Raw genomic sequence first — 57,671 nt, 5'->3', positions numbered from 1 at the left:
GACTGCGCAACTACCGCGCCCTGTTCACCGAGTCCGACACCTTCTGGGTGGCGGTGCGCAACACGCTGTGGATGGTCGTCGTCATGGTGCCGCTGCGCACCGGCTGGGCCATGCTCACCGCCTGGGTGATCATCCGCGTCAAGCGCGGCCGGGCCGTCTACCGCACCCTGTTCTTCCTGCCGTCGATGGTGCCGGTCGTGGCCTCGGCCCTGTCGTTCATCGTGCTGCTCAACCCGGTCGGCCCGCTGAACCGGCTGCTCGGCTGGGTGGGCGTCGACGGCCCCGGCTGGTTCTCCGACCCCGCCTGGTCCAAGCCCAGCCTCGTCCTCATGGCGCTGTGGGCCAGCGGCAACGTGATGGTGATCTTCTCCGCGGCCATGCTCGACGTACCCCGCGAGCTGTACGAAGCCGCCGAACTCGACGGCGCCGGCCCCCTGCAGAAGTTCCGCAGCGTCACCCTCCCGGCGATCTCCCCGGTCATCTTCTTCGCCCTGCTCACCGGGATGATCTACACCTTCCAGTACTTCACCGAGGCGTTCGTCGCCTCCAGTTCGGCCAACGCCACCTCCTCCAGCAACGACCTCATCGGCTACCCCGCCAACTCGTTGCTCTTCTACTCCACCGAGCTGTACCGACAGGGCTTCGCCTACTTCAAGACCGGCTACGCCTCGGCCATGGCCTGGCTGCTGTTCCTCGTCATCTTCGCGGCCACCGTGGTGTTCATCCGCGTCTCGCGCCGCTTCGTGCACCACGCGGGAGGCGGCCGATGAGCACCCTCGAACTGACGAAGCGTCACCCCCGCACTGGTCGACGCCTGTTGTACCTGCTGGCCGAGCACGCACCGGCCGTGGCGGTCGCCCTCTGCTTCCTCCTGCCGCTCACCATCGGCGTGCTCACCGCGTTCATGACCCAACACCAGGCGGGCACCGGCTCGTTGTGGCCCTCGCCCTGGGAGTTCGGCAACTTCCACGAGGTCTTCAAGGCCATGCCGTTCGGCCGCGACCTCCTCAACACCATGCTCTACGCCGGACTGTCCACGATCGGCGTCGTCATCTCCTCGGTACCGGTCGCCTACGCGCTGGCCCGGCTGCGCTGGCGCGGAAGGGAGGGCGTCTTTCTCGTCGTCCTGGCCGCGATGATGATCCCGGCCCAGGTCACCAGCCTGCCTCTGTATGTGATGTACGCGCACATCGGCTGGGTGGGCACGCTGAAGCCGCTGATCGTCCCGTCCTTCTTCGGTGACGCGTTCAGCATCTTCCTGCTGCGCCAGTTCTTCCTCACGATCCCCGACGAGTTCACCGAGGCGGCCCGTGTCGACGGCGCGGGCGAACTGCGCATCCTGTGGCGGGTGTTGATCCCCATGGCCAAACCGGCGATCGCCGCCGTGGGTCTCTTCGCGTTCCTCTACGCGTGGAACGACTTCTACAACCCCCTGCTCTACACGGGCAACAGCGACACCGGCCAGACCCTCGCGGTGGCCCTCAGCCAGCTCGCCAAGAACGGGCACCAGAACGCGTACCAACTCCAGATGGCGGCCTCGCTGATGTTCCTGCTGCCCGTCCTGGTGCTGTTCTTCCTGGCCCAGAAGGTCTTCGTCGAGGGCATCGCACTGACCGGCGTCAAGGGCTGACAGCCGTCGCCGCAACCACAGTTGGTCAAGGAGCACTCTGTTGAAAATCACCGTTGTCGGCGGTGGCAGCACCTACACACCCGAACTGATCGAGGGCTTCGCCCGGCGCGCCCGGGTGCTACCGGTCGGCGAACTCGTCCTGCACGACATCGACGCCGAACGCCTCGCCGTGATCGGCGCACTGTCCCGCCGTATCCTCGCCCGGCACGGCTTCCCCGGCCGCCTGACCACCACCACAGACCTCGCCGCCGCGGTGGACGCAGCCGCCGCCGTGCTCGTCCAGCTCCGGGTGGGAGGGCAGGCGGCCCGGCTGGTCGACGAGACCCTGCCGAACCGGTTCGGCCTGCTGGGCCAGGAGACCACCGGCCCCGGCGGCTTCGCCAAGGCCCTGCGTACGGTGCCGGTGGTCCTCGACATCGCTGCCGAGGTACGCCGCCGGGCCGAACCCGGCGCCTGGATCGTCGACTTCACCAACCCCGTCGGCATCGTCACCCGCGCACTGCTGGACGCGGGCCATCGCGCGGTCGGCCTGTGCAACGTGGCGATCAAGTTCCAGCGGCAACTGGCCGCCCGGTTCGGCACCGACCCCGACCGTGTACGCCTCGGCCACGCGGGCCTCAACCACCTGTCCTGGATCAGCTCGGTCACCGTCGACGGAGTGGACCGCCTGCCGGAACTCCTGACCGGCGACGCGCTCGACGACCTCGCGGCTCAAGTCCGCGTCCCTGCCGGGGCGTTGCGCGACCTGGGCGCCATCCCCTCCTACTACCTGCACTACTTCTACTGTACGGACGACGAGGTGAGGGCCCAGCAGGCCGGAACACACCGTGCCGACCAAGTCATCGCCATCGAAAAGGAGTTGCTCGCCCTCTATGCCGATCCCGGGCTGGACCGGCAACCCGAACTGCTTCAGCGGCGCGGCGGCGCCCACTACAGCGAGGCCGCGGCGGCACTGGTCACCAGCCTGCTCACCGGTGACGGCGCCCACCACTACGTGAACGTACGCAACAACGGTGTCCTCGCCGGCCTGCCGGACGAGGCGGTGGTCGAGGTCCCGGCACATGTCGACGCGTCCGGTCCCCACCCGGTCCCCGTACCGCCCCTGCCACCCGAGATGCTCGGGCTCGTCCAGTCAGTCACTGCGTACGAGACACTCACCGTCGAGGCAGCCTTGACGGGGGACCGTACGGTGGCCCGGCGTGCCCTGATGGCCAACCCGCTCGTCCGCGAATGGGCCCGGGCGGACGCACTGCTGAACGCGCTGCTGGAGGCCAACCGTCCCCATCTGCCCCGGTACTTCGCGAACGAGGCCGCTGATGCCTGACCTCGTGGTGGGCGTCGACGGAGGGAACTCCAAGACCGACCTCGTCCTCGCGGACACCGAAGGACGGCTGCTGTCCTGGGTACGCGGCGCAGGCACCCGTCCGCACACCGAGGGAATGGAGATCACCACCGAACGACTCGCCCGCCTGGGCCGGCACGCGCTGACAGTGGCCGGCCTGCCCGACACGACCCCGGTCTCGGTCGGTGCGTACTTCCTCGCCAACGTGGACCGGCGCACCGACGAACGCCTGGCGCTGGGGCAGTTGACCCGACTGGACGTGGCCGACCGGACCCTCGTGCGCAACGACACACTCGCCGTCCTCCAGGCCGGCGCACCCGACGGCTGGGGGGTGGCGGTCGTCTCCGGCGCCGGCATCAACGCGGCGGCGATCCATCCGGGCGGCCGCTCGGCCCGCTTTCTCTCCCTCGGGGACATCACCGGGGACTGGGGCGGCGGGCTCGCCGTGGCCAGGGCCGGCCTGGGAGCCGCCGTCCGCGCGGGTGACGGACGGGGCCCGGCGACCCGGCTGCGGCAGGAGCTGCCGGGCCACTTCGGCCTGCGTAGCGTGGAGTCCGTGGCGCTGGCCGTCGCCGGCGGTGACCTGCCGATGACCGCACTGCACGCTCTGGCACCGCTGGTCTTCGCCACGGCCGCCGGCGGCGACACCGTGGCCCGGGGCATCGTGGAACGCCTCGGCGACGAAATCGTCGCCATGGTCACCGCTCTGCTCCGCCGCCTCCGCCTCCTGCGCACCCCGACGCCGGTGGTACTCGGCGGCGGCACACTGCAGAACGACCAGATCCTGCTCCGCGACCACATCAGCGGCCGCCTGGCCACCGAAGCTCCGCTGGCCCAGCCCCGGGTCCTCGATGTACCCCCGGTCGCGGGCGCGTTGAGGGAGGCGCTTCTGACCGCGGGCGCCCCGGCCGCGGCACAACGCCGCCTCCGTGAGGCCGTCGCCGACCGGAAACCACCGCCGTCGCTTGTGACACCACCGTAGCGATGGGGGTGCGACACCCCATCGCGGGTCTGCGCCGGCGCTGACGTGGGAACGACGAAGGGGCCCTGCCGGCGCACCGGCAGAGCCCCCTCCCCACCCCTCACTGACCTGCGATGGTGCACCGAACACCGGTCGGGCCGGGCCGACCGGGTGTCAGGCCCTCTTGGGCTCCTAGGCACGGTCCGGTTGCTCACGATGGTCTCGCGGATCAACTCCGCGGCCCGCCGGGCCGATTCGGCGACCTCTATGGTGTGGGCGACGGTGTAGCGGCTGAAGGTGTCGACGATGACGTAGGCGTGATACCAGATGGTTTTGACCGGCCCGGCCGCCTCGGTAATTCCCCAGGTGAACACCTGCGACGGGGCGGTGGCAAGCAGCTCGGGCATCGCCCGGGCGGCGTGGGTGGCCTGTCTTCGGCGCTCGCCGGACCGGCCCTTGTCGCGCAGGATGCGGTACATCGTGGAAGCGGAGCAGTAGTAGCGCCCGGCATCCAGCTCGCAGGCCCAGATCCGGGCCGGCTCAAGTTCCGCGTATGCGTCGCGATTCATCAACTCCAGCACTGCGGACCGCTCTTCCGCCATCAAAGCCGAGGGCTGGACTTACGGTTTCCCTGGTTTCCGCTCCGGTGGGGGACACAGTCAGCGACAGCGAGTGGCCCGCGAGCTTCCGGTGGCCGACACGCGGCCGTATGCTCAGCTCACCCTCGACGCCGGTGAACGCCTCGCTGACGAGCCCGCTCGTAAATCGCCGCCAAACAGTACGTCAGGCCGATGAGAGTGCCGACGGCGATCCCAACCTCCTCAACAACCTCGGTGTGGCGCTAACCCACACCGGCAGTCACCAGGCAGCCGTCACCGCGTTGCAGGAAGCGGCGGCTACCGCCGCCCTCTCCGACCGGACCGGACTGCTGCACTGGACAACCTCGGCGTTGCACTCCACAACCCGGGGCGATACGACGAAGCCGTCGCCGCGTACCGGAAGGCGTAGCGTCTGCACCGGACGTGCGGCGAACGGGAAGAGGAAGCGCGGGCTCACTACAACGTCCTTGCGGTCCTCGCCGCGTGGCGGAACGCGGCGGCCGAGAACGAGCGGTGGGCAGGCCGGTACCTGCTTACAACAAGCTGGCCGCTCCGGCCGTCGCACGAGAGTTGACCTCGATTGCTCCAAGTTCCCCGACTGAGTCGAGCTCAGAGTCGTTTGGACACGTTCGCCGACACGAACAGAGATAATTTGCAGCGAAAGGTTCGTCTGAGCTTTCTTGCGGGGGCGTGATCCAGATTCTGATCTCCCGACGCCCCGCACAAGCACCGGCGCCGCGCCGGCATCTTCAGCCGGAGCGGCGCCGTCGGAGCATGGACCTGACGTGGAACGTTCAGGCGACGGTGAACCCCTCGAACGCGGCGACGCCCCGGGTGCCGGTCCAGCCGTTCGCCGCCGTCATGAAGACCCCGGCGTCCTGGCTGTCCACCGCCCCTCCCGGCGTGGCCGTGCCGACCGTCGTCCAGTTGACGCCGTCTGTGCTGCACTCACCGGTGTACGAGTTGCCGGACCTGGTCAGCCGCAGCCGCACCGGCGCGGTGAACGCCCCGGAGAGCGCGATGGAGTCGAACCGGCCGTCCCCGTCGGCATCCCACGACAGCGCGCATCCGTTGGACGGCGTCACCGCGAGATTGACGTACCCGGCCGATCCGTCGGCTGACAGGTCGTTGCGCACGATGATCCCGGCGCGCGCCCAACCCCCGGTGGCGTCCTGTGAGGTGACTGTCACTGTGGCGACCGATCTGTCGCCGAAGGCGCCCGCCCGGTAGACCGCGCCGAACTCGTTCGTGGCACCCCACAGATCAGCGCCGCCGCCCTCGACGGCCAGTGTGTCCCCCGACTCGCCGAACACCGCGTCGTTGAACGAGGCCGTACGGTATGGCGCCTCGATGCCCGTTCCCGCCAGCAGCCGCACCGCCGCGATCGCCGACCCAGCCGTGCCGCCCGTCCGGTACGTCGCCGTCACCGGCACCCTGCGCACCGGCTCCCCGGCGGCCTCCCCGGCCAGGGCGACCGTGAAGGACGCCGAGAACGACTCGCCCGGCGCCACGGAGGCGGCCGTCACCACGCCGGTCGGTTCCGCCGACATGCCCTCCGGCGGGTCGACCGACAGCGTCACGCCGGTCGCCGCCGCGAAGCCGTTGCGGTTGGTGAACGTCACGGTGACGGTGGCCGGCCGACCGGCCGACACCGAGCCCCGGTCGGCGGAGGCGGCCAGGTTGGTCTGGTGGGGGTCGACGGCCAGAGTGTCGCGGATCAGGCCGGCGAGCCGGTGGACGTCCCCGCCGGCCCGGACCGGGTAGGTGTCGTGCCGGTGCGCCCAGGTGTCCTCCAGCGCGAACCAGTCGATGGCCGCGGGCTCCTTCCCCTTCTTCAGCGCCGCCGACAGCTCGTCGAAGTACGTACGCCAGCGCGTCAGATAGAGCCCGCCGACCAGTCCGGACCACTCCCGGTTGGCGTAGTCGTGCAGCCCCTCGTCGCTCTGCGCGCGGCCGCCCCAGGTGGTGATGATCGACCGTGCGTCGTACTCCAGTTGGTCCTTCTCGGCTCCGGTGGCGCCCCAGGACCGGGCGTCGGCCAGCCACTTCCCCAGCAGGTGCTGCTCGCTGGTGGCCAGCACCCGGTCCATCAGCCGCATCCAGTCCAGCCACACCGCTGCCAGCCGGTCGAAGCGGACCCGGTCCCCGGCCTCGTACGCCGTCTTGATCTGCGGGAGCAGTATCCGGCTGCGGTTGGACAGCACCTGCCGGGCCACGTCGGCCAGGTCGTACCGGTAGGCGGAGCCGGCGCGCAACGCGGCCGGGACGCGCAGCAGTTCGGTGAGGGCGGTGTCGAAAACCGTGGTGTCGTACCGGTCGGACTCCGGGCCCCAGGCCGCTGCCTTGTTCGCGCCGAGACTCGGCCGGGCCCCGAACAGGCCGTCTGGAGCCTCGCTCCAGGAGTCGGCGCGCGACATGTTGTAGGCGGTGTCGCGGATCGTCCGCCATGCGGCCACGGCGTGCTGGTCGTCGGCGCCGTAGCGGGATGTGGCGTAGGCCGCGAACCAGTCGTCCAGGTCGATGCTGCCGGGTGTCCAGGCCAGGTCGGTCAGGAGCGCGAAGGCGGCATGGTTGTTGTCGGCGGCCTCGGGCATCGCGGCGATCCCGGCGAGCGTGCTGCCCTCCTTGTCCCGCCACTTCGGGTACTGGTCCACCCAGTCGGGAGCGTTGGCGCCGATCGGGGTGTGGCCACCGAAGTTCCAGATGCTGCCGAAGGCGTACGGGGTGCCGCCCCAGTCGCTCTCCCGGTCGGTGACGGTCGTGTAGCGGTCCGACAGGCCGTCGACGACCAGCATCCGGCTCTTGTCGACGGCGTCCAGGATCGCCTTCGACGGGTTGGTCTGCCAGCCCAGGATCGCCCACACGGCACCCGGGTGGGCGGCCTGCAGCGCGGCCTCGACGGCCTTCGCGGCGTCGCCGACCGGTACGTCACCGGCGTTGCCGCCCTCGTGCAGCAGGTCCATCTTGTACATCGTGCTGTCGCCGAACCGCTGTGCCTGGTGCCGGTAGAAGCCGGCGGCGACCTCGGTGAAGGCCGAGGTGCGGGGGTCGAGCCAGTCGGGGCGTTTGAAGGCTCCCCAGGTGCCCTGCGCGACGATCGTCGCGTCGCCTCCGTGCCGCTCGGTGAACCCGTCCGGCACGGTGCCGAAGTAGCCCGGCAGCACCGGCGTCATGCCCAGCTCCCGCACCCGGCCGATGATCTTCTCTGCGAGGGCTGCCCGTTCCTCGATGAGTCTGCGGGACATCGGGCCGCCGAAACCGGACATGTTCTGCAGCAGCCACCAGGGCTGGTGGGCCGGGGCGGGAATCCAGGCCCGCATCTCGGCGTCGGAGTAGCCGAACTTCCGGAACGTGTCGTAGTAGACCGCGTCGCCGCCGATGTAGACCAGCACCGCGTTGACTCCGTGCAGCGCGAGCACGTCGAGTTCCCGCTCCCACGTGTCCCACTTCCGGTACGGCGCCGTGTAGCCCTCGTTGGTGTCGTTGAAGGCGAACCGGTGGGGTACGTTCGCCGATCCGCTGATCTCCCCGACGGGCGCGGGCAGCAGCCGGGGGAGGTCCAGCTGCTCGCCGTTCCAGGAGACGGAGGCGTGTGCGGTCTGCCTGAGGTAGGTGTGGAAGCCGGTGAGCAGCACCGCCGGGCTGGTGCCCTCGACGGTGATCTGCCCGGTCCGGCCGGTGACACGGAACCGGTCGCCCTCGCCGGTGACGGGGCGCAGGGTGATCTGCCGCTGGTGGTCGGGCACGAGCCGCCGCAGTGCGGCCGCCGCGGGAGCCGGATCGAACCGGCCACCGGACGCGAACGCGCCCTGAGCGCGCGGCAGTAGCGTGGCGCCGCCCAGCACGATCGAACCCGTCAGTACCCGTCTGCGGGTGATGCCTCGGTTGTCGTTCATGAACGTCATGTCCTTCCCGGCGCTCAGGCGACCGTCATCGCGAACACGTGCAGAGCGGCTACGCCCGACTGGAGACCGTCGCTCACTTTCGGCAGGACCAGAGACCGCAGCTCCTTGCCCGAGTCGAGATCGACGCCGAAGGTGTAGAGACTGACCTGGTTGTCGTCCCGGCCCGTGGCGATGTGGCGGTAGGGCAGCACGACGGCAGCCGACGCGTTCGCCCCGTACCAGTCGGGCACGTCGACGGAGAACGCCTGCTCGGAGCCGTCGGCGTAGACGATCTTGCCGTCCCCCTTGCCCGCGCCCCAGGTACTGGTGCCGAGGAAGGCCAGCCGGGAACCCGAGCCGGACAGCAGCACGGTCTGCCCGGAGCAGATCACGTTGTCGAGGTTCCCCGGCTGGGTGTCCGGCCAGGTGAAGGTCACCCCGTCGTATGTGACCGCAGCTCCGGGGGTCAGCCCGGCCGCTGCCAGTGCCTGCGCGGACAGGCTGGACGCCGAACCGTCGATGTCGGCGACGGTCAGGGCGTCGTCGGAGGCGATGCCCGCGTTGTCGAAGGCGCCGCGAAGCGACCGGTACGGCAGCAGCACCGAGGAGGACGCGCGGGTGCAGTCGGAGCTGCCGGGGCCGACGTCGAAGAGGGCATGGGCGGTGAACGAGATCTCGCCCTCGGCGTCGTCGGCGAGCCGGGTGCGCCAGGTGCGGGTTGCCGATCCTCCGGGCGCCAGGCGACCGAGGGCGGACGGCCGTCCGGTGCCGTTCACGGCGAGGTACAGGACGGTGCCGAGCAGACCGACCCGGGCGGTGTTGGTGAGGGTGGCGGTCAGGGTCACGGCCGAGCCCGACTCCGGAGCGGACGGTGCGACGGTGAGTGAGACGGGCGGGGTGAGGAAGTCCTCGTCGGGGCGGTAGGTCTGACGGTGTGTCCGGCCGGTGCTCATGACTCCTCCACGGTGAAGTGGTCGAACACGGCCTGCACGGTCGTGCCCGGGTAGTTGAGGTTCACCGCGCTCGCCACCACCCCGGCGTCCAGGGCGCCGCTCGCGGAGGGCACGGTCGCGCTGCCGATCTCGTCCCACGCCAGCCCGTTGCCGGTGGCGTACGCGGTGTACGCGGTCCCGGAGCGGACCAGTCGCAGCCAGGCGGGGTGGTAGGAGGCGCCGCCGCCGGCCCAGGTGTCGAGATGCCCGTCGCCGTCGCTGTCGGTCATGAACTCCAGGCCGTAGTTGAGCGACATGGTGAGCACCGTGTAGCCGCCCTTCTCCGGCGCCGTGAGGTCGTTCGCGACCGCGATCCCGTACTTGGCCGAGGGGTTGTCGCTGCCGGTCAGGCTGATGGTCTCGACCTGCACCACGCTGGACTCGGTGGCGGCGCCGGGAAGGTGGATGACGCCCTTCTCGTCCGTGCCGCCGGACAGGTCCCGGCCGCCCGCCCAGATCACCAGTTGACTGCTGTACTGGCCGTAGGCCGCGCCGTCGGCGGTGGCGAAGGAGCGGTAGGGATCCCGTACCCTGACCGGCCGGTAGGGCACGGTGAACGTTCTGGCGGACCGGGCACAGTCGGCGCTGCGCCCGGCGACGTCGAAGACGACGTGCGCGGTGAACGACACGTTCCCGGCCACGTCCGTCGGCATCCTCGTCGCCCAGCTACGAGTGATCTTCGCGCCGCGTCGCAGGTCGCCGAGCGGGATCGTCCTCGTCGCGGTCGTCGCACCCGGATCCATCAGATAGAGGACGGCGTTGCGGAGCGGGAAGGGGCAGGTGTTGGTGAGGACCGCGGTGGCGGTCAGCGCGTCGCCGCCCGCCGGGTCGGCCGGATCGGTGGTGACGGTCAGGGCGGGGCCGAGGGTGTCCAGCGCGGTTCCGGCCGCCGTATGCGTCGTCATGCGGCTCACCTTCGGTTCCAGTCGACGGTGAAGGTGTTGGCGATGTCGCTGGGCAGGGTGGCCGGGACCTGGATGTGGACCTTGCCGTCGCTGCGCGTCCAGCGCAGCGGCCCGCCGTGTCCCAGCAGCCGGATCTGTGAGTCGGCGCTGACGGGTATGTCGGCGGGCACCGACAACGTCCCGCTGGGGGCGCCCAGCACGATGATGTTGAACTTGCCCGGCGAGACGGTGTAGCGGATACCGAGGGGGCTGCCTTCCTCCTCGGCCCGCAGCCACGGCGCCGATCCGTAGATCGCGGGGCCGTTGACGTCCAGCCAGGCGCCGATGTCGCGCAGCCGCTGCTGCATGATGTCCGGGATCGTGCCGTCCGGCCTGGGGCCGATGTTCAGCAGCAGGTTGCCGTTCTTGCTGGTCACATCGGCGAGCAGGTGGATGAGGAACTCCGAGGTCTTGTAGTCCTCGTCCAGCTCGAACTTGTTGTAGCCCCAGGAGTAGCCCATGGTGATGCAGCACTCCCACTTCTGCGGGTCCATGGTGGGGTTGGTGCGCTGCTCGTAGGTCGCGAAGTCGAAGTGGGTGTCGAAGCGGTCGTTGACCACGACACCCTTGGGCCGGGGGCGGTTCATGGCCCGGTTGTAGTAGTGGGCCATCGGCTCTTCGCTGCGCCACGGCGTGGTGTCGGTCTTGCGGAACCACTGGCCGTCGGCCCACAGCAGCTCGGGGTCGTAGCGGTCGATGATCTCGTAGAGCTGCTTCAGCTCGTAGTCCCCGACGTAGTCGCCGACCGGCCGGTAGCCGGTCATGGGGATCTCCTGGTCGGTGTAGAAGTTCTTCATGGGCCGGTCGAGCGCCGGATTGAAGAACTCGCCGAGCGAGTAGTACAGGCCGGGCCGTACGGTGCCACGCCTGCGCGCCGCCGCCATCAGCTCGCCCACCAGATCACGCTTCGGCCCGTACTTCCCGGCGTGACGGTCCGTCACCTGGCTCGGGAAGAGCGCGAATCCGTCATGGTGTTTGCTGGTGAGCGTGAAGTACTCGGCGCCTGCCTGCTCGAACAGCCGCACCCAGGAGTCAGGGTCGTAGTTCTCGGCGGTGAACCGCGGGATGAAGTCGTCGTAGACGAAGTCCTCGCCGTAGGTGTCGCGGTGGTAGGCCCACGTCTGGCTGTCCTTGGAGCTCTGGTACCACAGGTACCACTCGGCGGCCATCTGCCGTGCCGAGCCGGCGGGGACCGAGTAGACGCCCCAGTGGACGAAGATGCCGAACTTGGCGTCCTTGTACCAGCGGGGGACGGGGTGGGTGTCCAGAGACGCCTTGGTGGGGAGGTAGCCGGGGCTGCCGTTGGCGATCGCCTGTGCGGCGCCGGGCGGGGCGAGCAGTACGGCCCCGCCGAGAGCGGTGGCTGTCGTCAGGAACCTTCTGCGGCTGACGGTCAAGGAACTGCCTCTCAGTGAGTGGTCGAGAAGGAGTCGAAGACGGCGGTGGTGGTCTCGCCGGGGTAGTCGAGGTTGACGGCGCTCGCGACCAGGCCCGCGTCCCCGTCGCCGCTCGCGGACGACACGTTCGCGGTGCCGACCTGCTGCCAGGCGGATCCGTCGGTGCTCGCGTAGGCGGTGCAGGCGCTGCCGTCGCGCACGAGTTTCAGCCAGGCGGGGTGGTAGGAGGCGCCGCCGCCGGCCCAGGTGTCGAGCTTGCCGTCGCCGTCGCTGTCCGTCATGAACTCCACGCCGTACTGCCGGGACATGGCCAGCACGGCGTAGCCGCCCTTTGCCGGGTCCGTCAGGTCGTTGGCGACCGCGATTCCGGCTTTGGCGGAGGGACCGCTGCCGGTCTGGCCTACGACGCGGGCGATGATGCTGCCCGAGGCGGGCGCGGCACCGGGCAGGTAGACGGCCGCCTTCTCGTCTTTCCAGCCGGACAGGTCCTGGCCGCCGGCCCATATGGCGAACTGGCCGCTGTTCTGGGCGTATTGGGCGCCCTCGACGGTGGCGGTGGTCAGGTACGGCGCCCGGATACCGGTCGGGGCGGGGACGACGGTGGCGTCCACGCTGTCGCTGTCGTGCCGGACGCGCCCGCTCTGGCGGAAGGACGAGGTGACACCGATCCGGGCGGCGCCCCAAGCGGTGCCGTTCGGCGGGGTGACGGTCCAGGTCACGGTCGTGCTGTCGCCCGGGTCGAGCGTGCGCCGGCCGGTGCTGTCCGCTGTTGCGGTCCAGCCGTCCGGCAGGTCGAGCCGGGTGCGCACCTCCGTTACGGCGCTGCGGCCGGTGTTGGTGACGGTCGCCGTGATCTCCGAACCGTCCCCGGGGCGCAGGCTCGGCAGGTACGGGGTGAGCCGGACGCGGGCGGAGGGGCAGTCGCGGGCCACCCGGAGGCCGGCGAGGTCGACGGCGTCGGCGAACGCCTTCATCCCGGTGTCGTTGGGGTGCAGATGGTCGCCCGAGTCGAACGCGGCGGCATAGCGGGTGGGGTCGGCAGGGTCCCGTACCGCCCTGTCGAAGTCGGCATAGCCGTCGAAGACCCCGCCGGAGTCCCGGACGAACGTGTTGACCTGCTGCCGGTCGGCTTCCTTGGCCTCGGTCCACCAGTCGCCCCAGCCGCGATACGGGACGACCGTCGCACCGATCACCCGCAGACCGCGGGCATGCGCGCGCAGCGCGATCTCCTTCATGCCGTCGATCACCTGAGCGCCGGTGGCGCCACCCCAACTGAGGTCGTTGACGCCCTCGAAGAGGATCACCGTCCGGGCGCCCGGCTGCGACAGCACATCGCGCTCCAGCCGGTCCAGTGCCGAGGGGTTGCCGTCGGTCCCGGCCGTGATCCGGTTGCCGCTGATGCCCTCGTTCAGTACTCCGGCAGTGGTCGAGCAGGCCGAAAGCCGCCCCGCCAGATAGTCGGGCCAGCGCCGGTCGGCGTTCGCCGTGGAGGCCGCCCCGTCGGTGATGGAGTCGCCGAGCGCCACCACGGAGCCTCCCGCGTCACCGCCCCGTACGTCGACACCGGTCAGGAACGGGAAGGTGGAGTCGGTCCTGGTGAAGGCGTCCCCGCCGACGTCCCCGGCGTGGTCCCCGCCGCCGTCGGGCGTCCAGTAGACCGTCTGGAGACCCATCCAGTGCTGGCTGATGTGGGTCAGCCGGCCAGGGAAGTACAGGCTGACGACCAGGTCGCTGCGGGCCGGCACGCGGAGCCGGACGGAATCGCTCACCGCCTGCTCCCCGGCGGCGATCGTCACGCCGTCCTTGCCGCCGAACCGCAGCTGGTACGGCTTCGCGACGGCGGCGCCACTGTCCCGGCGTCCCACGGTCGCGTGCCCGATCGTCACGGGCTCGGTGGTGAAGCCGTTGGTCAGCCGGATCCGCACACTCGACCCGCCGGCGCTCACCCGCACGGGTATCCGTACGGTCACCTCCGAGGTTCCCGGGTCGTACGAGGCGTGCTGCGCGGTGGCCCAAGTACCCGTCCACGCCCGCTGAGCGGCCTCGGCGGGCGCTGCCGGGAGGAGCACCGTCAGGAGGGCAGCCACGGCTGCTGCCAGAGCCGCGCTTCTTCGGCGTCCACGCAGGTGTCCACGCAGATGTCCAAGCACAGGTCCTCCTCAGGAACAGCCGCGGCCGAGGCCGAGCGTGGTCAGGTCGATGGAGTCGGCGAAGGCCTTCATTCCGGCGTCGTCGGGATGCAGATGGTCGCCGGAGTCGTACGCCGCGCCGAGCCGCCGCGGGTCGGCCGGATCCCGGACCGCCTTGTCGAAGTCGGCGTAGTCGTCGAAGATCCCGCCGGAGGCCCGGACGAAGGCGTTGACCTGCTGCCGCCGGGCCTCCGTCGCCTCGCTCCAGCCACCCCAGGTGAAGTCCTTGTAGGGCGTGATCGTGGCGGCGACGACGCGCAGGTGACGCTGGTGCGCCCGGTGGGCGATCTCCGTCATGGCGGCGATGATCTGCTCGGCGGTGGCCCCGCCGAGATCGTTGATCCCCTCGAAGAGGACCAGGCTCCTGGCCCCCGGCTGGGAGAGCACGTCCCGTTCGAGGCGGTCCAGGGCCGACGGGTTGGTCGCGGTCCCGGCGGTGATCCGGTTGCCGGTGATGCCCGCGTTGAGCACCCCGGCGCCGGGCAGGCAGGCGTTCAGCCGGGCGGACAGCAGGTCGGGCCAGCGCTGGTTGGTGTCGGGCGTCGAGTAGGACCCGTCGGTGATCGAGTCGCCGAGCGCCACCACCGACCGGGCCCTCGGCGCGGTCACCTCGACGCCGCTGAGGAACGGCCAGCTGGTGGTGGTCCAGGTGTAGGCGCCACCGGCGGCGTCGGCGGAGTGGTCGCCCGCTCCGTAGTCCGTCCAGTACACGGTCTGCTGGGCCCACCAGTGGTCGCTGATGTGCGTGACCCGGCCGGGCAGATAGAGGCTGACCACCAGGTCGGCCAGGGCCGGTACGGTGAGGCGGACCGGGTCGCTGACCGCCTCGCCGCCCGCCGGGACGGTCACGTCACGCTTCCCGCGAACCTCAGGCCGTACGCGTGCGCCACGGCGGAGCCGCCGTCGCGCAGCCCCACGGTCGCGTGCCCGATCGTCACCGGTGCAGTGGCATAGGCGTTGGACAGGCGGATGCGTACCCAGGAGCCGCCGACGCTGGTGCGCACCGGCATCCGTACCGTCACCTCGGACATCCCCGAGACGTCGTAGTACTCGCTCGGCGCCGTGGCCCAGGTCCCGGTCCAGTCGCGCCGGTCGTCCCGCTGATCGGCGCCGGCGGGCGCCTCCGTCCCTGCCACGACGGCGACGACCGCCAGCAGCAACACCGCGAACCTGCTCCGTATCGCATGCATGTGCCGCCCCTTACCGTGTCGCGCCGGTAGCGCGGAGCGCCGTGAGCGCCTTGGCGGCGCCCCTGGCCCGGAGGTTCACGAACGCCGGGGTGACCCCGAGCGGCGCCGCGTACGCCTTGAGCGTCGTCGGGCCGCGGACGACCGTGCCGCGGTGGACGTCGCGCCACACTCCCGAGGGCAGGAACACGTCCCGGGTGGTGCCTTCGTCGAGCTTCGGCGCGGCCAGCACGGCCGGGCCGAGCATCCACTCGTCGGCGACCGTGTAACCCGCCTCGTCCTTCGGGAAGTCGAAGAACAGCGGTCGCATGATCGGGTCGCCGGTCTTCAGGGTCTGCTGGACCTGGTCCCAGATGTAGGGAGCCAGCCGCACGTGCGTGGCGATGGCCGCGCGGTACAGCCCGACCGTCTGCGGGTCGTAGCCGACCCACTCGCCGGTCGTCGCGTCCCTGACGCCGGTGGGTGAGGTCGAGGCGTACATGAGTGGCATCAGGGAGGCCGCCTGCGCCCAGCGGACCAGAACCTCGGCGGTGGGCGGCGGATACTGGAGCGAGCCGCCGATCATGTCGGTCTCGACGAACGGGTAACCGATCGTGGAGACCGCCAGGTTGGCCGAGACCGCGGCGCGCAGCCCGGCGAAGGTGGTCGGCTTGTCGGCCGTACGGGTGGCGAAGCCCTGGGCCTGCGCGGCGTTCCACGCGACCCGTAATCCCGCCCCCTGCTGGTCGAACTCGTCGGCCAGCTCGGTGCCGTATCTCACGTAGTCGGCACGGGTGGATCCCGGATAGGGGGCGCACCGGTCGTCGAAGAAGGCGGTGTCGAACTTGAATCCCGCCACTCCGGATTCGCTCACCTGCGCCTTGAGGCCCTGGGTGTACCACTGCCGCGCGGCCGGGTTCGCGAGGTCGATCAGTCCGGTCTGCCGACCGTTCCACCAGGTGAACAGGCACGGCCTGGACGGATCGGAGGGGTCTTTGAGCAGATATCCCTTGTCGACGGCCTGGGAGAAGCCGGCAGCGGTCTCGGGCATGTACAAGCCGGTCCACATGCCGAGGTCGAACCCGAGGCGCTTCAACTCCCCGGAGAGGGCGGGGAGATCGGGGAAACGCTCGTCGAAGTCGGCGGCGATCACGCTCTCCTCGATCTGCAGGGCGTGCCCGCCGAGCCCGGCGGCGGCCAGCGCACGAGCCCAGGCGAGTACGTTCTGCTGGTTCTGTTCGCCGTAGAGCTGTGCCCAGGAGTTCCACAGCGGTGTCGCGTACTGGGCGTAGGACGTGTCGGAGCGCTCGGGCTTGCCGACCAGCGCGATGTGGTCGCGGTACACCTCGGCGGGGGTGTCCTCGACGAACACCGTGGAGGTGGCCGGACGGTCACCTGCGACGGTGAACTCGCCGAGCCCGTTGCCGCCGGAGTTGATGCGTACGTCCATCGGCTCGTCGGTGTCGACCCGCAGCCCGGTGCCGTCGGCGGTGTACCAGAAGGGGGACACCACCTGGTACGACGCCGGGCTGAACGCGGCATCGACCAGCTGCCCCGAGTCCAGCGGCCACGGCTGGACGGTCTGGTCGGTGTTCTCGCCGTGCCCGTACCAGTGTCCGGCGCTGTCCAGGTCGTACGCCGTGCTGAGCACGTCGGCGGTGGTCCCGGACAGCGACCAGTTCACGTCGTACCGGTCGGACCGCAGAGTGATCCTCAGGTCCACGGTGACGTCCGGGAGATCGGTGGCGGCGGTGACGTGCACCGTGTCGCCCTCGCGGCTGCTGTCGGTGACCTCCCGGACGAGGTACCAGTCGTCGCCGATCCGGAACCGGAACGCCCCGGCCGCCGTGGCCAGCACGGTCCGACCCGCCCGTACCGTCGTGAGGGTCAACCGGTCTGTGGCGACGTGCAGTTCGTAGCCGGGTGTCGCGAAGGTGACCGGCCCGGAGCCCGTGGCGCCGGGAGCCGTGCCGAGCAGCGGGGCGGCCAGGATCAGCGCCGCAGAGCCGCGGCGGAGGGTTCCACTCCCGATGGGCATCAGGCACCTCCGCCGCAGGTCACCTTGGCGTCCGCCCAGTCGGCATGGTCCAGGGCGTTGCCGTCCCCGGCGTCCGAGACGACCAGTTCCAGCTGCCGTGCCCCGCTGACGTCGACGTCGATCGCCTTGGTGTCCGTGTCGCGGTCCACGGTGCCGCTGTCGTAGACCTGTTCGCCGTCGGCGAGGACGGTGAAGTCCACCGTGGCCGGGCCGTCGGAGCGGCCGTACGTCTCCTGGTCCAGGCCGAGCGCCGCGTGGAAGGTGGTGCAGCTGCCGCCGAGCCAGACCTGGGCGCTGCTCGCGGCGTGGGTGCCGAGCCCCTTGGCGTACGTGGTGTCGTGCAGTGTGAGGGGCAGGCCGTCGCCCTCGGCGTTCTCGCCGTTGGATTGGTCGCGTTCGACCGGGCCCCAGCCGTTGCTGCTGGACCGGAACGGCAGGTCGCTGATGTAGTGCTCGCCGGCCGTGAGCGGCGGTGGCTGAGCGGCGACCGCCTTCTCCCCGGTCACGGAACCGCCGTTGAAGGACGCCTTCGCCTTCAGGACCAGGACTGCGTCCGTCGCCTGGTCGGCCGGGACGTCGAGCGTCCACCGCGCTTCGGCCGTGGCTCCCGGTTTCACGGTGCCCACCTGTACCGGGTTCTGCGGCGTCGCTGTCCAGCCGTCGGGGAGGCCCGTCAGGCTGAGGACGGTGCCGCGCAACGCCCGGCCGGTGCGGGGTACCGCGACGGTGGCGGTGACCTGGTAGGTGCCGCCCGGCTCGACGATGTCGGGGGCGTCGACGCCCACGGTCGCCGCGGTGGCCTGCTGGGCGTAGACCGCCGCGTCGTACGAGGGTGCCCTGACGTCGGCGACGCGCAGGGAGGAGGTGACGTTGCCGAGTCGGGTCAGCGTCACCTTGCCGAGGCCGCCGCTGGTGCCGTCCTCGTTCCAGGAGGCGATGGCGATGGTGTTCCTGCCGTCGGCGCGCAGAATGCCGTTGGGGACAGGGAAGGTGTGCTGTGGGCCGGTGTCGTTGACGTACTGGCCCATCAGCCAGCCGTTGACGTAGATCAGGGCCCGGTAGTCGCGCTGGGCGTCGTCGGCGATGGTGACGCCGACGGAGACGTCCTGGCCCGCCGGCATACGGCTGGTGAAGCTCGTGCGGTACCAGGCGATGCCCGGGGTGGTGTCGGACGCCGGCAAGGAGGTGTCCTGCCACTTCTGGTCCGGGTAGCCCGGCAGGGTCCAGCCCGACCGCTCGCCGTACAGGCCGCCGGTGTTCATGGCTCCGCGCGCGGTGTCCACGGGCTGTTCGCCGCCCCGTGCGCCCTGGATGCGCCAGGTGATGCGGGCGTCGGAGCCGGAGAGATACGCGGCGGTCAGGCCGCGCGGCTGCTTGTGGTCGTCGCCGGCGTAGGCGAAGTCCTCGTTGTGGCCCATCGTGCCGACCAGGACGGAGACGACGTTGTCCGCCCCCTTGTGCAGCAGCCCGGGGTGGAGGGGGAAGGTGTGTCGGCCGGTCTCGCTGGTCCCGGCGAACTTCCCGTTGATCCACACCGAGTAGGCGCCGACGGCCCGCGAGGAGGTGTCGGGATTGGTCGCGTACGCGGTGAGCGACAGGGACTTCTCGGTGCCGGACGCCGTGAAGTGGCCCCGGTACCAGACGTATCCGTAGTGATAGCCGTACTCGTCCTGGTACGGGACCGGCAGGGTGCCGGGCCGGGTGGGGTTGTCGGTGGTCAGTTTGTCGGCGTACGTCCAGGAGGAGTCGTCGAAGGCGGGTGCGACTTCGGGTGTCTCGGTGGACTTCTTCCAGTGCGTCAGCTGCGGCAGTTTCACGTCCTTGGGCCCTGGCACGGACCCGAGCAGGCTGCCGGACGCCGTGCGGCGTACGGTGACCGGGCTGCCGTTCCAGGTGACGTTCCTGACGGCGGGTGAGGCGAACACCTCCAGCGGTCCGGCCTTCGACGCGTCGCCGGTGAGCGCGAGTGTGCTCCCCCTGGCAGTTGCGGTGCGCACGAGTTCGGTGCCGCGCACCAGGGTGCTGCCGTCGGGCCGCCAGAAGTCGGCGGCCTGGTCGTCGGTTCCGACGAGCAGCATCAGGTCGCGTCGGCCGCCGCCGTGGATCAGGATCCGGGTGAGGCCGGAGTGGGTGTAGTCCAGCTTCAGGTCGCCGTGGTCCGCGTCCCAGGTGGCCTTGGCCGTGCCGTCCAGCACGGTGACGGCGGGCTTCGACGCGTAGCGCAGCACGGTCTGCCCCGGGTCGCCGTCGGCGCCGTACAGCAGCGCGACGTCCCGGTTGGCGGCGGACGTACTCGTCATCAGCTCGCTGGTCGAGTACACGAGCCGCTGTCCGCCCAGGTCGTACCCGGCGACGAGGATCTTGCCGGTCTGCCCGTTGAGCCGCACGCTCACCGGATAGGTGCCGTCCGGGGTCTGCCAGTTGAACCTGGTGGTGGTGTCGGAGCCGGCCGTCGCGTCGGCGTGCCGCAGGTACAGGAACTGCGTCCCGGTGTCCGGGTTGGCGCGGGCCGTGAGGCTGGCCGTCTCGTCGGAGGAGGCGGGCGCGTCGACCGGCTCCGTCTTCGTCAGGGGGGCGGTGGTCGTGTAGAACAGGCCCTGCCGCTTGAGCTCGTCGTAGTCGGCACCGGTCTGGCGGGCCTCGGTGATCGGGGCGCCGTAGTCGTAGGACGTGTACACCTGGCGCGGGTCGGCGAGCCAGCCCCAGTTGGTGCCGCCGTAGGCCATGTACAGGTTCTCGATCGTGGTGCCCTGCATGATCTCGGCCTTGTTGACGATCTTCTGGTAGGCGGGACCCATGGTCTGGCGGCACTTGTCGTAGCCCGTGTCTCCCCAGGTCTGGAACCAGCCGGTGCCCGCCTCGAAGACCGCGAGCGGTTTCGTGGCGTCGGGGCGGGTCAGATCGGGCACCCACCACGGGCCCTGGCAGAAGGCGTTGTACTGGTCGAGCGCCCCGACGAAGTCCAGCCCCTCGCCGCCCGCGTACTGCGGCTCCGGCTCGTTGCCGACGAGCGGGACGGTGATCCCGTCGGACCGTGCCTGCTTGCTCAGGTCGACCATGTAGGCGCGGCCGTCCGGGTCGTACAGCTCGTTCTCGACCTGGTAGAGCAGCACCGGGCCGGTGCCGTTGCTGACCTGGTGGCGGGCGAGGATCGTGTCGATGTGGCGCAGCCACTCGTGGGCGGCGTCCAGGTAGTCCGGGTCGGTGGAGCGGGCCCGGCCCTTCTGGGTCGTCAGCCAGCCGGGGAAACCTCCGCCGTCCGTCTCGGCGTTGATGTACGGGCCGGGCCGGGCGATGACGTAGAGCCCGGCCTCCTGCGCCATGTCGAGCAGCTTGTCGACGTCACGGACGCCGGTGAAGTCGTACGTGCCCCGGGCGGGGGAGTGGTAGGCCCAGTCGAAGTAGATCGAGACGGCGTTCATACCGCTCGCCTTGATCTTCTGCAGGACGTCCCGCCACAGGTCGGGGCTGGGCAGCCGCCAGTAGTGGAACTCCCCGGACCACAGCATGACTCGTTGGCCGTCGATCGTGACGGAGTACTTGTCGTAGCCGACCTGGTGGACCGCCGTCGACCGCGCCGGGGATGCGGCCGAGGCCCGGGCGGCTGGGACCGCAGCGGTGAGTGCGGCGAGCAGCACGGCGGCCAGAGCGGTGGACAGGACGGTACGCAGCAGTTTCACGAGCTTCATGGGGTGCCTCCCGCGCAGGTCAGCCGGGCGGCGGCCCAGTCGGCGTGGTCGGAGGAGATGTCGCCGCCCCCGTGCACCAGTAGGTCCAGCCAGCCCGCGCCGGTGATGTCCACGTCGATGGCGGTGCCGCCGTCGGTGCCGTACACCACCGGGGTGTTCAGCAGCGTCCGGCCGTCGGCGACCACCCGGAACGAGACGCTGCCGCCGTCGCCCACCTCGTCGTCCACCCCGGCGGTCGCGGTGAACCGGGTGCAGCCGCCGCCGAGGTAGACGCGGACCTGGCTGTCGGCGTGCACGCCCAGGCCCTTGGCGTATGTGGTGCCGCCGATGGTGAGGGTGTGGCCGTCGCCGGCCTCGGACTCGCCGTTGGACAGGTCCTTCTCGACCGGTCCCCAGCCGTTCACCGCTTTGACCAGGGGCAGGTCGCTGACGTACGTGTCGCCGACCGGTGCGGGCGGTGGCACCTGGACGGCGCGTTCACCTGTGACGGTCCCCGCGCCGCCCTGCTGCCGCAGCGTCGCGGTCGCGGTCAGCAGGGCGTAGGCGACCGGGTCGGCGGGCGGAGTGACGGTGTACGTCGTGGTCACCGTGGCGCCCGGCTTCACCTGGGCGAACCCGGTCGGGCCGGTGGCCTTCGCACTCCAACCGTCCGGCACCGCGAGCGACAGCGTCACCTTCCGCGCGACGGCGGCGTGCCTCGGGACCGTCAGCGAGACCGGGACCTCGGCGGCCGCACCGGTGCTGAGGAACGGACCGGCGTCCACGGTGACTTGGGCCGTCGCCTGCGGCACGGTATAGGTCTTCGCGTGGTACGAGGGTGCTGCCACGGTGGCTACGTCGATGCCGCCGGCGACGCTGCCGAGGTCGACGAGCTTCGCCGTGCCCGGGCCCGCGTTGTCGGCGGTCGACCAGACGGCCAGGGCGATGGTGTTCTGACCCTGCTCGTGCAGCAGTCCCTTGGGGATCACGAAGCGGGTCTGCGGTCCGGTGGCGGGCAGGTAGCGGCCGATCAGCCATCCGTTGACGTAGACCAGCGTCTGGTGCGCCGTGCTCGCGCCCGCCGTCTGGCCGAGGTCCAGCCCGACGGAGGTGTCCTGGCCGCGTGGCAGGTCGAGCCGGGCGGTCGTGCGGTACCAGCGCACCCCGGGCCGCGTCGTCGCCGTGGCGGACGCCAGGGTGGTGCGGGACCAGCCGCCGTCCGGGTAGCCGGGCAGCGACCAGCCGCTCCGCTCGCCGTACAGGCCGCCGTTGTTGTAGGCGCCGCGGGCGGTGTCGACGGGGTTCTCGCCGTCGAGGTCGCCCTGGATCTTCCAGGTGATGGTCGAGGCGCCGCCGACCATCGCGGCGCTGATCAGGCCACGTGGTTCCTTCGAATAGTCGTGGCCCCATTCCTCGTTGTTGCCGGCGTTCACGGCCAGCACGGAGACGACGTTGTCCTCGCCGCTGGGACTGAGCGTCCCGGCCGGGATGTCGAAGGTGTGCGCCCCGTCCCCGGAGCTGCCGAGGTAGGTCCCGTTGAGCCAGACCGAGTACTGCCCCGTGGGTCCGGTGTTCGCGTCGAGCGCGAGCGCGGTCGCGTGACCGGTGGTGGTGAACCGGCCCCGGTACCAGACGTTGCCCTGGTGGTAGCCGTACTCGTCCATGGCGAGGACGGGCAACGAGCCGTCCAGATCGGGGTTGTTCGAGGTGAGGCGGGCGGCCGTGGTCCAGGACGAGTCGTCGAATCCGGGGGCCGCCTCCGGTGCCTCGTCGTGGTACTTCCAGGTGGTCAGCGCCGGCAGGTCCACCGTGCGGGGCGACCGGGTGACGGCGGTGGCGTCGCCGTTCCAGGTCGTCCTGGCCACCTTGGAAGTGTCGGCGATGACGTCGATCTTCGTCTTCTTCGTGGAGTCGCCGGTCAGCCTCAAGGTGCCGTCGGCGGTCACCTCGGCGGTGCGCACCAGCGAAGGGCCGCGGACGAGAACCGGTCCTGCGCCGGTGTCCTGGCGCCACCAGTGGGCGGTCTCGGCGTCGTCGGCGATGAGGAGTTCCAGGCCGTTGACGAAGACGCGGGCGAGGCCGGAGTGCGTGTAGTCCAGCCGCAGATCACCGCGGCCGGCGTCCCAGTGCACCGAGACGTCCCCGTCGAGGACGGTGACCTTCGGCTTCGCGGCGTAGCGCAGTACGGTCTCGCCGTCCTCGCCGTGCCGCCCGTACAGCAACGCCACCTCGCGGTCGCCGATCCGGGCGTGGGTCATGATCTCCGACGTGGAGTACACCAGCCGCTGGTCGCCCAGGTCGTAACCGGCGACGAGGAGTTTGGCGTCGCGGCCGGCGACGGTGACGGCGCCCTGCTGGGGCACCCGCGGGTAGTCGCCGTCCTTCCCCGAGATCGACAGCGTGGTGCTGTTCGTCGTCTTCACGGTGGTGTCGGCGTGCCGGACGGTGAAGAACTGGGTGCCGTCGTCGGGATTGACCCGGCGATCGATGCGCAGCGCGTCATCGGTGGGAGCCGGCGCGTCGGCCTTCTCGGTGCGGGCCAGCGAGCCCACGGAGGTGACCAGGTAGCCGAGCCGCTTGAACTCCTGGTACTTGTCGGTGAGTTGCCGGGACTCGCTGATCGCGGCCCCGTAGTCGTAGGAGGTGTAGACGGCGTTGGGGTCCGCCTGCCAGCCCCAGTTGGTGCCGCCGTAGGTCATGTAGAAGGACTGGCCACTCACCCCGGCGGCGATGTTCGTCTTGGCGAACACCCGCGTGAAGTCGGGGCCGGTGAGCTGGGCGCAGCTCTGGTAGCCGGTGCCGCCCCAGGGGTCGAAGGCGCCGCCCTGCGCTTCCGGGATGATCAGTGGCGACTGGGGTTTCCAGGCCTTGACGTAGCTGTAGTCGGGCAGGTTCCGCCAGGTGTCGGGCTTGGTGCAGTCGAAGCCCTGCGGGTAGGCGTCGAAGCCGTAGATGTCGGGGGCGCCCTTGCCGCTCACCCAGTTCTGGTTGGCGCCGCCGTCGTTGACGAAGGTGGGTACGTCGATGCCGTCGGCCCTGGCCCAGTCGATGAGCGTCTGCATGTAGTCGGCGTCATGGCGACCGCCCTGGTACTCGTTCTCGACCTGGTAGAGGATCACGCTGCCGGTGCCCCGGGTCAGCTGGTGCCGGGCGATGATCGGGTTGATCCGGCTCATCCACTCCCGCGCATCGGCCAGATAGCCCGCCTCGGAGGTGCGGTTGACTCCCGTGCGGGTCTTGCGCCAGGCCGGGAAGCCGCCGCCGGAGACCTCGGCGTTGATGTACGGGCCGGGGCGGGCGATCACGTACAGGCCTGCCCGCTCGGCCTCGTCCAGCAGCCGGTCCACGTTCCGGATACCGGTGAAGTCGTAGGAGCCGGGCTTGCTGGAGTGGTAGCCCCAGTCGAAGTACAGCGAGACCGCGTTGAAGCCGCCCGCCTTGATCTTCTGAAGCACGTCCCGCCAGGCGTCCGGGCTGGGCAGCCGGAAGTAGTGGATCTCGGCACCCCAGATGTACAGCGGCCTGCCGTCGATCTTCACCGAGTACTGGTCGTAGGTGACGGTGTGCGCCTGGGGCGAGGCCGCCTTGACCACCGTGCGGGTCTCGCCGTGGGCCGCCGTGGTGCCCAGACATCCGATGGCGAGCAGTAAGGCCGTGAGGAGAGCACTCCAGCGTCCCCTCATGACGTCAGCTCCTTCACCACGGCCGCCCGCGCGGTCTCGATGTCGGAGACGTTCTTCGTACGGCCGTCGAGGTCGCGGGTCGCGGTGGTGAGGGCGTCGGTCAGGGCGGAGTCGTCCTTGCCGCCTTCCTTCTTCCGCAACTGGGCGATCAGCTCGAAGTCCTCGATGCCTTCCTTCAGTTGCTCCCATCGGATGCTGGACATCGGGCCGTTCCTGCCGGGATAGACGAGGTACTCGTCGCCCTGGGTGAAGATGTACACCGGCTGCGAGAAGGGGTCGGACGTCCAGCTGTTGTACGACCAGCGCAGGAAGCCGTCCAGGTGGCGCTGGGCGGAGATCCACGGCAGCATCCGCGCCTCCACGGCGGGGGAGTACGCCAGGGTGTTGGGGTGGGCCGGGGTGCCGTACACGTAGAAGGTGGTGATCTTGCCGGCCGCGCGGCGCTCCTCGGCATTCTCGGCCGTCATCTGGTCGATGGTGTCCCAGCTGACGGACAGGTCGGAGGCGATGTCCGTCGTGCCGGCCGACCCGGCGACCGAGATCCGGTTGTCGAAGTCCGGTGCCATCTCGTGGACGAAGTCCTTGACCACGGTCATGGTGTCCACCGGCCGTTCGTCGAACGACAGGTAGGTGTGGTCCAGCCAGTCCTTGGTCTTCAGATGCCTGACGAAGGCGGGCAGGAACGTCCCCCACGCTTCGCGCCAGCGGGCGCCGCCCAGATCGACCGGCTCGTTGACGGTCTTGCCGGTGCGGATGTCGGTGTAGGTGAGGTGCTCGCCGTCCTGGAAGGCCAGCATCGAGAAGGCCCCGATGTCCGGTCCGAGCCCGGCCTTCAACGCTGTCCGGACGTATTCGTCCCAGCGTGAGAAGTCGAAGGAGAACCGGCTGCCGTCCCACTTCCAGCCGACCATGCTGGAGTACGGGGTGGCGGTCTGCGACTGGCGGGTGCCCAGCGACCACTGGTGGTGCCAGGGGTTGTCGACGATGGTGGTGTTGATGACCTTCTGGCCGTGGCTCGCCAGGTCCCGGTCGTAGGCCTCGATGAGTTTCCAGTGCTTGTCGGACCAGAGTGCGACGCCGCTGTTGAGCGCCATGGTCTCCGGCTGTGCCCACACGTCCAGGAAGAAGCTGTAGTCCTTCGGGTCCGGCACGGTGGCGTTCGCGACCTCGACGGACAGCGGATAGCTGACTCTGGTGCCGTCGTCGGCGGTGACCTTGACCGTGCCCGAATAGGTGCCCGCGGCGGCCGACTTCGGGATGTGGAAGGTGAACCACAGCGGCTGCGCCGCGTAGGCGGGCACGTCGATGGAGGAGCCCTCCTGCAGCGGGTCGCCGACGACGTCCGGGGTTCGGTCCCCGGACACTTCGGTGGCGGAGCTGACCTGGTCGATGGTGGCCGACCAGTCCATCTCGCTCTTGGAGCGCTGCACGGGCACGTACTTCACGAACCTGACCTGGGTGCCCGAGCCGGAGATCTTCGCCCCGCCGGGTCCTGCGAGGTCACCGACGCTTGCCTTCACGTCGTGCAGGGCGTGGCCGGAGGCGATGGCGAGCTGCGCGGAGACCTGCTCGTTGCGTACGGCGGACAGCGAGAGCCGTGTGGTGTCCTTGCCCTGGATGGCGGTGGTCGGGTAGCGCGGGACGCGGACCTCGGCGGAAGAGGCGAAGGATCCGGTGGGCACCCAGGTGATGGTGTCCCTGGTGCCCATGGCGTCGGCGACCTTGACGGTCAGCCAGGTGGTCGTGGACCTGGAGTTGACGTCGGTGTCCGGGGTGCTGGTGCCGGCGATCGCCGTGGTTGTCGCGGCTATGACAATGCCGGCGACGAAGGCAGCGACGGCGGTGGGAACGCGTGACATGGCCGGGCCCTCTCAGCTCAGGAGGTGACGGAGAATTCCTTGAAGACGGCCTCGGCCGTGTCGCCCGGGTAGTTGGCGTTGACCGCGCTGGCGACCAGCCCGGCGTCCTCGGCGCCGGCCGCGGACGGGACCTGTGCGGTGCCGACCGTCGTCCAGGTCTCGCCGTCCTTGCTGGCGTACGCGGTGTAGGTGGTGCCGTCACGGACCAGCTTCAGGTGGGCGGGATGGTAGGTGGAGCCGCCGCCGGCCCAGGTGTCGAGGACTCCGTCGCCGTTGCTGTCGGTCATGAACTCCAGCCCGTAGCTCTTGGTCATGGCCAGTACCGCGTAGCCGCCCTTCGACGGATCCGTGAGGTCGTTGGCGATGGCGATGCCGGCCTTGCCCGCCGGGCTCTCGCCGGTCTGGGAGACCAACTGGGCCTGTACGGTGGACTGTTGACCGGCAGCGCCGGCCAGATAGACCGCGCCCTTCTCGTCCTTCCAGCCGGACAGGTCCTGCCCGCCCGCCCAGATGGCGAACTGGTCGCCCGCCTGGGCGTACTGGGCCTCGGTGGTCTGCGTCGTGCGGTACGGATCCTGGACGCTGCCCGGAGTCGCCTCCACCGTCGCCCGGACGGTGTCGTCGACGGTGACGGTCTTCCCGGCGGATGTCCTGTACGTCACCGTGCCGGTGAGGTCATGGCCGGCCCATGCGGCGTCGGCGGCCGGGGTGACGGTCCAGTCGGTGGTGTACGCGGCCCCGGGTTTGAGGGAACGTGCGGTCGCCGTCGTGGTCGCCTGCGCGGTCCAGCCGTCGGGCACGGTCAGGGCGGTACGGACGCCGCTGAGGGTGCCCGTGCCCCAGTTGGTGGCGGTGGTGGTCACCTCGAACGACTTACCGGAGCCGGTACTGGGGGCGTCGGGGCCGATCAGCACGGACGCGGCCGGGACGCCGTCGCGCTTCAGCGCCCGGATCGCCTTGAGGGCGCCCTTGGCACCGAGCTTCACGAACGCGGGGGTCACTCCGAGCGGAGCCGCATAGCCCTTGAGCGTCGCCGGGCCGTGGATGACCGTGCCCTGGTTGACGTCGAACCAGTTGCCCGACGGCAGGTACACCGTACGGGTCGCACCGGAGCCGAGCTTGGGCGCGGCCAGGACAGCAGGGCCGAGCATCCACTCGTCGTCGACCGTGTAACTCGCCTGGTCCTTCGGGAAGTCGAAGAACAGCGGGCGCATGATCGGGTCGCCGGTCTTCAACGTCGCCTGCACCTGGTCCCAGATGTAGGGAGCCAGCCGCTCGTGCGCCTTGATCGCCGCCGCGTACAGGTCGATGGTCTGCTGGTCGTACGTCACCTTCCGGCCGGTGGTGACGTCATTGGTCTCCACCGGCGAGGTGGAGGAGTACATCAGCGGCATCAGCGAGGCCGACTGGGCCCACCGGATCAGGACGTCCTTGCTCGGTGCGGCCTGCCCGCCGGAGCCGCCGATCATGTCGGACTCGACGAAGGGGTAGCCGATGGTGGAGATCGCCAGGTTCTGGCCGACCGATGCCCGCAGCGAGTCCCAGCCGGTGCCCTTGTCGACCTGCCGGGTGACGAAGCCGGCCTGATGGGCGGTGGAGCTCCAGTGGACCCGGATGCCGGCACCCTGCAGGTCGAACTCGTCGGCCAGTTCGGTGCCGAGCTTCTGGTAGTCGGTGGCCTTGTAGCCGTCGCGCGGGGCGCACTTCTCGTCGAAGAAGCGGGTGTCGAACTTCAGGCCGTCGATGCCGTAGGTGGCCATCAGTTTCCTGAGATTTCCCTCGTACCAGGCCTTGGCGTCGGGGTTGGCGAGGTCGATGATCCCGGCGGTGCCGTTCCACCAGGTCACGTCGCACGGTTTGGTGGTGTCGGCGGCGTCCCTCAGCAGGTAGCCGTGGTCGGCGGCGTACTGGTAGTTGTCGGAGTCCAGGTTGATCCACAGGGTGACCCAGATCCCGAAGTCGAACCCCATGGCGTGGATCTTCTCCGAGAGGCCCTTGGGGTCGGGGAAGGTGGTGGAGTCGAAGGTGAGATTGCCGTACTCGGACTCCCACTTGTCGTCCAGCTGGATGGTGTGTCCGTCGAGTCCCTTGTCGTGCAGCTCGGTGGCGTAGTCGAGCAGTTTCTGCTGGTCGACGTGGGTGTAGAACTGCGCCCAGGAGTTCCACAGCGGCTTCTCGTACTGCGTGTAGGTGGCGTCGCTCTGCTGGGGCTTGCCCACGATCCCGATGTAGTCGCGGTACACGTCCAGCGGCGTCGACTCGACGAAGACGGTGGCCTTGTAGGTCGCGGCGGAGTCGACGGTGAAGCGGCCGAGGCCGTCCTTGCCGCCGTTGATCGACACGTTCATGGTGTCGCCGGTGTCGACGCGCAGTCCGGTCGAGGCCGAGGTGTACCAGAAGGGATCGATCATGTTGTACGAGGCGGGCCCGAAGTCGCTGTGCTGCACCTCTCCGCTGTCCAGCGGCCAGGGCTGGTCGACGCCCGGTCCGCCCTGTGGGGTCTCGGCCTCGCCGTGTCCGTACCAGTGGCCGGCGGAGGCCAGGTCGTAGGCGAGTCCGAGGCTGGTCGGGCTGCCGCCCTCGACATCCCAGTCCAGCTGGTAGCGGTCGGCTTGCGGGGTGATGCGGGCCTGAACCGTGGCGCCGGCGAGGGTGGTGTCGGCGGTGAGGGTGAGGACGCCGTTGTGCCACGTCCAGTCGGTGATGCCGGTGGCATGCTGCCACGCACCGTCGGACGTGGTGAAGCGTAGTGCGCCGGTGTCGCCGGAGGCGGCGGCGAGGACGGTTCTGCCCGCGCGGCGTGTGGTCAGGGAGAGTTCGTCGGTGGCCACGTCGAGGGTGTAGCCGGGGGCGCCCGCGGAATCCGGGACGGACACGGTGACGGCTTTCGCGCTGTGGGTCACCTTCGGCCCGGCGGCGGAGGCGCCGGACCGGGACGATGCGTGGGCCGCCGGGCCGGTGACGGGGGCCAGGAAAGCGGTGGTCAGGGCGGCGACAAGGAGGAAGCCGCTGGGTCTGCTCGGTCGGACGTGCACTCGGGTCCTCCTGTCGGACAGGACTGTGGCTCGATGAACGGCGATACGTGGTGCTGGGCGCGATCTGCGCGGTGTCGCTTCGGTGCGGTCACGAGGATGCGCGGTGCCTGAGCGATGTTTGATATTGCTTGGAGATGCAAGATTCAGCGCAATTTCGCTCATGCTCTTGCACGGTGCGCTGCCTGTCAATATGCGGTGCGGGAGGCCCAGTTGGGGCGAGGAGAGACTTCAGGGGCCGCCTGCGTGCCTGGTGGCGGACGGCCACAGGGCCTGTGAGCCACCCTCGCGAGCCCCGAGATCGCCCGAACCGAACAGTAAAATCTGTGTGAACGGGCGTCGGGTCGGGGCGGCGGAACGGGCCGGACGGTGTGGGTTGTCCGGGTCCGGGCCGCGTGCACCACGACGAGATCCGCGACCGGGGTGCGGCTGGGGGCTGGGTCACCCGCTCCACGCCGGGTCCCCGAACTTCGGCGCGAACACCTCCGTCCGGTGGCCTGCCGACGCGCGACTTCTGAGTGCCGATCGTGCACGCCTACTCGCGTTCGGATCGTGAACTGCCAAGCTGCGAGCGCCTGTTGGGCGCGGGTCTCGCACCGTGGATCGGTTCTGCGCCTGCGGATGTCCCGGGGCCTCGCCCGACGGGAGCTGCGGGAGCGCCGGTTCGGTGGTGGTGAAGCAGGCCCGGGCGGCCGGGGTCACGGCGGGGGAGTCGATGACGAGCGTCGGGTCCGCCGGCCCCGCCGCAGGGGTCCGCGGATCCGCGGTCGGCCACGGTCGCAGACGCCCGTCCCCGCGGTCGGCGGAGTGGTTCCAGTGCCTCCGTGGTGGTTGCCCGTCCTGGGTGCACGGCTTGACCGATGCGTGATCCGGCGGCCCTTGACAGCATGCGCGATTCATTGAGCATGATGATGTTAGTTGATTGAAATTGCCGATAATCGCGCAGAAACAAGCATGACAGTGCAGGCACTGCATGCGGAGAGGTACACCGTGAAACGGCACCTCATGGGCGTCGCCGGGGCCCTGACCCTGGCTCTGGCCCTCACCGGCTGCGGCAAGGGCAGCGCCTCCGACAGCAGCGGCTCCGACGGCAAGACGATCCGCTTCGTCGCGGCGAAGTACGACGACGACACCCAGGCCTACTGGAAGGCGCTCATCAAGGACTTCGAGGCCGCAAACCCCGGCTACCACGTGAATCTCGAAGTGGTCGACTGGGAACAGATGGACTCCAAGGTCAAGACATACGTCCAGACCAAGCAGGAGCCCGACCTCCTCAACTACAACAAGTTCTCCGACTTCGCCCGCGACGACCTGGTCTACAAGGCACAGGACGTCGTCTCCCCGGGGGTACTCGCCGACTTCCTGCCGCTGTTCAAGGACAAGGCCCAGTACAAGGGCACCCAGTACGGTCTGCCGTTCATCTCCAGCGCACGGCTGTTCTTCTACAACAAGGACATCTTCGCCAAAGCGAAGATCTCCCAGCCGCCGTCCACCTGGGCGGAGGTCGAGGCCGACGCCAAGAAGATCAAGCAGGCCGGATACATCGGACTCGGGTTACCCCTCGGAGCCGAGGAGGCTCAGGCCGAGTTCCAGATCTGGGCGATGAACAACGGCGGCGGCTGGACCGACGCCTCGGGCAAGTGGGCCATCGACCAGCAGGCCAACGTCGACACGCTCACCTACCTGCGGAAGCTGACAAAGGAAGGGGTCACCCAGCCCAACCCGGAGACCACCAACCGCAAGGACGTCTTCAACGAGTTCGCGCAGGGCAAGATCGGCATGCTCAACGGCGCCGTGTTCATGCGCAAGGGCTTCATCGACCCCGTCGACAAGAACCTGAACTACGGCGTCGCGGCCCTGCCGAGCAAGGACGGCAGCACCCACAAGACGCTCGGCGTGCAGGACTACCTCGTCGCGTTCAAGAAGAGCGACGGGTCGAACAAGCCCGCGGTGAAGAAGTTCCTCGACTTCTTCTACCAGCAACGCAACGCCGCACAGTTCGTCTCCACCGAGGGCTTCCTGTCGGTCACCAAGTCTGCGGGCGACACGCTGAGTTCCGACCAGGACGCCGCCTACTACAAGCCGTTCGTCGACGCCCTGTCCGACGCGCAGTTCGCTCCCGCCGACGATCCCGCCTGGGCCGCGGTCGACGGCGCCGTGAAGCAGCGCATCGGCACGGCGGTGGCGGACGCCGATCCGTCGAAGGTCCTGAAGAAGATCCAGCAGACCGCACAGAAGGGCGACTGATCAGGTGACGGTCCACGACGTCACCGTGAGCGCTGCCGAGGGCCGCCAAGCGGCCCCGGCAGCGCCGGAGCCGGCCCCACGCCGCCGCCACCGGCGCGGCCTGCGTGCGCTGGAGCCACTGCTGTGGCTCGGCCCCGCGACCGCACTCATCCTCGCCATGGTCGTCTGGCCGGTGGTCGAGATGATCCGCACCTCCCTGACACGCATCAGCTCCACCGGCCTGTCCCGCGGATTCGCGGGCGGTCGCAACTACGCCGACCTGTTCGCGGAGGACGACCTGCCGGGCGTGCTGCTGCGCACCCTGATCTGGGTCGTGGGGGTCGTGGTCGTCACGATCCTGCTCGCCCTCGGCCTCGCTCAACTCCTGAACACCCGGTTCCCCGGACAGCGGCTGGTGCGGTGGGCACTGATCGTGCCGTGGGCCGCGTCCGTCCTGATGACAGCCCTGATCTGGCGGTGGATGCTCAACGACTTCTACGGCGTGGTCAACGAGGTACTCATGGACCTCGGCGTCCTCGACACCCCCGTCAACTGGCTGGCCCACCCCGGGCAGGCGTTCGCCGCGATGATGGGCGTGGCCGTGTTCGTCTCGCTGCCCTTCACCTCGTTCGTCCTGCTGGCGGGGGTGCAGAGCATCCCCGCCGAGGTGTACGAAGCGGCACGGGTGGACGGCGCCGGCCCGGTCCGCACCTACCTGGGCATCACGCTGCCGCTGCTGCGGCCCTCGTTGCTGGTCGCCGCGATCATCAACGTGATCAACGTGTTCAACTCCTTCCCCATCATCTGGGCCATGACGCGCGGCGGCCCCGGCTTCGACACCGACACGACCACCACCTACCTCTACAAACTCGCCTTCGACAACCAGGCGGTGGGCGAGTCGGCCGCCATGGCCGTCGTCAACTTCGCGCTGATCCTGGCAGTGGTGCTGGTGTATCTGCGCGTCGTCCGCCGACAGGAGGACACCACGTGAGCCGGACCTCCGTCCCGGAAAGAACGCGAACCGCGGGAAGAACGAAGGCACCGAGACGTCCGATGAGGCTGCGCACAGTGGTGCTCACCGCCGTCGGCTGGCTGGTGGCGCTGGCGTTTCTCGCGCCCTACGCCGAGATGCTGCTGACGGCGCTCAAGCCGACGCCGGAGCTGATGAAGTCCCCGCCGTCCTATCTGCCGTCCCGGTGGGAGTGGTCGAACTTCAAGAACGTCTGGTCGCTGACGGACCCGCCGGTCACCGACGCGCTGCTGTTCTCCCTGTACGTCGCCGCGGCGGCGACCCTGCTCACCCTGGCCGTGGGGCTGCCCGCCGCGTACTACACGGCCCGGCACCGTTTCCGCGGGCGCGGCGCGTTCCTGGTGCTGGTGCTGGTCACCCAGATGTTCGCGCCGACCGCGCTGCTGGTCGGCATCTATCGGGAGATGGTCGGCCTCGACCTGACCGACACCGCCGAGGCGCTGATCCTGGTGAACGCGGCGTTCAACCTGCCGTTCTGCATCTGGATTCTCAACGCGTACTTCGCGAGCATCCCCAAGGAGCTGGAGGAAGCGGCCTATCTCGACGGTACCGGGCGGTTCGGTGCGCTGGTCCGGGTCACGCTGCCGCTCGCGATGCCCGGTGTGGTGACCGCCCTGGTGTACACGTTCATCGGCGCCTGGAACGAGTACGTGGTCGCGCTCACCATCACCTCCTCCAGCAACCGGATGACTCTGACCCGGGCCATCCCCGGCTTCGTCACCTCGTACCACGAGCAGTGGCAATACCTCTTCGCCACCTCGCTCGTCGCGATCGTGCCGGTGGTGATCCTGTTCGTCTTCGTGGAGCGCTACCTCGTCAGTGGCCTGACCGCCGGCGGGGTCCGGGGGTGAGCCGGCCACGACGTGTGGCGTCAGGCCCGGATGACGTCCACACCGGCCGCGGTGAACGGCTCCGTGAGCGCGTCGGTGGCGGCCCTGTCCGTCACCAGGACGTCGATGTCCTCCACGGCACAGATCCGGGCGAAGGCCCGCCGGGCGAGCTTGGAGGAGTCGGCGACCACGACGACCTGCTGAGCTCGCTGGGCGAGCGCCCGGTTGATGCTGGCCTCGCCCTCATGATGGGCGGTCGCGCCGTGGGTGACGTCGATGGCGTCCACGCCGATGAAGACATGGTCCAGCGCGATCTCCATCAGCAGTTCGGTGGCCAGCGGCCCTATGAGCTCGTACGACGCGGGGCGGGCCACCCCGCCGGTCACGACAAGCTTGACGTGTCGCCGTACGACCAGCTCGTTGGCGATGTTCAGAGCGTTGGTGACAACGGTGAGCGCGGTGTCCGTGCCACCGGAACTGAGGTCGGCACGGGTGGCGAGCGCCCGGGCCACCTCGGTGGTGGTCGTGCCGCCGTTCAGTCCCACGACCTCTCCGGCCTTGACCAGGCCGGCCGCCGCGTTCGCGATGCGTTCCTTCTCGGGCGCGTTGCGTGCGGCCTTGTAGCGGAGCGGGAGGTCGTAGGCGATCGCGTTGATCACCGCCCCGCCATGGGTGCGGGTGACCATCTGCTGGCGGGCGAGTTCGTCCAGGTCGCGCCGGATCGTCGCGGCCGAGGCCCCCAACGCGGTGGCCGCCGCCTCCACTTCGATCCGGCCGTCGCGTGTCAGCATGTCCAGCAGCGCGCTCCACCTGACCTGCGGTGCCGCCATGTTCATAGCCCCCTGTAGCGATGTGCCCGATTGAAGCGCGCCGGTGCGCGCTGTGCGCACTTCCATGAAAGCACATGGCTTCTTTGGGTAATTTATAGCTATCAAACGAGCAATTTCATGCAGCGCCATGATGTGTGGGTGGGTGAGCCGCCGGAGTCCCCATCACCCTGCATCCGGGTCGGATGACCAGTGCGGAACCGCCCCGCCCCGGCCACCCGGTTCGAAGAACAGCAACCGCGCCGAGCGCCACGACGTCGGCAGGACCGTCAAGCGCGCCGGGACCCTCGAGGATCACCAAGGCCGCCCGGACAAACACCGAGATCAGGGGCAACCTCCCAGTTGCCCCGGCGACGTGAGGCTGTCGACGACGTGGCGGAGAAATCCGGCCGCTGTACCGCCGTCGCACGAACGGTGGTCGAAGGTCAGGGACATGTTGACGACCTTGCGGACTTCGACGGGGCCGTCTTTCACCCAGGCGCGGTCGGTGATGCGGCCCACCCCGATCATCGCCGCCTGCGGGTGGTTCAGGATCGGCGTGGCGCCGTCGACCTGGAGACCGCCGTAGTTGTTCAGGGTGAACGTGCCGCCGGTGAGGTGCTCTGCGGCGAGCGTTCCGCGGCGGGCGAGGCCGGTCAGCCGCCGTAGTTCCGTGGCGAGTTCGTCGAGGGAGAGACCGGAGCCTGTCAACGCGATCAAGGCAGGTAGTGCGGTCTATCCCTGTGCCGGGATCGTTTGATCGTTGTGCCGGAGGTCGGGGGGCTTGTTGACCCAGGCGGCTTCGGGGAGTTTCGGTGGTTCGGATGCCCCGCGGACGAATCGTTCGGGGTGCTGGCGGTAGACGTTCGTGAGGACGTCGGCGCGCATCTCGCGGAGCTGGTAGGCGAGGCCGAAGTGGACGTCGAAGGGGGTATGCATGGCTATTCCGGAGTGCCGGTGGGCGAGGTTGTACCAGTCGAAGAAACCGGTGCACCAGGCGCGGGCGTCCTCGATGCAGCCGAACCGCCCGGGAAAGTCGTGCCGGTACTTCAGCGTCTTGTACTGACTCTCCGAGTACGGATTGTCGTTGGAGGTCTTGGGCCGCGAGTGCGACTTGGTGACGCCCGGGTTGTTCAGCATCTGCGCGACGTTGTGGGCGATCATCGGTGATCCGCGATCGGAGTGGATCGTCAACTCGCCCTGCTCCACCGGGTACTTGGCAATCGTCGAGGACAGGAACTGCTCGGCCAGCTCCTTGTTCTCGGATGCGGCGATCATCCAGCCAACGGTGTAGCGGCTGTAGATGTCGATGATCGTGTAGAGGCAGAAGTAGCTGCCCTTGACCGGGCCCTTCAGCTTCGTGATGTCCCACGACCACACCCGGTTGGGTGCGGTGGCGATCAGTTCGGGCTTCTTGCTCGGCGGATGCGTGGCCTGCCGGCGCCGTTCGCGGACCTCGCCGCGCCTGCGCAGGATCCGGTACATCGTCGCCTCCGAGCACAGGTAGATGCTGCGGTCCAGCAGTACCGCGCAGATCTGAGCAGGTGCCATGTCGACGAACTCGGCGGAGCGCAGCACGGCCAGGAACTTCGCCTCCTCCGTCTCTGTCAGGGCCCTCGGATGCTGCTTGCGCTCCCGCTTTGACCGCGCCGGAGCCGGGGACCTGCGGTGGTGTCGATACCAGGTCGCCCGGCTCAGGCCGAGCGCGGCGCACGCCTGCACCCGTCCCACCAGCAACGACAGCGATTCCAGGGCCTTGGCGCGGGCGGCCTCGAAGACCCCTCCCGCTGCGGTCACGGCTTCTCGCCCGTCGTCCCGTCGCTGCCCGTGGCGAGTTGATCCAGCAGCGGGGAGAGTTTTCCCTTCACCTCAACGACGGTGCGGGCCTTGCCCAACTCGTTCTCCAGCCGGGCGACGTGGGCTTCCAGCCGGGCGATCTCCCTGTCTCTCGGATCCGCCTTCGTCCGACCCGCAGGAGCGGCGAGCGCCGCCTTCGCGTCGTTGTCCCGCTGCTGGCGCCAGTTCGTGATCAGCGACGAGTACAGGCCCTCCCGCCGAAGCAGAGCACCCTTGCCCTGCTTGTCGAGCGTCTCGTACGCGGTCAGGATCCTCGTCTTGCACTCCGCCGAGTACCGCCGCTGCCCGGTCGACCGGGGTGTCACCTGTGGATCCGGGGCCCGTGGTCGTTGGTGCTGGCCACTACGGGCACTCCTCCTTCTCCGCCCTCGACTCAATGAATCATCCACTATGCCTGGCTTGAGTCACTTTGACAGAGAGGGGAGTTCACGAGTACCGGCGCGGATACCGGCGGGTTCGTCGACGAGCGTGCCGAGCACGTCGAACACGACGGCATCGATCTCTAGCTCTGACATGGGAGAGGTCGACTGGACGAAGCAGGGGTGTAAGAGGGGCTGTTAGCCGAACGCAGCGGGAAGCCACCCTGATTCCCGAACCGCACGGCCTGTGCGGCAACCGCATCAACGTCGCCAACCACCGCGCCCGCCAAGACACAACGCACGATCGGCGCACCACCTCCGCGTAGCCCCCGGAGCGAGCGACCGGCAGCGCGTCTGTGCAACGAACGGTGGAACTCGGTCGGTTTTCTTCAGCGGCGTCCGGCGGTGAGCCGGCCGTCGAAGGTCATGTCGAAGGCTTGAAGTGCGGCCTTCCAGCGCATGGTCCAGCGTTTGCGTCCGGTGCCAGTTGTAGTCGGCGGGCGCACTCGAGCAGACCCACGCCCTGATCGAGCACGGCGTGGATCTGGTGCTGGCGCTCCAGGGTGGTCTGTGCGGGGCCGGTATGCGCGGGACCACAGAACTACGGACAACCGGTCACGCCTGTCTCCTGGGGTGAAGGAATGCCATCGGCCCCCCAAGACCCTCGCCACCGCGACCGTCGACTGACTCCTCCGTCATGCCCACGTCACGGTCACGCAGGGGGATTCGATCAGGTTCACCGGGGGCACCCACCTGGCCGCCTCCGGGGGAACACCACGAGGCCGTTGACGGTTTGACAGTTCGACAGTGATCTGGCGGTTCAGACGGGCGGGCAGTGGCGGGAGATGCCGAGGGAGTTCGGTGTCTGGCCGACCGTCCACAACCGTGTCGGGATGGAGGAGGAGGGATGGTGCCCGGCGAGAGGCCGTTCGGAGTTGTGCTGCGTGATCTGCGGCAGCAGGCTCGTTTGACGATAGAGGAGTTGGCCGAGGCGTCGGGTGTGAGTGGCCGGGCGATCGGCGATATGGAGCGGGGGCGTAGCCGGGTTCCGCAGCGGCGTTCGGTGGTGGCGCTGGCGGAGGGACTAGGACTGGCGGATGCGCAGCGGGAGGCTCTGTTGGCGGCTGCGCGGGCGGGGCGTCCGACGGGTGCGGTGGCGGTGACGGGGACGGCCGTGCCGCCGCGATCCGTGGGGGACTTCACGGGGCGCGATCGTGAGCTCGCGCGGTTGCGGGAGGCTGCGGACCGGTCACGTACCGGCGTGGGGGGGTCGGTGTCGGTCGTCTCGGGTCCTCCGGGGTGTGGGAAGACGACGCTGGCGCTGAAGGCGGCGGCGGACCTGGCAGGGGAGTTCCCTGGCGGGTGTTTCGTGGTGGACCTGTACGGAGTGGAAGGCCCTGTGGACCCGGGTGAGGCACTGCTGAAGCTGCTCAAGGCCCTGGGGGTTTCGGACCGCCGGCTGGTGCAGGAGGATGCGCAGGGTCGTGCGGGGTTGCTGCGGGCTGTGTTGGGTGAGCGCCGGTGCCTGGTGGTGTTGGACAACGCCCGCAACGAGGAGCAGGTCCGTATGCTGCTGCCCCCGGGCGGGCGGAGTCTGGTGCTGGTCACCAGTCGGCGGCCGTTGACCGGGCTCGCGGACGTGGACCGCCTGGCGCTGTCGGAGATGGCGCAGGCTGAAGCCGTCGAGCTGCTGAGCCGAATCCTGGGCAAGGAACGGGCCGGGGCAGAAATCGAGGCCGTGGCGCGGGTGGCTGAGCTGTGCGGACGTCTGCCGTTGGCCTTGCGGGTGGCGGGGAACTGGTTGACGGTCCGGTCGGCGTGGAGCGTGGAGCACCTGGTACGCCGCCTGACCGACGAGGAACGCCGGCTGGGCGCCCTGGCCGCAGGTGACGTGCGGGTGGAGGCGGCGTTCGAGCTCTCCTACCGCCAGCTGGCTCCCCAGGCCGCCCGGATGCTGCGGCTGCTGAGCCTGGTCCCGGGGCCGGACATGACCGCTGCCTACGGCGCCGCCCTGACCGCCACCGACGTCTTCGAGGCCGAGGACGTGCTGGAGGATCTGGTGGAGGCCGGGCTGCTGCAGGCATCCTTCACTGGCCGGTATCAGCTGCACGATCTGCTGCGGCTGTTCGCGCGCGCCCGCCTGTTGCGCGAGGAGGAGCCCGGCGAGCAGGAAGCGGCCGAGGACCGGCTGCGTGCCTGGCTGCTGGACACCGCCACCGTCGCCGGCCGCTGGGTGGACGGCGCACCGCCCCCGTCCTGGCAGGGCCTGGTCTCGCTGGAGAGCCCGGAGCGGGCCCGGGCCTGGCTCGAGAGCGAAGCCCCCGCCTGGTTCGCCGCACTGCGCAGCGCGGCCGCTCGGGGCGAGCACACCCGGGTGGTGGAGACCGCCGCTGCCATGGAATGGCTCGTCGGCCTGTGGGCCCTCTGGGGGCACTGGCCCGAGGTCTTCCGCCTGTCCAGCGAGGCCGCCGCCGCCCTCGACGACCCGTACCTGCAGGCCGTCCACCTCAACCACTACTCCTGGACCCTGGCCGACTGCGGGCAGCGCTACGGCGAGGCCCTCGAACGAGCTGACGAAGCCCTCGAGTGCGCCCGCCGCGCCCAGGACGCCTCCCAGCAGGCCTGGGCACTGAACTATGCGGCACTGGCCCACTATTACCTCGGTGAGAGCCAGATGGGTTTCGACAAGGTTGGCGCCGCCGTCGACCTGTTCGAAGCCGCCGGCGACCACGAGGCCTGGCTGACAGCCATGACCTTCCACCGGGTCTTCCCGCGCGAACTCGGCCGTGCCGAGGAAGCCCTGGCCCTGCACGAGCGCATAATCGCCTTCCTGGATGCACCCGACTGCCCGGTGCGCGGGCACGTCGCCGACAGGTGCCGTGCCAAGACGATCAGCGGCCTCGGTCGCGACTACGCCGCTCTGGGGCGGTGGCGCGAGGCAGCCGACCACTTTCGCAGCGGCCTGCTCCAGACGCAGCGCATCGGCGTGCCCGACGTAGAGGGCAGCTTGCTCCTGGATCTTGGCCAGGCCCTGATCGAACTAGGAGAAAACGCCGAGGCCCGCTCCTGTTTCCGCCAGCTCCTCGCCCTCGGCGACACAGCAGACAGCAATGACCTGAAGGCCGCGCAGAAGCTCGTTGACTCGCTCCCCTGCGAGTGAGTAACGCCTGCCGCTGAACGGCATCTGCCGATCTCTCGGCTGTCAGTTCATCTGCGATGGCGGCACCGGCCTCTGGCAACTGGGCTGCAGATCAGCTCAGTTGCGGTCGTGAAAACGCCTGATGGTCACTCTGCTCACGGCACGCAGGGCGTCGACGATGCCGTGTTCGCGCGCGGCGGTCAATCGTGGGTGGAACCGGGCAGGGCCGCGGAAGCCCACAGCAGTCGGCCGAACGGATCCGTGATGACCTGGACGTTCATGCCGTGGCGCTTGTATTTCCCGGAGTGGTACGGGGGTGTCGGTGGTGACCCGTTCGATGGGCAGGAGGGTGCCGCCCAGGATCACGTACGCCTTCGTCCGGACGATCGTGATTGCCTGGGCCAAGGTCTGCGCGTGGGCGGCCGGCACTTTGACGGCCTCAACGGCGTGGCCTCCTCCGCCGACCGGAGTGGAAAGCCCCCTCGAGTCCAGGAGCAACTCAGCACCACCACCGGACCGGAGCGCCCCTCCCGCCGCGGATGCACGAGCCACGCGTGATCGGGTCGATCCACCCCTGCGCGGGCGACGCCGCGTTGGCATGGCGAGGAGTTCTTCCTGTATTTCTTCCTGGTCATTCCTGCGCGGCTGCGATGTGATCGATCAGGTGGCCCGACGCCCTCAAGTTGCTCCTTTCTGCGGCAGAGGTGCCGTACGCGGCTTGCTGCGCAGCGGCTCCGTAACGCCCGTGGCCGCTGCGCGGCCCTACGACCTCGTTAAGGAGTTGCCGTGCCGTTGATCCTTTCGACTTCTGACCTGTCCTCGTCGGATCGAGCTGATTTCTGGCATGACGCCGTATCGAGAACCTTCGTCCCTCTGGACGTGACCCTCCACGAAGAAGCTCCTTCGGCGGCGACGATCAGCAGCAGCCGGCTGGGCTTCATGCAGATCTCGACGGTCGCGGCCGGGCCGCAGACGGTCACCCGCAAGCCGCGGATGATCGCGAGGGACGGCAAGGAGTATTTGACGCTGACCCTCCTGCATCGGGGGATCGCCGAGCGTTCGCAGGACGGGCGCGACACGGTGGTGCAGCCCGGGCAGTTCTCGCTCTCCGATTCCAGGCGGCCCTTCAGCAAGACGCTGCGGCAGGCGTTCAGTTTCACCTCGTTCCACTTTCCGAGATCCGTACTGGGTGTGACCGACGTTGATCTGCGCGCGGTGACCGCCACGGCCTTCGGCCGGGACGGGGCCTCCTCCGCTTTTCTCGCCGGGCATCTGAAGCGTCTGACCAGGGCGGCGGAGTCGCTCACCCCGGCTCAGGGCCGCAGACTCGCCATGATCACCTGCGATCTGCTGGCCTGCGTGATCCAGGAGCGGGAACAACGCCCGCAAGCGCCCGTGGCCGGCCATGCCTTGCTGGCCCGCATCAAGGACCACGTGCAGTGGCACTTGGCCGATCCGGATCTGGATCCCGCAGGAATCGCCGCTGCCCACCACGTCTCCGTCAGGTACCTGCACAAGCTCTTCGAGTCGGAGGGCATCACCGTGTGCCGGTGGATCCAGCAGCAGCGCCTGGAGCGCTGCCACGGGGAACTGGCACGGGTGACGCCCCACGCGCCGAGTGTGTCGGCGGTGGCCCATCGATGGGGCTTCGCCAGCCCCTCCCACTTCAGCCGCGTCTTCCGCCTGACCTACGGCACCACTCCCCGTGAGTGTCAGGCGACAGCCCGCCTGAACCCTGGAAACTGACCGGGAATCTCCCGCAGGAAACGCATCTCCCTTGCCATCAGGCACGGTCAGGGAACGGGCGTTCCCCTCGTGTGGCCCGGTCCCTGGTGCAGCCGGGTGTCGCGCGGGAGAACCAGAGCGGTGTGCCGTCGGACCGGGCGATGACCTGCACGTTCATTCCCTGCGCGTGCACCGCCCCTCCTGGCACACCACTGCACCGGAACTCGGCGCGTACAAGCAGCAGTTGTACGACCACGAAGACACCGAGCAACGGCGCATGACCGCAGGGGTGGATAACCTCATTGACAACGAACTTGAACTGACACGGTCCGCGGCCAGTACCGGTGCGGACCAGCGCGCCGAAATCTCCGCCTACGCTGCCCGGGCCCGCATCACCCAGGCGCACGTCGTGTACCAGTCCGACGAGGTGTGGGCCAACACCGATTCCTCCAAGTGCCTGTACACCTACGCGGAGGTCTCCCACGGCAGCAGAGGAGGCTACGCCAAGTCCTACGGGCTGTCCTCCTCCGGCATCCCCCTCGCCCAGTTGTGCATCCTGGTCTGGAGTCGTCCCCCGGGCAACCTCAAGAGCGGATGGCAGTACTTCTACTGGGACGGCGCCCAGTGAGAGACCGCCATCGTGGTCTTTGCTGGTCAGCGGGGCTGGTGTGATGTCTCGTAGGGGCGCTCGTGCTGGTTGAGGTGGAGATCGGTAGCACGTGATCATCCGTCACGGGTGGCCTCTGGCCTTCTCGTACGGGGGACTTGGGCTGCCGCTAGGTTCTGCGGCGGGAGGGATGTTCATGACGGACGTGCTGACCTGGACGGTCGAGCGACGGGTTGAGCTGGCGGAACGTGCCGAACTGCTGCGCAAGGAGCTGGCCGGGATCGATGCCGAGGTGGCCCGGCTGGAGGCCGCCGAGGTGGTGTTCGGACAGTGGGCCGAGGCGACCGACGGCGGCCGGCAGCCGTCGCGCATTGTGGAGCCGGAGCCGGAGCCGGAGCCGGAGAAGGTGGTGGTCGGGCCGGGTGCGGGTGGGATGCGGCTGGTGCCGGACCGGACGGAGGGTATGGAGGCGGAGGTCCTTACGCCGGAGTATCAGCGGATCATGGCGATCGTGGCCGGCGCGAACGAACCGGTGATGGCCAGGGACGTCGCGATCGCCCTGGGCCGTGAGATCACACCGGGCAAGGTCGAGCCGGTCCGCGGTCAGCTACGCAAACTCTCCGACCGGGGCTGGCTGGCCCGGACCGGATCCGGCCGCTACCTGCCGCGCTGAGCGGCGAAGACTGCAGCGGAGCGGCCGATTCCCGCCGTAACACGAGGGCCCCCGGCGGGAGTTGGTGAGTGTGTGAAGACAAACCAGTCCGCCGAGGGCTCTCACGACGTTGTCTACCAGGTCCGCCTCCCGCTGTCGAAACGGACCATCGACCTCGTCGCCGGTCTCATACGTCGCCGTCGTCACCAGATGCGCTCCCGCTGGCGCAAGGCCGGCCCGGGCACCCAGGCGATCATCGTGCTCGCCATGCTCCGCCATGACCAGCGCCTTTCCGATATGGCCGGCGGCAACGACGTGTCCGCCTCCACCATCCGCCGCTGGGTCCAGGAAGTGATCGAACTCCTCGCCGCCCGCTCCCCACGCCTGGACCGCGCGCTGAAGAAGATCGCCCGCTTGGGCGGGGTAGTGGTTCTGTTGGACGGCACCCTCATCCGCACCCGACGCCGCACCGGGAGAGACAACCGGAAGAACTACAGCGGCAAGAACAAGGCTCATGGCCTGCTGTTTCTCGCACTTACCGATGAGAAGGGCAACCTGATCTGGATATCCGCGGCCAGGCCCGGCGGCTCCAGCGAGATCACCGCCTCTCGCCACAACAAGATCACTCGGCATCTGCGGGAGGCTGGGCTCGGGGCACTGGCCGACCTCGGCTTCGTCGGTCTGGACGACAAGCCCGACGACGACCCAGTGATCATCACCGGCCGCAAAGCAACCCGCAACCACCGCCTCACCGCCACCGAGAAGGAGGCGAACCGCCTGGTCAGTCGCGAACGCGCCGCGAACGAAAACGGCTTCGCCAACCTCAAGACCTGGCAGATCCTGACCAAGCTCCGCATGAACGCCCGGTATGCGACCACCCTCCTGCGGGCCCTGCTCGTCCTGGCGACCACCGAAGTCCAGCGGTGACGGACGATCACGCGTCAACGATCACGCTCCCGATCAGCACGAGCACCCCACCCGAACATCACACAAGCCCCGCTGACCAGCAAAGACCACGATGGCGGTTTCTCCATGAGGAACGAGTGCCAGCCCCAGTTGGGTGGACGAGAACGTTCACGGATCCGGGACCCTGCCCGGCTACACCACTTCATGGGACGCGATCGACAAACGTTGCTCACTCCCGCCTACGAAACCCGGGAGAGTTCGCGACCGGTAGGAGTCCGCGCTCCGGTCGATTCGGTCCGCGTCCACCCACCGGTGGGCGCTGTGCTCGGGTGCCGCGAACCGACGGGCGGATGGATCGCAGGCGTTCGTGAAGAGGCGGGGGCGTACGAGGGCTGTTCCTCCGTCCGATTCGGTCGCTCCGGCCCCGTGCTGCGCCGACTTCGACCTCACCGTCCACGACTCCGAGCTCATCCCCAATGGCACCTGCGCGCCCCTTGGGCGACATCGTCCAGACGGACTTCATCGCGCCCTGAACCGCTCGTCGGCGACTCGGAGCTCTACGGCGGCGTGGTCACCCAGGAGCGGGCCGGTGGTCGGCCGTGGTGGCCGGTCACGCCCGGCTCCCAGGACTCGCAGTTCGCGGTGGACGACAAGGGGCGGGGGCATGCACCCTTCTCTGTGGGGGACTTGCACTCCGGCACTCTGATCGGCAGCGCGGTGCTGTGCCACTACGGCTTTGTCTTCCGTGGCCCCCACCGGCTGCGGATGGAGACGCTGTCGGACAACGACGCGATGCTGTGCTCCGCCGAGCGCAACGGCATCGTTTGCGAGGGGGTGCCGCGTTCGGCGGCCTGGGTGATGGGGGAGTTCGTCGACGAGGTGCTCCTCGGGATCCTGGTCGAGGAATGGAAGCCGTGCCCGAAGAACGGGACCGGTGCCTGACCGCAAGCGTGCCCGACCCAGCCTGGACGCCCATCCGGACCTTCGAGGGTGAGGGCTAGGGCGACGGCAGTGCCAGGGTTGTCCTGCCACTGAGGAGGGCCTCTCCTTACGCCCGCTTCGGCGGGGCCTCGCGCCGCGCCGTCGCCGACCGTGTCCTGTCCTGTCGGCCGGGAATGCGCGGTGGGGCGGTGTGGTTGGAAGGATCGTGGGAGTGGAGGGGACAGTGTCCCCGGGCCTCACCTATTGCCTGCGGGGACGATCGTCCGGCTGAAGCCCCGCAGAGCACATCGCCGCGTAGGCGACCGCCCTCCATTCCCGCAACGCGCAGACGCGGCCCCGAGTGCTTCGATCGCCTCGGGGCCGCGGTATGTCCTCTCCTCTTCCGCTTCCGCGACGCACTGACTTCTCCAACTGGCCGTCGGCACAAGGGCGTAGCGTCCGCCAGTTGGTGCCGCAGGGGTTGACGGGCGTATTGGTCTAGGCCTTAATGGCTTCAGCCTGTTCACATGAACGGAAGGTGTTCATCAACATGAACAGGCGTGGTTTCCTCTACCCCCCACCGGCGCACCGGGTGCGCTGCGTCTTGGAGGACTCATGCGTCGAAAGAGCAGCTACACACTGGCCGTTGCCGTGACCGCCGGTGTGGCGGTGGCAGCGGTCCTCGCCCCCTCGGCGTCCGCCGCCCCGACAGCGGCGAACCCCGGGCCCGGCTTCCCCGCCCGGTACTCGGCACCGTACGCCGAGACCTGGAACTCCCCGTCCGCCCTCGCCAACGCACGCAATGCCACCGGCCAGAAGTACTTCACCCTCGCCTTCGTCATCGCCGGAAGCGGCTGCAACGCGACGTTCAACGGCGACACGTCCATCACCGACTCCTCCTGGACCGCCGCCATCAACTCCACGAGGGCGGCCGGCGGCGACGTCATCGCCTCCTTCGGTGGCGCCTCCGGCACCGAACTGGGCGTCGCCTGTACCTCGGTGTCGTCCCTCAAGGCGCAGTACAAGCGGGTCATCGACAGCCTCAACCTCACCCGCGTCGACCTCGACATCGAGGGCTCGACCCTCAACAACACGGCTGCAAACGACCGGCGCAACAAGGCCCTGGCACAGTTGCAGAGCGAGTACGCGACAGCGGGGCGCCGACTTGACGTCCAGTACACCCTCCCGGTCGACCCGACCGGTCTGGAGCAGAACTCCATCAACCTGCTGAACAACGCCAAGAGCAACGCCCTGACGGTCAATCTGGTCAACATCATGACCATGGACTACGGCCCGGCCATGGACATGGGCAAGGCGGCCACCGGCGCGGCGACCGCCCTGCACGACCAACTGGGCCGGATCTGGACGACCAAGAGTTCCGCGCAGCTGTGGGCCATGGAGGGGAACACCCCCATGATCGGCGTGAACGACACCACAGCCGAGGTGTTCACCACCGCCAACGCCACCACGCTCGCCGGCTTTGCCGCGAGCAAGGGCATCCAGGAACTGTCCTTCTGGTCGCTGGGCCGGGACAAGGCCTGCGCCACCAATGGTCAGCTGTCCGACACCTGCAGCGGCACGTCGCAGAGCGCGTACCAGTTCACCCGCACGCTCCGCTGACCCGACCCGGGCGACCCCCGGGGGCAGCGGAGTGCGGCGCACAGCGGCCCGGTGGATGGTGAAGACGGCGCTCAGAGCATCGGATGGACCGTGTACTGAGCGTCTCTTCAGCGGTCCGAGCCAGCGCTCGCAACAGTCACATCTGCGGTTCGCGGCACCCGCGTCCCGGGACATCGTCGTCGGCCGGCTCGGAGGCCGTAGTCCTTTCACCAACCAGGGAGTGCGGTACTTCGGTTCGCACGACGACAAGGCGCTCGACGCGGGCGCCTTCGTTGAGCAAGAGGCGGACTACAGGTCCACGCTCCGGGGCGTGGACCGGCGGCAGATCCACATGGCAATGCCCGGGGCGGAGGGCTCCCGGGAGCTTCTGGTGCCGCTGCTGGAAGCGATCGGACCGGACGCGTTCCGTGGACAGTACGGGGGCCGGGAGGCTGCGGCGGGAGGTCGGCGGCGTACGGGTTCGGGGTGGCGGCAAGGCGCGGGACGGCGAGTCGCTCGACTGAGGCCGTTCAGGTCAGTGCGATGCCGAGTCCCACCGTGGGCGTGCCGAGCGGCACGCCCACGGGGTGCAGGGGACCTCGGGGGCTCAGCCCGCGTAGGTCGCGAACAGTTTGGAGAACTGGTACGGGGTCTGCGGGATGTTCGTGCACCGGCTCAGGGCACCGGTGCAGGCGTTCCCGTCGCGGGTGACGTCCCAGAAGCCCAGCTCGCCCAAGTGGTTCTGGCGGGCGAAGGTGAGCACCTGCTGTGCGTCGGCGGCGGTGAACACCTCGCTGGCGGTGTCGTTCTGGCCGAGCATCGGGGTGAGGCCGACCATGGCCCAGGTCTGGGCGGTGGTGAGGTTCGGCCACACCGAGGCGATCTGGGCGCGGGTCGAGGTGGCGGCCTGGACGGCGTACGTGCCCATCTTCCCGGACGGGCTGGGTGCGGCGCTGTCGCCGTAGTCCATGGCCATCAGGTTGACGGTGTCGACGTTCAGGTTGTGCGACTTGGCGGAGTTGAGGATGTAGACGCCGTCGGCGGTGAGGCCGCTGGGCAGGACGGGGAGCGTGAGGGTGACCTTGAGGTCGCGGCCCTTGGCGCGCTGTGCGGCCTGCACGGCGGCCACGGCCGTCGAGCGCCGGTCGATCGAGGCGTGGTCGACCGCTGCGGCGCCCTCGATGTCGAAGTCCACGCGGTCCAGGGCGTAGGCGTCCACGACCTTCTGGTACTGCGCCTGGAGCGCGGTCGCGCTGGTGCAGGCGAGGGCCAGTTCGGTGCCCGACGCGCCACCGAAGGACGGCCGTACGTCACCGCCCATCGCGCGCAGGGAGTCGAAGTCCGCCCGGTCCCAGGCCGCGCCCGGGTCGAAGGAGTTGAACCAGCTGGCGCTGCAGCCGGTCGACCCGGCGGTGATGAAGCCGAGCGAGAACTGCCGCAGTCCGGTGTTCGTGGCGATCTGCGTGAGGTTGGGCGTCGGGTAGGCCCCGAGGTCGACGAAGGGGGCGGCCACGCCGGGGGTGGTGCCGCTGCCCGCGGTCGCGGTGAGCGTTGCGGAGTGCGCCGACTGGTTGTTGGAGTCGTCGAGCGCGGTCACCGAGAAGCTGTGACTGCTGCTGGGGAGCAGGCCGATCACTGTGAAGGTGGTGCCGGTGCCGGAGGTGGTGGCGATGACGTCGCTGCCCTCGTAGATCCGGTAGCCGACCACGCCGACGTTGTCGGTGGAGGCGTTCCAGCCCAGCGTGACGCTGCCGGGGCCGGTGGCCCGGACGGCGAGGCCGGTGGGGGTCGAGGGTGCGACTGTGTCGGCGGGGACGCCGGCGCAGGGGCCGTTGTTGATCAGACAGGCGCTCGGTTGGACGACCGAGCCGGTGTAGCTGAAGTCCATGCCGACGACGGGTGCGGAGTCACCGGGGGCGAGTGGGGCCTCCCAGGTGGGGGAGGTGATGGTGTACTGCGTCCCGGTGTGGGTGACCGTGCCGTTCCATGAACTGGTGACGGCCTCGGTGGAGGGCAGGGTGAAGGTGATGGTCCATGAACTGACCGTGTGGGTGGACTTGTTGGTGACCGTGTAGCCGCCCTCGAATCCGGCACCCCAGGTGGAGGTGATGCCGAAGGAGGCGATGAGGCCGGTGTTGTCGGCCGCGTGGGCGGCCGGGGCGGTGGTCGTGGCCAGGCCGCCGACCATCAGGGTGGCAGTCAATGCGGCGCGCAGCGACGCACGTCTCATGAGGTTGCTCCTCCGTGGGGCGAGGCCGCGCACGGCGTCGCGCCGGTACGCGGATTGCGGTGCCCTGCACGCCCGTCGCACGGTGGAGAGGTGTGGGTGGGGAGGAGCCGTGCGACGTGATCAGGGCGGGGTGAGGCAGGGGAAGTCCGTCGAACGGCGAGTCGTGAAGTTAATCGGAAACTTTCCTTACATCTGCCTGCGGTACGAAGCGTGGCCGTCCGCGTTGGCCTGCGTCAAGAGATCCGGGAAAGATTCGTCTAGACCAATTCCGGCCCCGGGGGCATGAGTTGCCGCCGGAGGCGGACGCGGATGATGCTCCTCGCGTCCGTGACGATCCGGGTCTTCACCTTCGGCTGGATCGGCGACTCGCCGGTCGCTTCGCACCAGGTCCCCAGGGAGATCGAGCCGGAAGACCAGGGCGTAGGCCTGGCCCGCCCTGGCCGGCAGGCGGAACGCCGAGGCGACACCGGCCCGCGGGAGGGCCCCTCCCGCGGATGGTCACCGCAGTCCGCTGTAGGCGGCCATGATGATCTCCATGCCGCGGCTGTCCTCCTGCTGCTCCCGGTCGAGCATCTGGTTCATCACGTAGGCCACCGTCATACGTGCCTCAGGGTCGCTCGCGACGAGGGAGCCGCCCCACCCGCCCCAACCGAACATGTTGCCGAACTTGCCGAAGCCCACGGTCCAGGACATCGAGGTCCGCAGTATCCGGTCCTCGCCGCGGAACACCTCCTGCCACGCGGGCTCGCAGCCCTCGGGGGACAGCAGCCGCACGCCCCCGGCGGAACCCCGGTTCGCCAGTACCGACTGGACGAGGGCGACGGACCGGGCGTTGCCGAAGCCGTTCACCGCGGGGATCTGCGCACGGCGCCAGGCCACGGAGTTGGCATCCCTGACCCGGACCGCGACACCGTCGTACTCCCGACGTGTGCCGTCCGGTCCGGACGGTGCGTCGGCGGTGTACTCGTCGGTCCGTGACGGCGGCGGGATGAGCGGTGCGACGCGGCGGTCGTCGGCGGCGGAGAGCCCGATGTGGAAGTCCGCGCCCAGCGGTTTCGCCACTTCCTCGGCGAAGAAATCGCCGAGGGAGCGGCCGGTGATGCGGCGGACGATCTCACCGATCAGGAACCCGAAGGTGAGCCCGTGGTAACCGGCGGCCGTTCCCGGTTCCCACTCGGGGGCCTGGGCGGCCAGCCCTGCCGTCACGCTCTGCCAGTCGTAGAGGTCCTCGACCGTCGTCGGCCCGGACAGGTCCGGCAGCCCCGCGGTATGGGACAGCACATGGCGTACCAGCAGACGCTCCTTGCCCGCCGCGGCGAATTCGGGCCAGTAGGCGGCGACCGGCGCGGACAGATCGAGCCGGCCCTGGTCGGCCAGGATCAGCGCGCACAAGGCGGTCATGTTCTTGGTCGTCGAGTTCACGCCCGTGAGGGTGTCGAGCTCCCAGCCGACGGTGCGGTCCGCGTCGGCGTACCCGCCCCACAAGTCGACCACCGGCTCGCCGTCGAGGTGGACGGCGACCGAGGCGCCCACATCGTCCTTGCCGAGCGACGCCGCCAGGGCCGCCTCGACTGCGGCGAACCGCGGCTCGCACAGCCCCTTGATATCAGTCATGTGCGCCAGCCTCAGGCAACACCGAGGCCACCCGCCCGACAGTTCCCGTACGCCTTCTGTCGGGCAGCGCGCGAAGAGATCACCTACACCTGAAGACGATCCGGTCGGCCGAAGGAGCTGCCACAGCCCAGTGCGCTGTCCTGCGAGGGAGACTCAAGGAGGCGGGGGAGACTTGAGGAAGAGGGACGGACACACGTGCTGGAGCGGCTGAATCAGGCGCTGGACCACCTGGAGGCCTGCCTCGACCGGGAGGTCGACGTGGCCGGGGCGGCCCGGATCGCCGCGGTGTCGGAGTACCACTTCCGGCGGTTGTTCTCCGCCCTCGCCGGGATGCCGCTCCCGGTTTACGTACGGCGCCGGAGGATGACCCTTGCCGCGGCCGAGGTGCTGGCCGGGGAACGCACGCTGCTCGATGTCGCGGTGCGGTACGGCTACGGCTCGGGTGAGGCGTTCGCCCGGGCGTTCCGGTCGGTGCACGGCATCGGTCCGGGCGAGGCCCGGCGCACGGGCGCACTGCTCACGGCACAGCCGCGCATGTCCTTCCGCGTCGTCGTCGAGGGGAGTACGACGATGCGCTACCGGATCGTGGAGAAGGAGCCGTTCCGGATCGTCGGCAGGAAGGCGCGGGTCCCGCTGGTGCACGAGGGGGCCAACGCGGCCGCCGCGGCGCACCTGGAGAGCCTGGACGAGCGGGCGATCGTACGGATGAAGGAGCTGGCCGACCGGGAACCGGAGGGGATCATGTCGGCAGCGGTGTATCTGACCGACAGTCGGGAGGAGGGGGCCGAGGCGGACTACTGGATCGGCGTGGCCACCGGCCCGGAGTCGGGCATCGAGGAACTCGACGTCCTCGACGTGCCGGCCGGTACCTGGGCGGTGTTCGACAACGACGGGCCCTATCCGAACGCGCTCCAGGCACTGTGGCGGGATGTGTTCACGCAGTGGTTCCCCTCGAATCCGTACACGAGCCGGCCAGGTCCGGAACTCCTGCGGACGCAGCCGGTGGAGATCGGCGAAGAGACCCACTCCCAGCTGTGGATCCCGATCGAGCGGAGCGGCGGTAGCGTCGGCGCCTGAGCATCGGTCTGCCGACGGGGCGGGGATGCTCCGGCTCGGCTTGACCTCACGGCTGGGCGAGCGGCGCCCGGAGCACTCGTAGACTCTTCCTGCCCGCAGGGGCGCATCGGGCAACGGCGGCCGAGGCGACAGGTTACAGAAACAGGGCGAACCGGACGCATTACGGTCCTGCCTTCCTCCCTCCCCGCATCCGCACGCGGACCGCAGCCCGTGAAAGGTACTCGCGCCCCATGCCACTGGCCCTGCTGGCCCTCGCTCTCGTCGCGTTCGGTATCGGTACGACCGAGTTCGCCACCATGGGGCTGCTGCCCCAGATCGCCGACGGCGTCGGCGTGTCCGTGCCGCACGCCGGCAACCTCGTCTCCGCCTACGCGCTCGGTGTCGTCGTCGGGGCGCCCCTCCTGACCGGCATCGGCGCGCGCATCGCCCACAAACGGCTCCTGCTCCTGCTGTCCGCGCTGTTCGTGATCGGCAACGTCGCCTCCGCTCTCGCTCCGAACTTCGGCCTCCTGTTCGCCGCACGGTTCCTGGCGGGGCTGCCCCATGGAGCGCTGTTCGGCGTGGGTGCCGTCGTGGCCTCTCGACTGGTCGCCCCCGAACGGGCCGGGCGGGCCGTGTCGCGGATGTTCCTCGGACTCACCGTCGCCAACATCGTCGGCGTCCCGGCCGGGACCGCTCTCGGCCAGCACCTCGGTTGGCGGTACGCCTACTGTGCCGTCGCCGTCATCGGCCTACTCGCGCTGGCAGCGCTGGCCGCCTTCGTCCCCCATCAGTCCCGCGGCAACCAGTCCGGCATCCGGTACGAACTGCGGGCGATGGCCAACCGGCAGGTCGCTCTCGGTCTGGCCACCGCCGTCGTGGGATTCGGCGGCTTCTTCGCCGTCTACAGCTATCTGGTGCCGATCCTGACCCACGTGACCGGCCTCGCCGACTCCTCCACCACCTGGGTCCTCGCCCTCTACGGCATCGGAATGACGCTGGGCACCCTCATCGCGGGTCCGCTCAGCGACCGGGCCCTGCGCCCGACGTTGTACGGGGGCCTCCTCCTGCTCGGCTCGACACTCGTGGCGTTCTACTTCACCGCGCACAGCACCGTCCCCGCCCTGGTGACCCTCGTGTTCATGGGCGCGATGGGCGCCCTGGTCACCACCCCGGTGCAGATGCTGCTCATGGCCAAGGCGAAGAACGCCCCGACGATGGCCGCGGCTTCCAACCACTCCGCCTTCAACCTGGCCAACGCCGGCGGAGCCTGGCTCGGCGGCCTGGCCATCTCCGCAGGCTGGGGCTGGGCCTCACCGGCCCTGGTCGGCGCGACGCTCGCCGCAGCAGGCCTCGCCCTCGCCCTCCTCGCGGGCCTCACGGACCGTGACACCAGCAGCTCCGCACTGATCACTTCTTCATCGGCCCAGACCCCGTCGGAGCCTTTGCCGACGACGTCTCAGACGTCGACCAGCAGCGACGCCTGAACGACGACCCGCTCCACAGCCTGGGCGTCGCGGGCGAGCGGTCCGCCACATTCACCTCGTGCCCGGCCCGGGTGAGGGCCGTGGCCAGGCTGCCGCCGACGCGGCCGTTTCCGAGAACTGCGATCGTGGTCATGATGATCTGGTCCTTTCCGTGCGTGCGGGACGGGTTGTGCGATCAGCGTGAGAGCGTGGCGGCGGCCTCGGCGTGCACGCCGGGCGCGGCTGCCAGGAAGGTCTCGCTCTCCGGCGTCCAGGGCCGGCCCTCGACGTCGGAGATCCGTCCGCCGGCCTCGGTGACGAGCAGCGCTCCGGGAAGCAGGTCCGCGCGGGCTCCGGCGAACTGCCAGAAGGCGTCGATGCGGCCGGCGGCCACGTTCAGCAGGTGCAGGGTGGCGGGCACCGAGGTCCGTACCACGAGCGCGTCGAGGAGCATCTCGGTGATCGAGGAGCCGACGCGCCGTACGACCTTCTCGTCCTCGTCCGGCCTGGCCTGGCTTGTGGCCACGATGGCCAGACCGAGTTCGGCGGTGTCGGAGACATGCAGGGGCCGGTCGTCGAGGTGAGCGCCGGCGCCGGCGAGCGCGGTGTAGGTCTCGCCGGTCAGGGGCAGGTGGACAACGGTGAGGACCGGCTGGTGGTCGCGCACGAGAGTGGCGGTGACGGCCCAATCGGGCAGGGCGTGCAGGTGGTTGACATTGCCTTCGGCCGGATCCACGACCCACCATTCACCGGCCGGCAGCGCACCGCCCGCGAGCTCGTCCTCCACCCAGCGAGCCTGCGGGCGCAGGAGTGTGAGGCGGGGGCGCAGGACATCGAGGACAGTGTCGTCGTTGACGGCGAGCGCCCGCATCAGCTCTTCGCGGGTCCGGTAGCGGACCACGTCGCCGAACCGCTCCCGCAGCGCCGAACCCGCCGCACGTACGGCCATCGTGGTCTGTGCGAGCAGGTCGGCGTCGGAGGCGACGACATCAGTGGTCTGCAGCGTTTCGGACATGGTGGTGCTCCCGTCTGAACAGGGGGATGAGGTGGGTCGGGCCAAGCCGCGCGTTCCGTCGCGCTCTCTTGTCTCGAAGGTATGCAGCCCCGTCGTTAACTTCAACTGCATGTCAAGCACAGCTAGGATTACTCTCATGCAATTGGACTTGAACCTGCTCGCCGCGTTCGACGCGCTGCTGGAGGAGGGCAGCGTGGCCGGGGCAGCCGCGCGCCTGCACGTCACGGCCCCCGCGATGAGCCGGAGTCTGGGCCGGATCCGGCGCACGACCGGGGATCAGATCCTGGTGCGCACAGGGCGCACGATGACACCGACGCCGTACGCGATCGCCGTGCGGGAGCAGGTGCACGCTCTGCTCCAGCAGGTTCGGGGGGTGCTGGCACCGAGCCGTGAACTCGACCTCGCGACGCTGGAGCGCACCTTCACACTCCGCTGGCACGATTCCCTCGTCGCTCTCAGCGGGCCCGCACTGCTGGCGGCCGTTCGGAGGCAGGCGCCGGGTGTGCGACTGCGCTTCGTCGCCGAATCGAGCATCGACACTCCCGAGTTGCGGCGCGGTGAGGTCGACCTGGAGGCGAACGCCAACCGCCCGAGCGCACAGGACATCCGTGCCGAGCGCGTGGGCGAGACCCGCCTCGTCGTTGTCGCGAGGCGGGGGCACCCCCTCACCCGCGTCCCGGCCGTCACCGCCGAGCGGTACGCCGCCGCCGAGCACATCGCCGTCTCGCGACGTGGAAACCTCGGCAACGCCGTCGACGACGCTCTCGCGCGACTGGCTCTCACCCGCAGTGTGGTGGCGGCGGCTCCCACGGAAGCGGCCGCGTTGGAGTTCGTGCGCGGCTCTGATCTCCTGGTCACGGCCCCCGAAGCCACCACACGCTCCGCGGTCGAGGGCCTCGGCCTGGTCGTGCTCCCCCTGCCGCTCGAACTGCCGTCGGCAGCGGTGTACCTGTCGTGGCATCAGCGCTACGACACCGACCACGCCCACACCTGGCTGCGCGGGCTGGCGCGTGCCGCGCTGACCGATGCGGCAGGATCGTCAGTGTGATGTGCGCCGTCGGGAAGACGACCGTGAGGGTTGCGACGAGCGACCTTCGCCAAGATGGTCCCTTCCCGGGCGGGTTGAGGGCATGGTCGGCCGGCCGGCGGCGCACGGTGACGGCGGAGACCGAATCGGCGATCGCCCGGGCGGCGACCTCGCGGGCCGGTTCCGGGCGTGATCAGCGCGCCGCTGGCACACCGCTCTCGGCGGGCAGCCGGCAGGCCAGGGCCTTGACCTGGGTCACCTGCAACGCGGTGAACGAGGGCGGCCGCCCTGGCCGCTCGGGGTCGGCCAGACCGGCCAGACCGTGACCGGCGATTCGGCCGCGCCGGCAGCGGACCGGGTCCAGATGCAGTCCCGCCTCACGGGCGATCCGCGCGTCGTAGCGCCCCCTGGCCGCGTGCGATACCGCATGCGCACGCATCGCAGCCGGTACTCGGACTTGTTGCCGTAGGCCGTCTTCTTCAGTCGTTCGCGCTCGGAGGCGCGCAGGGCTGTCGGGCGGGCGGCGGCAATGGGCAGTACAGGCAGGTCGATCGGCAGAAGTGGATCAGGACAGGCCAAAGCCTGTCGCACCGGGTTTCGGTCTGCTGTTTCCTGCTGCCGGGGCGTTTCGTAGGCTCCCGCCCGCGCCGAGCAGCGCTCAGCGAGTCGGACGGTAGGTCGCGATGATCACTCCGCTGCTGGTCGGCAGGGCGCTCTCCAGCTGCAACTTCTTCAGGGGCGCGTCGTCGGCGAACAGCTTCTTGCGGCCCTCGCCGGCCACCACCGGGTGGATCAGAAGTACCAGTTCGTCCAGCAGGTCCTGCTCCAGCAACGAACGCACCAGCGTCGGGCTGCCCGCGACGGTGATGTCCTTGCCCTCGCCCGCTTTGAGCTCCTCGATCGCGGCCGCCAGATCACCCTTGATGAGCGTGCTGTTCGCCCAGTCCTCCACGCTGTCCAGTGTGGAGGAGACGACGTACTTGGGCGAGTCATTGATCCACTTGGCGAAGCCGGAGTCCTCGCCGCTGGTCACCGTCGGCCAGTACCCGGCCCACTCGGTGAAGGTCGTTCGGCCCAGCAGAATCGTGTCGGCCGTCTCCAGCGTCTTTCCCAGCGCCGCGCCCATCTCCTCGTCGAAAGCGAACTGCCACTCGTTCGGCGACTGGGCGACACCATCGAGCGAGACGAAAAGACCCGAAACAACCTTGCGCATGATTCCTCCGTGATGAGTTCGGGGTCCTCTGCCCGGTCCCGGCCGAACAGCGCTGCGGCCGGGGCGGACCGACACCGTCGGTTACGTCAGGAAGGCTATGCGGGCACAGGGGAAGAGGGCTTGTACAGAAGCGACAGCGGCTCCGTCCTGTCCGGAGCACTCAGCTGAGTGGCTGTCCGGCCGATGAACCGGGTCAAGGACCGCGCCAGGTGCGGCTGGTCGAAATAGCCCAGCCCATGCACCACGTCCTGCGCCGGCACCCCCTCCTGGATCAGAACCGCCGCCTCGCGGGCGCGGTGGATCTGCCGGATGGCACCCTGGGTGAGGCCCGTCGCCGCGACGAAACGCCGCTGGAGGGTCCGCTCGGAGACATCGGGGGTCGTGCCGCCGAGCACCGCGGGCACGATCGGGTCGCAGTCCACGATGCCTTCGCGCACCATGCGCCGCACGAACGCCTCCGCATTGTCGTAATCGGGCACGTGCCAGGCGGAACCCTTCAGCCACACCGAGCGCCGCGTCACGTCGGGGATCTCCGCGCTGCCACCCACGAGCGGGCCGACCGGCACGTGAGGCATCGAGGTGCCGAGAGCGAAGCTGATACCGAAGAACGTGGCGTCCTTGGGAACGGGAGCCGGACAGGCCCTGGGCTCGGGGCCCAGCACGGCCGCCTGCACCTTGCCGTCGTGCTCCCAGAAGACAAGCTCCCAGTGCGACGCCGCGATCGACGTCATCCGGCCGACCTCGATGCTGCGACTGCGCCATACCCGCTCGATGTACGGCAGCTCCGACGGTCGGCTCTCGATCTCCAGACCCAACCGGATCAACCCCCGTCCACCGCTGCCCGAGCCGCCAGTGTGTCACGTCGTCCGGACGGCCAGAGCGCGCGAGATGTGCGCGGAATGGCGGCGCGGCTCGGCCTGACCGCGGCCAGTGGCCCGATGCCCGCAAGGCGCGTGTGTGAGACCCTTCACCGCTTCCGGGCGGGGGAGCATTGCAACGAAGACGCCGGGATTCACGCACGGGATCCGGTCTGCCGGTCGCCCCAGCCATCGACGGGGGCGCGAAGACTTTGCCCCCGCCGCCCTGGCGGTATCGATAGCCGCTGCACCAGCACTCCCAACCCTCCACCCGTCGGTCCACGCAAGGGAGGGAGTCTCGGGGCCCAGTTGAGAATCACGGACGCGGACGGCATGCGGATCACCTGTTTCGCCACCAACACTCCCGACCGGCCGATCGCCGAACTCGCGCTCCGTCACCGGCTGCGGGCCCGCGCCGAGGACCGCATCCGGGCCGCGCGTTCGACCGGGCTTCGGAACCTGCCCCTCCACGACACCGCCCAGAACCAGGTCTGGATGGAGATCGTCCAGCTCGCGCTCGACCTGCTGGCCTGGATGCCCATGCTCGCCCTGACCGGACAGGCGAGGCTCTGGGAACCGCGGCGTCTGCGGTTCCGCCTGTTCTCCGCAGCCGCCCAGCTGGTCACCACCGGCCGGCGCCTCCTCCTCCGCCTCGCATGTCACTGGCCCTGGACAGTTGAGGTCACCACCGCTCTGCAACGGCTCATGCTGCTGCCAAATCCGGGCTGAACAGCGCATCCACCTGCCCCTGCGAGAGAGCGTTCCAGTCCAGAGCAGTGGAACCCGGCGTCCATCCGACACAACACTCGGGCTACTGGCCTGCCCCACAAGCAGCCAGGGAACGCGAAACGGCCTACCGACTCCGTCGGCAGACCGTCACGAAAGATCGAGGCTAGTCTCAAAGAAGAGATCACCGAGTGGCCGTCAATACACCACTCCAGCGGACGTGACCAGTACGAACTCCGTACCCCACCAGTAGCCTGAAACCAAGCAACTCGACTCCACCCAACTCGGGACAGTCCGGAGTCTCCATTCGAACCTGGGCGATTCAACGGGCACCTGGCGCGATTGACATCCACAAGTCTTGACAATTGCTCGACCTGCTGGTGGGGGAGGCCGTAGATCTGGTCGTCGCGGTCCGCGCGGACCTGA

38 protein-coding genes and 6 pseudogenes (1 of these 44 running past the window's edge) are annotated in these 57,671 nt (G+C 69.4%); 18 read left to right on the top strand and 26 right to left on the bottom strand.

Going from position 1 to position 57,671, the window contains the following annotated elements; translation table 11 throughout:
• The 4 genes in view from OC490_RS45390 to OC490_RS45375 are tightly spaced (at most 40 nt apart) and all read left to right on the top strand, a layout consistent with a single transcriptional unit that may run on beyond the window.
• A protein-coding gene (locus OC490_RS45390) for a carbohydrate ABC transporter permease (protein ID WP_262063933.1) crosses the window boundary here: on the top strand, window positions 1-770 show its 3' portion. The gene continues 229 nt to the left of window position 1, outside the view; only the last 770 of its 999 coding nucleotides appear in the window; the start codon falls outside the window, past its left edge; the stop codon is at window positions 768-770.
• Window positions 767-1,630, top strand: coding sequence for a carbohydrate ABC transporter permease (locus tag OC490_RS45385; RefSeq protein WP_262063932.1), 864 nt, complete (start codon window positions 767-769; stop codon window positions 1,628-1,630). Before OC490_RS45390 ends, OC490_RS45385 begins: the two co-directional genes overlap by 4 nt.
• Window positions 1,631-1,670: 40 nt before the next feature.
• Complete coding sequence (locus tag OC490_RS45380; protein ID WP_262063931.1) at window positions 1,671-2,954, top strand: 6-phospho-beta-glucosidase; 1,284 nt, start codon at window positions 1,671-1,673, stop codon at window positions 2,952-2,954.
• Window positions 2,947-3,954: an N-acetylglucosamine kinase gene (locus tag OC490_RS45375; protein ID WP_262063930.1), complete on the top strand. Its 1,008-nt coding sequence runs from the start codon at window positions 2,947-2,949 to the stop codon at window positions 3,952-3,954. The genes OC490_RS45380 and OC490_RS45375 overlap by 8 nt, the downstream gene beginning before the upstream one ends.
• 1,372 nt (window positions 3,955-5,326) lie before the next feature.
• Here OC490_RS45375 and OC490_RS45370 read toward each other — a convergent pair.
• From OC490_RS45370 to OC490_RS45315, 12 genes are all read right to left on the bottom strand, one after another.
• Entirely contained in the window at window positions 5,327-8,428 is a 3,102-nt protein-coding gene (locus OC490_RS45370) for an alpha-N-acetylglucosaminidase TIM-barrel domain-containing protein (RefSeq protein WP_262063929.1), read from the bottom strand.
• A 23-nt stretch (window positions 8,429-8,451) separates the two neighbouring features.
• Window positions 8,452-9,369 (bottom strand): beta-glucosidase, encoded by a 918-nt coding sequence (locus tag OC490_RS45365; protein WP_262063928.1) that lies wholly within the window; start codon window positions 9,367-9,369, stop codon window positions 8,452-8,454.
• A complete protein-coding gene (locus OC490_RS45360; RefSeq protein ID WP_262063927.1) occupies window positions 9,366-10,313 on the bottom strand; it encodes a DUF1349 domain-containing protein in 948 nt (315 codons plus the stop codon). The genes OC490_RS45365 and OC490_RS45360 overlap by 4 nt, the downstream gene beginning before the upstream one ends.
• A 5-nt stretch (window positions 10,314-10,318) precedes the next feature.
• The gene (locus OC490_RS45355) at window positions 10,319-11,749 is read right to left on the bottom strand and encodes an alpha-L-fucosidase (RefSeq protein WP_262063926.1); all 1,431 of its coding nucleotides are present in this window, start codon (window positions 11,747-11,749) and stop codon (window positions 10,319-10,321) included.
• An 11-nt stretch (window positions 11,750-11,760) separates the two neighbouring features.
• Entirely contained in the window at window positions 11,761-13,836 is a 2,076-nt protein-coding gene (locus tag OC490_RS45350) for a GDSL-type esterase/lipase family protein (protein ID WP_262063925.1), read from the bottom strand.
• A 72-nt stretch (window positions 13,837-13,908) separates the two neighbouring features.
• Entirely contained in the window at window positions 13,909-14,787 is an 879-nt protein-coding gene (locus tag OC490_RS45345) for an SGNH/GDSL hydrolase family protein (protein WP_262063924.1), read from the bottom strand.
• Window positions 14,784-15,128, bottom strand: coding sequence for a hypothetical protein (locus OC490_RS45340; protein ID WP_262063923.1), 345 nt, complete (start codon window positions 15,126-15,128; stop codon window positions 14,784-14,786). The genes OC490_RS45345 and OC490_RS45340 overlap by 4 nt, the downstream gene beginning before the upstream one ends.
• A gap of 10 nt (window positions 15,129-15,138) precedes the next feature.
• Window positions 15,139-17,142 carry a glycoside hydrolase family 31 protein gene (locus OC490_RS45335; RefSeq protein ID WP_262063922.1) on the bottom strand — a complete coding sequence of 668 codons (2,004 nt, stop codon included), beginning with the start codon at window positions 17,140-17,142 and terminating at the stop codon, window positions 15,139-15,141.
• Window positions 17,142-20,831, bottom strand: a complete 3,690-nt coding sequence (locus OC490_RS45330) for a beta-galactosidase (protein ID WP_262063921.1) — start codon at window positions 20,829-20,831, stop codon at window positions 17,142-17,144. Before OC490_RS45330 ends, OC490_RS45335 begins: the two co-directional genes overlap by 1 nt.
• Window positions 20,828-24,493 carry a beta-galactosidase gene (locus OC490_RS45325; RefSeq protein ID WP_262063920.1) on the bottom strand — a complete coding sequence of 1,222 codons (3,666 nt, stop codon included), beginning with the start codon at window positions 24,491-24,493 and terminating at the stop codon, window positions 20,828-20,830. The genes OC490_RS45330 and OC490_RS45325 overlap by 4 nt, the downstream gene beginning before the upstream one ends.
• Window positions 24,490-26,352: a DUF4091 domain-containing protein gene (locus OC490_RS45320; RefSeq protein ID WP_262063919.1), complete on the bottom strand. Its 1,863-nt coding sequence runs from the start codon at window positions 26,350-26,352 to the stop codon at window positions 24,490-24,492. Before OC490_RS45320 ends, OC490_RS45325 begins: the two co-directional genes overlap by 4 nt.
• 17 nt (window positions 26,353-26,369) lie before the next feature.
• Window positions 26,370-29,387 carry a TIM-barrel domain-containing protein gene (locus OC490_RS45315; protein ID WP_262063918.1) on the bottom strand — a complete coding sequence of 1,006 codons (3,018 nt, stop codon included), beginning with the start codon at window positions 29,385-29,387 and terminating at the stop codon, window positions 26,370-26,372.
• Window positions 29,388-30,338: 951 nt separating this feature from the next.
• On the opposite strand from OC490_RS45315, the gene OC490_RS45310 reads away from it, so the two are divergent.
• The 3 genes from OC490_RS45310 (at window position 30,339) to OC490_RS45300 (ending at window position 33,491) form a co-directional block, all read left to right on the top strand.
• Window positions 30,339-31,631 (top strand): extracellular solute-binding protein, encoded by a 1,293-nt coding sequence (locus OC490_RS45310; RefSeq protein ID WP_262063917.1) that lies wholly within the window; start codon window positions 30,339-30,341, stop codon window positions 31,629-31,631.
• A gap of 25 nt (window positions 31,632-31,656) precedes the next feature.
• Window positions 31,657-32,601 (top strand): carbohydrate ABC transporter permease, encoded by a 945-nt coding sequence (locus tag OC490_RS45305; protein ID WP_262063916.1) that lies wholly within the window; start codon window positions 31,657-31,659, stop codon window positions 32,599-32,601.
• A 62-nt stretch (window positions 32,602-32,663) separates the two neighbouring features.
• Window positions 32,664-33,491, top strand: coding sequence for a carbohydrate ABC transporter permease (locus tag OC490_RS45300; protein ID WP_262063915.1), 828 nt, complete (start codon window positions 32,664-32,666; stop codon window positions 33,489-33,491).
• Window positions 33,492-33,511: 20 nt separating this feature from the next.
• Here OC490_RS45300 and OC490_RS45295 read toward each other — a convergent pair whose 3' ends face one another.
• From OC490_RS45295 to OC490_RS45275, 5 genes and pseudogenes are all read right to left on the bottom strand, one after another.
• The gene (locus OC490_RS45295; protein WP_262063914.1) at window positions 33,512-34,300 is read right to left on the bottom strand and encodes a DeoR/GlpR family DNA-binding transcription regulator; all 789 of its coding nucleotides are present in this window, start codon (window positions 34,298-34,300) and stop codon (window positions 33,512-33,514) included.
• Window positions 34,301-34,621: 321 nt separating this feature from the next.
• Window positions 34,622-34,996, bottom strand: a complete 375-nt coding sequence (locus OC490_RS45290) for a 2-oxo acid dehydrogenase subunit E2 (protein ID WP_315986735.1) — start codon at window positions 34,994-34,996, stop codon at window positions 34,622-34,624.
• Window positions 34,997-35,011: 15 nt separating this feature from the next.
• Window positions 35,012-36,073 carry an IS3 family transposase gene (locus tag OC490_RS45285; protein WP_262063913.1) on the bottom strand — a complete coding sequence of 354 codons (1,062 nt, stop codon included), beginning with the start codon at window positions 36,071-36,073 and terminating at the stop codon, window positions 35,012-35,014.
• Window positions 36,070-36,438: a hypothetical protein gene (locus OC490_RS45280; protein ID WP_262063912.1), complete on the bottom strand. Its 369-nt coding sequence runs from the start codon at window positions 36,436-36,438 to the stop codon at window positions 36,070-36,072. Before OC490_RS45280 ends, OC490_RS45285 begins: the two co-directional genes overlap by 4 nt.
• Before the next feature lie 117 nt (window positions 36,439-36,555).
• Window positions 36,556-36,648 (bottom strand): annotated as a pseudogene (locus OC490_RS45275) (haloacid dehalogenase type II); the annotation flags it as partial.
• Window positions 36,649-37,399: 751 nt separating this feature from the next.
• On the opposite strand from OC490_RS45275, the gene OC490_RS45270 reads away from it, so the two are divergent.
• Window positions 37,400-39,652: a helix-turn-helix domain-containing protein gene (locus OC490_RS45270; protein ID WP_262063911.1), complete on the top strand. Its 2,253-nt coding sequence runs from the start codon at window positions 37,400-37,402 to the stop codon at window positions 39,650-39,652.
• Window positions 39,653-39,796: 144 nt separating this feature from the next.
• Here OC490_RS45270 and OC490_RS45265 read toward each other — a convergent pair.
• Window positions 39,797-40,072: pseudogene (locus tag OC490_RS45265) on the bottom strand (transposase family protein); the annotation flags it as partial.
• A 345-nt stretch (window positions 40,073-40,417) separates the two neighbouring features.
• Here OC490_RS45265 and OC490_RS45260 point away from each other — a divergent pair.
• Window positions 40,418-41,377 carry a helix-turn-helix domain-containing protein gene (locus tag OC490_RS45260; protein WP_262063910.1) on the top strand — a complete coding sequence of 320 codons (960 nt, stop codon included), beginning with the start codon at window positions 40,418-40,420 and terminating at the stop codon, window positions 41,375-41,377.
• 79 nt (window positions 41,378-41,456) lie between these two features.
• Here the strand turns inward: OC490_RS45260 and OC490_RS45255 are convergent.
• A pseudogene (locus OC490_RS45255) lies at window positions 41,457-41,537 on the bottom strand (IS5/IS1182 family transposase); the annotation flags it as partial.
• A 6-nt stretch (window positions 41,538-41,543) separates the two neighbouring features.
• Here OC490_RS45255 and OC490_RS45250 point away from each other — a divergent pair.
• The 5 genes and pseudogenes from OC490_RS45250 to OC490_RS45230 all read left to right on the top strand — a co-directional run bounded on the left by OC490_RS45250 (window position 41,544) and on the right by OC490_RS45230 (window position 46,062).
• Window positions 41,544-41,984, top strand: a complete 441-nt coding sequence (locus OC490_RS45250) for a hypothetical protein (RefSeq protein WP_262063909.1) — start codon at window positions 41,544-41,546, stop codon at window positions 41,982-41,984.
• A gap of 175 nt (window positions 41,985-42,159) precedes the next feature.
• Window positions 42,160-42,636 (top strand): hypothetical protein, encoded by a 477-nt coding sequence (locus OC490_RS45245; RefSeq protein ID WP_262063908.1) that lies wholly within the window; start codon window positions 42,160-42,162, stop codon window positions 42,634-42,636.
• Window positions 42,637-42,825: 189 nt separating this feature from the next.
• A complete protein-coding gene (locus OC490_RS45240; protein WP_262063907.1) occupies window positions 42,826-43,542 on the top strand; it encodes a transposase family protein in 717 nt (238 codons plus the stop codon).
• A 528-nt stretch (window positions 43,543-44,070) separates the two neighbouring features.
• A pseudogene (locus tag OC490_RS45235) lies at window positions 44,071-44,463 on the top strand (GNAT family N-acetyltransferase); the annotation flags it as partial.
• Between the two features lie 594 nt (window positions 44,464-45,057).
• Window positions 45,058-46,062, top strand: coding sequence for a chitinase (locus OC490_RS45230; protein ID WP_262063906.1), 1,005 nt, complete (start codon window positions 45,058-45,060; stop codon window positions 46,060-46,062).
• Window positions 46,063-46,648: 586 nt separating this feature from the next.
• Here OC490_RS45230 and OC490_RS49455 read toward each other — a convergent pair.
• Together OC490_RS49455 and OC490_RS45210 are read right to left on the bottom strand one after the other, a co-directional pair.
• Window positions 46,649-48,271, bottom strand: coding sequence for a cellulose binding domain-containing protein (locus OC490_RS49455; RefSeq protein ID WP_315986734.1), 1,623 nt, complete (start codon window positions 48,269-48,271; stop codon window positions 46,649-46,651).
• A gap of 498 nt (window positions 48,272-48,769) precedes the next feature.
• Window positions 48,770-49,885, bottom strand: a complete 1,116-nt coding sequence (locus tag OC490_RS45210) for a serine hydrolase domain-containing protein (RefSeq protein WP_262063905.1) — start codon at window positions 49,883-49,885, stop codon at window positions 48,770-48,772.
• A gap of 195 nt (window positions 49,886-50,080) precedes the next feature.
• Here OC490_RS45210 and OC490_RS45205 point away from each other — a divergent pair, with 195 nt between their 5' ends.
• Together OC490_RS45205 and OC490_RS45200 are read left to right on the top strand one after the other, a co-directional pair.
• Window positions 50,081-50,962, top strand: a complete 882-nt coding sequence (locus tag OC490_RS45205) for an AraC family transcriptional regulator (RefSeq protein WP_262063904.1) — start codon at window positions 50,081-50,083, stop codon at window positions 50,960-50,962.
• A gap of 230 nt (window positions 50,963-51,192) precedes the next feature.
• On the top strand, window positions 51,193-52,428 hold the full coding sequence (locus tag OC490_RS45200; protein ID WP_262063903.1) for an MFS transporter: 1,236 nt from the start codon (window positions 51,193-51,195) through the stop codon (window positions 52,426-52,428).
• 31 nt (window positions 52,429-52,459) lie between these two features.
• On the opposite strand, the pseudogene OC490_RS49680 reads toward OC490_RS45200, so the two are convergent.
• Both OC490_RS49680 and OC490_RS45190 read right to left on the bottom strand, forming a co-directional pair.
• Window positions 52,460-52,561 (bottom strand): annotated as a pseudogene (locus OC490_RS49680) (NAD(P)-binding domain-containing protein); the annotation flags it as partial.
• A 42-nt stretch (window positions 52,562-52,603) separates the two neighbouring features.
• Entirely contained in the window at window positions 52,604-53,422 is an 819-nt protein-coding gene (locus OC490_RS45190; protein ID WP_262063902.1) for an inositol monophosphatase family protein, read from the bottom strand.
• A gap of 136 nt (window positions 53,423-53,558) precedes the next feature.
• Here OC490_RS45190 and OC490_RS45185 point away from each other — a divergent pair, with 136 nt between their 5' ends.
• Window positions 53,559-54,470, top strand: coding sequence for a LysR family transcriptional regulator (locus OC490_RS45185; RefSeq protein WP_262063901.1), 912 nt, complete (start codon window positions 53,559-53,561; stop codon window positions 54,468-54,470).
• Window positions 54,471-54,642: 172 nt separating this feature from the next.
• Here the strand turns inward: OC490_RS45185 and OC490_RS45180 are convergent, their stop codons facing one another.
• The 3 genes from OC490_RS45180 to OC490_RS45170 form a co-directional block, all read right to left on the bottom strand.
• Entirely contained in the window at window positions 54,643-54,888 is a 246-nt protein-coding gene (locus OC490_RS45180; RefSeq protein WP_262063900.1) for a helix-turn-helix domain-containing protein, read from the bottom strand.
• A gap of 219 nt (window positions 54,889-55,107) precedes the next feature.
• Window positions 55,108-55,662 (bottom strand): dihydrofolate reductase family protein, encoded by a 555-nt coding sequence (locus OC490_RS45175; RefSeq protein ID WP_262063899.1) that lies wholly within the window; start codon window positions 55,660-55,662, stop codon window positions 55,108-55,110.
• Between the two features lie 95 nt (window positions 55,663-55,757).
• Window positions 55,758-56,477 (bottom strand): helix-turn-helix domain-containing protein, encoded by a 720-nt coding sequence (locus tag OC490_RS45170; RefSeq protein WP_262063898.1) that lies wholly within the window; start codon window positions 56,475-56,477, stop codon window positions 55,758-55,760.
• Between the two features lie 342 nt (window positions 56,478-56,819).
• On the opposite strand from OC490_RS45170, the pseudogene OC490_RS45165 reads away from it, so the two are divergent.
• Window positions 56,820-57,248 (top strand): annotated as a pseudogene (locus OC490_RS45165) (transposase); the annotation flags it as partial.
• Window positions 57,249-57,671 lie beyond the last annotated feature (423 nt).

The sequence above is a fragment of the Streptomyces sp. STR69 genome (assembly GCF_024519455.1).
Classification (GTDB): Bacteria; Actinomycetota; Actinomycetes; order Streptomycetales; family Streptomycetaceae; genus Streptomyces.
Note: the sequence above shows the minus strand (reverse complement) of the source record. Positions and strands in the feature narration are given on the sequence as shown.

Coding starts and splice junctions, on each gene's coding strand:
- OC490_RS45295 (WP_262063914.1), bottom strand. CDS start 34,300: ATGGCGGCACCGCAGGTCAGGTGGAGCGCGCTGCTGGACATGCTGACA.
- OC490_RS45245 (WP_262063908.1), top strand. CDS start 42,160: ATGACGGACGTGCTGACCTGGACGGTCGAGCGACGGGTTGAGCTGGCG.
- OC490_RS49455 (WP_315986734.1), bottom strand. CDS start 48,271: ATGAGACGTGCGTCGCTGCGCGCCGCATTGACTGCCACCCTGATGGTC.
- OC490_RS45300 (WP_262063915.1), top strand. CDS start 32,664: ATGAGGCTGCGCACAGTGGTGCTCACCGCCGTCGGCTGGCTGGTGGCG.
- OC490_RS45370 (WP_262063929.1), bottom strand. CDS start 8,428: ATGAACGACAACCGAGGCATCACCCGCAGACGGGTACTGACGGGTTCG.
- OC490_RS45270 (WP_262063911.1), top strand. CDS start 37,400: ATGGTGCCCGGCGAGAGGCCGTTCGGAGTTGTGCTGCGTGATCTGCGG.
- OC490_RS45240 (WP_262063907.1), top strand. CDS start 42,826: ATGCGCTCCCGCTGGCGCAAGGCCGGCCCGGGCACCCAGGCGATCATC.
- OC490_RS45325 (WP_262063920.1), bottom strand. CDS start 24,493: ATGAGGGGACGCTGGAGTGCTCTCCTCACGGCCTTACTGCTCGCCATC.
- OC490_RS45310 (WP_262063917.1), top strand. CDS start 30,339: ATGACAGTGCAGGCACTGCATGCGGAGAGGTACACCGTGAAACGGCAC.
- OC490_RS45180 (WP_262063900.1), bottom strand. CDS start 54,888: ATGCGTGCGCATGCGGTATCGCACGCGGCCAGGGGGCGCTACGACGCG.
- OC490_RS45190 (WP_262063902.1), bottom strand. CDS start 53,422: ATGTCCGAAACGCTGCAGACCACTGATGTCGTCGCCTCCGACGCCGAC.
- OC490_RS45185 (WP_262063901.1), top strand. CDS start 53,559: ATGCAATTGGACTTGAACCTGCTCGCCGCGTTCGACGCGCTGCTGGAG.
- OC490_RS45335 (WP_262063922.1), bottom strand. CDS start 17,142: ATGCCCATCGGGAGTGGAACCCTCCGCCGCGGCTCTGCGGCGCTGATC.
- OC490_RS45375 (WP_262063930.1), top strand. CDS start 2,947: ATGCCTGACCTCGTGGTGGGCGTCGACGGAGGGAACTCCAAGACCGAC.
- OC490_RS45330 (WP_262063921.1), bottom strand. CDS start 20,831: ATGAAGCTCGTGAAACTGCTGCGTACCGTCCTGTCCACCGCTCTGGCC.
- OC490_RS45230 (WP_262063906.1), top strand. CDS start 45,058: ATGCGTCGAAAGAGCAGCTACACACTGGCCGTTGCCGTGACCGCCGGT.
- OC490_RS45340 (WP_262063923.1), bottom strand. CDS start 15,128: ATGCATGCGATACGGAGCAGGTTCGCGGTGTTGCTGCTGGCGGTCGTC.
- OC490_RS45385 (WP_262063932.1), top strand. CDS start 767: ATGAGCACCCTCGAACTGACGAAGCGTCACCCCCGCACTGGTCGACGC.
- OC490_RS45320 (WP_262063919.1), bottom strand. CDS start 26,352: ATGTCACGCGTTCCCACCGCCGTCGCTGCCTTCGTCGCCGGCATTGTC.
- OC490_RS45365 (WP_262063928.1), bottom strand. CDS start 9,369: ATGAGCACCGGCCGGACACACCGTCAGACCTACCGCCCCGACGAGGAC.
- OC490_RS45210 (WP_262063905.1), bottom strand. CDS start 49,885: ATGACTGATATCAAGGGGCTGTGCGAGCCGCGGTTCGCCGCAGTCGAG.
- OC490_RS45200 (WP_262063903.1), top strand. CDS start 51,193: ATGCCACTGGCCCTGCTGGCCCTCGCTCTCGTCGCGTTCGGTATCGGT.
- OC490_RS45360 (WP_262063927.1), bottom strand. CDS start 10,313: ATGACGACGCATACGGCGGCCGGAACCGCGCTGGACACCCTCGGCCCC.
- OC490_RS45175 (WP_262063899.1), bottom strand. CDS start 55,662: ATGCGCAAGGTTGTTTCGGGTCTTTTCGTCTCGCTCGATGGTGTCGCC.